Origin of the sequence: Acidithiobacillus sulfurivorans (assembly GCF_018853815.1) — a bacterium.
GTDB lineage: Bacteria > Pseudomonadota > Gammaproteobacteria > Acidithiobacillales > Acidithiobacillaceae > Acidithiobacillus > Acidithiobacillus sulfurivorans.
The window spans coordinates 1-54440 of record NZ_JAAOMP010000156.1 but is presented as its reverse complement, the minus strand read 5'-3'; the positions used below and the strand labels follow the sequence as shown (position 1 = coordinate 54440).

Annotated in this window: 62 protein-coding genes and 2 pseudogenes; 43 read left to right on the top strand and 21 right to left on the bottom strand. The window is 54.7% G+C overall.

The window, feature by feature from the left end; translation table 11 throughout:
- The 9 genes and pseudogenes from HAP95_RS14730 to HAP95_RS14690 form a co-directional block, all read right to left on the bottom strand.
- A pseudogene (locus HAP95_RS14730) lies at positions 1-336 on the bottom strand (histidinol-phosphate transaminase); the annotation flags it as partial.
- Positions 333-1634: a histidinol dehydrogenase gene (hisD, locus tag HAP95_RS14725; protein WP_215884900.1), complete on the bottom strand. Its 1302-nt coding sequence runs from the start codon at positions 1632-1634 to the stop codon at positions 333-335. The pseudogene HAP95_RS14730 and the gene hisD, both read right to left, overlap by 4 nt.
- On the bottom strand, positions 1631-2278 hold the full coding sequence (gene hisG, locus HAP95_RS14720) for an ATP phosphoribosyltransferase (RefSeq protein ID WP_215884899.1): 648 nt from the start codon (positions 2276-2278) through the stop codon (positions 1631-1633). Before hisG ends, hisD begins: the two co-directional genes overlap by 4 nt.
- Complete coding sequence (gene murA, locus HAP95_RS14715) at positions 2275-3552, bottom strand: UDP-N-acetylglucosamine 1-carboxyvinyltransferase (protein WP_215884898.1); 1278 nt, start codon at positions 3550-3552, stop codon at positions 2275-2277. The genes hisG and murA overlap by 4 nt, the downstream gene beginning before the upstream one ends.
- An 18-nt stretch (positions 3553-3570) precedes the next feature.
- A complete protein-coding gene (gene grxD, locus HAP95_RS14710) occupies positions 3571-3894 on the bottom strand; it encodes a Grx4 family monothiol glutaredoxin (protein WP_010640654.1) in 324 nt (107 codons plus the stop codon).
- Between the two features lie 34 nt (positions 3895-3928).
- Positions 3929-4171, bottom strand: a complete 243-nt coding sequence (locus HAP95_RS14705; RefSeq protein ID WP_226832820.1) for a BolA family protein — start codon at positions 4169-4171, stop codon at positions 3929-3931.
- 87 nt (positions 4172-4258) lie between these two features.
- Entirely contained in the window at positions 4259-5077 is an 819-nt protein-coding gene (locus tag HAP95_RS14700) for an ABC transporter permease (RefSeq protein WP_226832817.1), read from the bottom strand.
- Positions 5070-6509: a peptidylprolyl isomerase gene (locus tag HAP95_RS14695; protein ID WP_215884896.1), complete on the bottom strand. Its 1440-nt coding sequence runs from the start codon at positions 6507-6509 to the stop codon at positions 5070-5072. Before HAP95_RS14695 ends, HAP95_RS14700 begins: the two co-directional genes overlap by 8 nt.
- Positions 6509-8704, bottom strand: a complete 2196-nt coding sequence (locus HAP95_RS14690) for an LPS-assembly protein LptD (RefSeq protein WP_226832816.1) — start codon at positions 8702-8704, stop codon at positions 6509-6511. Before HAP95_RS14690 ends, HAP95_RS14695 begins: the two co-directional genes overlap by 1 nt.
- A gap of 29 nt (positions 8705-8733) precedes the next feature.
- Between HAP95_RS14690 and HAP95_RS14685 the strand changes: the two genes are divergently transcribed.
- The 21 genes from HAP95_RS14685 (at position 8734) to HAP95_RS14585 (ending at position 24713) form a co-directional block, all read left to right on the top strand.
- A complete protein-coding gene (locus HAP95_RS14685) occupies positions 8734-9756 on the top strand; it encodes an aminoglycoside phosphotransferase family protein (RefSeq protein ID WP_226832814.1) in 1023 nt (340 codons plus the stop codon).
- Positions 9753-10430, top strand: coding sequence for a nucleotidyltransferase family protein (locus tag HAP95_RS14680; RefSeq protein ID WP_226832811.1), 678 nt, complete (start codon positions 9753-9755; stop codon positions 10428-10430). The genes HAP95_RS14685 and HAP95_RS14680 overlap by 4 nt, the downstream gene beginning before the upstream one ends.
- Entirely contained in the window at positions 10420-10854 is a 435-nt protein-coding gene (locus HAP95_RS14675; RefSeq protein ID WP_215884895.1) for a hypothetical protein, read from the top strand. The genes HAP95_RS14680 and HAP95_RS14675 overlap by 11 nt, the downstream gene beginning before the upstream one ends.
- A gap of 27 nt (positions 10855-10881) precedes the next feature.
- Positions 10882-11160 carry a hypothetical protein gene (locus HAP95_RS14670; protein WP_215884894.1) on the top strand — a complete coding sequence of 93 codons (279 nt, stop codon included), beginning with the start codon at positions 10882-10884 and terminating at the stop codon, positions 11158-11160.
- Between the two features lie 24 nt (positions 11161-11184).
- Entirely contained in the window at positions 11185-12156 is a 972-nt protein-coding gene (locus HAP95_RS14665; protein ID WP_303646383.1) for a KpsF/GutQ family sugar-phosphate isomerase, read from the top strand.
- A complete protein-coding gene (locus tag HAP95_RS14660; RefSeq protein ID WP_215884892.1) occupies positions 12153-12704 on the top strand; it encodes a KdsC family phosphatase in 552 nt (183 codons plus the stop codon). Before HAP95_RS14665 ends, HAP95_RS14660 begins: the two co-directional genes overlap by 4 nt.
- Complete coding sequence (lptC, locus tag HAP95_RS14655) at positions 12704-13258, top strand: LPS export ABC transporter periplasmic protein LptC (RefSeq protein WP_215884891.1); 555 nt, start codon at positions 12704-12706, stop codon at positions 13256-13258. Before HAP95_RS14660 ends, lptC begins: the two co-directional genes overlap by 1 nt.
- Positions 13248-13778, top strand: a complete 531-nt coding sequence (gene lptA / locus HAP95_RS14650; protein ID WP_226832809.1) for a lipopolysaccharide transport periplasmic protein LptA — start codon at positions 13248-13250, stop codon at positions 13776-13778. Before lptC ends, lptA begins: the two co-directional genes overlap by 11 nt.
- Positions 13775-14500 (top strand): LPS export ABC transporter ATP-binding protein, encoded by a 726-nt coding sequence (lptB, locus tag HAP95_RS14645; RefSeq protein ID WP_215884889.1) that lies wholly within the window; start codon positions 13775-13777, stop codon positions 14498-14500. Before lptA ends, lptB begins: the two co-directional genes overlap by 4 nt.
- A 12-nt stretch (positions 14501-14512) precedes the next feature.
- The gene (locus HAP95_RS14640) at positions 14513-15946 is read left to right on the top strand and encodes an RNA polymerase factor sigma-54 (protein WP_215884888.1); all 1434 of its coding nucleotides are present in this window, start codon (positions 14513-14515) and stop codon (positions 15944-15946) included.
- Between the two features lie 116 nt (positions 15947-16062).
- On the top strand, positions 16063-16404 hold the full coding sequence (gene hpf / locus HAP95_RS14635; RefSeq protein ID WP_215884887.1) for a ribosome hibernation-promoting factor, HPF/YfiA family: 342 nt from the start codon (positions 16063-16065) through the stop codon (positions 16402-16404).
- Between the two features lie 9 nt (positions 16405-16413).
- A complete protein-coding gene (locus HAP95_RS14630; RefSeq protein ID WP_215884886.1) occupies positions 16414-16860 on the top strand; it encodes a PTS sugar transporter subunit IIA in 447 nt (148 codons plus the stop codon).
- A 20-nt stretch (positions 16861-16880) separates the two neighbouring features.
- Positions 16881-17813 (top strand): HPr(Ser) kinase/phosphatase, encoded by a 933-nt coding sequence (hprK, locus tag HAP95_RS14625; protein ID WP_215884885.1) that lies wholly within the window; start codon positions 16881-16883, stop codon positions 17811-17813.
- Positions 17813-18712 carry an RNase adapter RapZ gene (gene rapZ / locus HAP95_RS14620; RefSeq protein WP_215884884.1) on the top strand — a complete coding sequence of 300 codons (900 nt, stop codon included), beginning with the start codon at positions 17813-17815 and terminating at the stop codon, positions 18710-18712. Before hprK ends, rapZ begins: the two co-directional genes overlap by 1 nt.
- On the top strand, positions 18709-19116 hold the full coding sequence (locus HAP95_RS14615; protein WP_215884883.1) for a PTS sugar transporter subunit IIA: 408 nt from the start codon (positions 18709-18711) through the stop codon (positions 19114-19116). The genes rapZ and HAP95_RS14615 overlap by 4 nt, the downstream gene beginning before the upstream one ends.
- 130 nt (positions 19117-19246) lie before the next feature.
- Positions 19247-19519: an HPr family phosphocarrier protein gene (locus HAP95_RS14610; protein WP_142089237.1), complete on the top strand. Its 273-nt coding sequence runs from the start codon at positions 19247-19249 to the stop codon at positions 19517-19519.
- Positions 19516-21228: a phosphoenolpyruvate--protein phosphotransferase gene (gene ptsP / locus HAP95_RS14605; protein WP_215884882.1), complete on the top strand. Its 1713-nt coding sequence runs from the start codon at positions 19516-19518 to the stop codon at positions 21226-21228. The genes HAP95_RS14610 and ptsP overlap by 4 nt, the downstream gene beginning before the upstream one ends.
- Positions 21229-21256: 28 nt before the next feature.
- Positions 21257-22498, top strand: a complete 1242-nt coding sequence (locus tag HAP95_RS14600) for an AsmA family protein (protein WP_215884881.1) — start codon at positions 21257-21259, stop codon at positions 22496-22498.
- Entirely contained in the window at positions 22495-23607 is a 1113-nt protein-coding gene (mutY, locus tag HAP95_RS14595; protein WP_215884880.1) for an A/G-specific adenine glycosylase, read from the top strand. Before HAP95_RS14600 ends, mutY begins: the two co-directional genes overlap by 4 nt.
- A gap of 75 nt (positions 23608-23682) precedes the next feature.
- On the top strand, positions 23683-23955 hold the full coding sequence (locus HAP95_RS14590) for an oxidative damage protection protein (protein WP_101536456.1): 273 nt from the start codon (positions 23683-23685) through the stop codon (positions 23953-23955).
- Positions 23956-24467: 512 nt separating this feature from the next.
- Entirely contained in the window at positions 24468-24713 is a 246-nt protein-coding gene (locus tag HAP95_RS14585) for a hypothetical protein (protein WP_215884879.1), read from the top strand.
- A 91-nt stretch (positions 24714-24804) separates the two neighbouring features.
- Here HAP95_RS14585 and HAP95_RS14580 read toward each other — a convergent pair whose 3' ends face one another.
- On the bottom strand, positions 24805-26997 hold the full coding sequence (locus HAP95_RS14580; protein ID WP_215884878.1) for a TonB-dependent receptor: 2193 nt from the start codon (positions 26995-26997) through the stop codon (positions 24805-24807).
- Positions 26998-27243: 246 nt separating this feature from the next.
- On the opposite strand from HAP95_RS14580, the gene HAP95_RS14575 reads away from it, so the two are divergent.
- From HAP95_RS14575 to HAP95_RS14565, 3 genes are read left to right on the top strand one after another with little or no spacing between them, the layout of a single operon-like run.
- The gene (locus HAP95_RS14575) at positions 27244-28743 is read left to right on the top strand and encodes a HAMP domain-containing sensor histidine kinase (RefSeq protein WP_215884877.1); all 1500 of its coding nucleotides are present in this window, start codon (positions 27244-27246) and stop codon (positions 28741-28743) included.
- Positions 28679-29059 carry a hypothetical protein gene (locus tag HAP95_RS14570; RefSeq protein WP_215884876.1) on the top strand — a complete coding sequence of 127 codons (381 nt, stop codon included), beginning with the start codon at positions 28679-28681 and terminating at the stop codon, positions 29057-29059. Before HAP95_RS14575 ends, HAP95_RS14570 begins: the two co-directional genes overlap by 65 nt.
- A 3-nt stretch (positions 29060-29062) precedes the next feature.
- Positions 29063-30448 carry a sigma 54-interacting transcriptional regulator gene (locus tag HAP95_RS14565; RefSeq protein ID WP_215884875.1) on the top strand — a complete coding sequence of 462 codons (1386 nt, stop codon included), beginning with the start codon at positions 29063-29065 and terminating at the stop codon, positions 30446-30448.
- Between the two features lie 166 nt (positions 30449-30614).
- Here the strand turns inward: HAP95_RS14565 and HAP95_RS14560 are convergent, their stop codons facing one another.
- Positions 30615-30986, bottom strand: a complete 372-nt coding sequence (locus HAP95_RS14560) for a rhodanese-like domain-containing protein (protein WP_226832808.1) — start codon at positions 30984-30986, stop codon at positions 30615-30617.
- A gap of 125 nt (positions 30987-31111) precedes the next feature.
- On the opposite strand from HAP95_RS14560, the gene HAP95_RS14555 reads away from it, so the two are divergent.
- Positions 31112-31723 (top strand): histidine phosphatase family protein, encoded by a 612-nt coding sequence (locus tag HAP95_RS14555; protein WP_215884874.1) that lies wholly within the window; start codon positions 31112-31114, stop codon positions 31721-31723.
- 22 nt (positions 31724-31745) lie between these two features.
- Here HAP95_RS14555 and speE read toward each other — a convergent pair whose 3' ends face one another.
- The gene (speE, locus tag HAP95_RS14550) at positions 31746-32582 is read right to left on the bottom strand and encodes a polyamine aminopropyltransferase (protein WP_215884873.1); all 837 of its coding nucleotides are present in this window, start codon (positions 32580-32582) and stop codon (positions 31746-31748) included.
- A gap of 118 nt (positions 32583-32700) precedes the next feature.
- Positions 32701-33102, bottom strand: a complete 402-nt coding sequence (speD, locus tag HAP95_RS14545; protein ID WP_010640598.1) for an adenosylmethionine decarboxylase — start codon at positions 33100-33102, stop codon at positions 32701-32703.
- A 315-nt stretch (positions 33103-33417) separates the two neighbouring features.
- On the opposite strand from speD, the gene HAP95_RS14540 reads away from it, so the two are divergent.
- The 8 genes from HAP95_RS14540 to pdxA are packed head-to-tail and all read left to right on the top strand — an operon-like array spanning position 33418 to position 38666.
- The gene (locus tag HAP95_RS14540) at positions 33418-34242 is read left to right on the top strand and encodes an ABC transporter ATP-binding protein (RefSeq protein ID WP_215884872.1); all 825 of its coding nucleotides are present in this window, start codon (positions 33418-33420) and stop codon (positions 34240-34242) included.
- Positions 34243-34245: 3 nt separating this feature from the next.
- Complete coding sequence (gene mlaE, locus HAP95_RS14535) at positions 34246-35028, top strand: lipid asymmetry maintenance ABC transporter permease subunit MlaE (protein ID WP_215884871.1); 783 nt, start codon at positions 34246-34248, stop codon at positions 35026-35028.
- Positions 35029-35041: 13 nt separating this feature from the next.
- On the top strand, positions 35042-35521 hold the full coding sequence (gene mlaD, locus HAP95_RS14530; RefSeq protein WP_215884870.1) for an outer membrane lipid asymmetry maintenance protein MlaD: 480 nt from the start codon (positions 35042-35044) through the stop codon (positions 35519-35521).
- A gap of 12 nt (positions 35522-35533) precedes the next feature.
- A complete protein-coding gene (locus HAP95_RS14525; RefSeq protein ID WP_215884869.1) occupies positions 35534-36175 on the top strand; it encodes an MlaC/ttg2D family ABC transporter substrate-binding protein in 642 nt (213 codons plus the stop codon).
- Complete coding sequence (locus tag HAP95_RS14520) at positions 36172-36489, top strand: STAS domain-containing protein (protein ID WP_215884868.1); 318 nt, start codon at positions 36172-36174, stop codon at positions 36487-36489. The genes HAP95_RS14525 and HAP95_RS14520 overlap by 4 nt, the downstream gene beginning before the upstream one ends.
- Positions 36482-37402, top strand: coding sequence for an ABC transporter ATP-binding protein (locus HAP95_RS14515; protein ID WP_215884867.1), 921 nt, complete (start codon positions 36482-36484; stop codon positions 37400-37402). The genes HAP95_RS14520 and HAP95_RS14515 overlap by 8 nt, the downstream gene beginning before the upstream one ends.
- 14 nt (positions 37403-37416) lie before the next feature.
- Entirely contained in the window at positions 37417-37668 is a 252-nt protein-coding gene (locus tag HAP95_RS14510; RefSeq protein WP_215884866.1) for a S4 domain-containing protein, read from the top strand.
- Positions 37665-38666, top strand: a complete 1002-nt coding sequence (pdxA, locus tag HAP95_RS14505) for a 4-hydroxythreonine-4-phosphate dehydrogenase PdxA (protein WP_215884865.1) — start codon at positions 37665-37667, stop codon at positions 38664-38666. Before HAP95_RS14510 ends, pdxA begins: the two co-directional genes overlap by 4 nt.
- A gap of 35 nt (positions 38667-38701) precedes the next feature.
- Here the strand turns inward: pdxA and HAP95_RS14500 are convergent, their stop codons facing one another.
- A complete protein-coding gene (locus tag HAP95_RS14500; protein ID WP_010640580.1) occupies positions 38702-39256 on the bottom strand; it encodes an HNH endonuclease in 555 nt (184 codons plus the stop codon).
- 62 nt (positions 39257-39318) lie between these two features.
- Between HAP95_RS14500 and rsmA the strand changes: the two genes are divergently transcribed.
- Both rsmA and HAP95_RS14490 read left to right on the top strand, forming a co-directional pair.
- Positions 39319-40125, top strand: a complete 807-nt coding sequence (gene rsmA / locus HAP95_RS14495; RefSeq protein WP_215884902.1) for a 16S rRNA (adenine(1518)-N(6)/adenine(1519)-N(6))-dimethyltransferase RsmA — start codon at positions 39319-39321, stop codon at positions 40123-40125.
- Positions 40122-40589 carry a YbjN domain-containing protein gene (locus tag HAP95_RS14490; protein WP_010640577.1) on the top strand — a complete coding sequence of 156 codons (468 nt, stop codon included), beginning with the start codon at positions 40122-40124 and terminating at the stop codon, positions 40587-40589. Before rsmA ends, HAP95_RS14490 begins: the two co-directional genes overlap by 4 nt.
- Here the strand turns inward: HAP95_RS14490 and HAP95_RS14485 are convergent.
- Both HAP95_RS14485 and argS read right to left on the bottom strand, forming a co-directional pair.
- Positions 40555-41394 (bottom strand): SPOR domain-containing protein, encoded by an 840-nt coding sequence (locus HAP95_RS14485; protein WP_215884864.1) that lies wholly within the window; start codon positions 41392-41394, stop codon positions 40555-40557. The genes HAP95_RS14490 and HAP95_RS14485 overlap by 35 nt on opposite strands.
- A gap of 6 nt (positions 41395-41400) precedes the next feature.
- Entirely contained in the window at positions 41401-43140 is a 1740-nt protein-coding gene (gene argS, locus HAP95_RS14480; protein ID WP_215884863.1) for an arginine--tRNA ligase, read from the bottom strand.
- 148 nt (positions 43141-43288) lie between these two features.
- Between argS and HAP95_RS14475 the strand changes: the two genes are divergently transcribed.
- Positions 43289-44203, top strand: a complete 915-nt coding sequence (locus tag HAP95_RS14475) for a mechanosensitive ion channel family protein (protein WP_215884862.1) — start codon at positions 43289-43291, stop codon at positions 44201-44203.
- On the opposite strand, the gene HAP95_RS14470 is transcribed toward HAP95_RS14475, so the two are convergent.
- Entirely contained in the window at positions 44119-45687 is a 1569-nt protein-coding gene (locus HAP95_RS14470; RefSeq protein WP_215884861.1) for an MFS transporter, read from the bottom strand. The genes HAP95_RS14475 and HAP95_RS14470 overlap by 85 nt on opposite strands.
- Before the next feature lie 91 nt (positions 45688-45778).
- Between HAP95_RS14470 and HAP95_RS14465 the strand changes: the two genes are divergently transcribed.
- Positions 45779-46669, top strand: a complete 891-nt coding sequence (locus tag HAP95_RS14465) for a LysR family transcriptional regulator (RefSeq protein ID WP_215884860.1) — start codon at positions 45779-45781, stop codon at positions 46667-46669.
- Here the strand turns inward: HAP95_RS14465 and prmB are convergent.
- From prmB to HAP95_RS14445, 4 genes are read right to left on the bottom strand one after another with little or no spacing between them, the layout of a single operon-like run.
- Positions 46659-47558, bottom strand: a complete 900-nt coding sequence (gene prmB, locus HAP95_RS14460) for a 50S ribosomal protein L3 N(5)-glutamine methyltransferase (RefSeq protein ID WP_215884859.1) — start codon at positions 47556-47558, stop codon at positions 46659-46661. The two genes, HAP95_RS14465 and prmB, sit on opposite strands and share 11 nt — an antisense overlap.
- Complete coding sequence (locus tag HAP95_RS14455) at positions 47558-48319, bottom strand: exodeoxyribonuclease III (protein WP_215884858.1); 762 nt, start codon at positions 48317-48319, stop codon at positions 47558-47560. The genes prmB and HAP95_RS14455 overlap by 1 nt, the downstream gene beginning before the upstream one ends.
- Positions 48320-48331: 12 nt before the next feature.
- Positions 48332-48616 carry a DUF2322 family protein gene (locus tag HAP95_RS14450; RefSeq protein WP_215884857.1) on the bottom strand — a complete coding sequence of 95 codons (285 nt, stop codon included), beginning with the start codon at positions 48614-48616 and terminating at the stop codon, positions 48332-48334.
- A 33-nt stretch (positions 48617-48649) separates the two neighbouring features.
- Positions 48650-49498, bottom strand: coding sequence for a 23S rRNA (adenine(2030)-N(6))-methyltransferase RlmJ (locus tag HAP95_RS14445; RefSeq protein ID WP_215884856.1), 849 nt, complete (start codon positions 49496-49498; stop codon positions 48650-48652).
- Positions 49499-49578: 80 nt separating this feature from the next.
- Here HAP95_RS14445 and HAP95_RS14440 point away from each other — a divergent pair, with 80 nt between their 5' ends.
- The 6 genes and pseudogenes from HAP95_RS14440 to HAP95_RS14415 all read left to right on the top strand — a co-directional run.
- Complete coding sequence (locus HAP95_RS14440; protein ID WP_215884855.1) at positions 49579-50181, top strand: glutathione S-transferase N-terminal domain-containing protein; 603 nt, start codon at positions 49579-49581, stop codon at positions 50179-50181.
- Positions 50182-50186: 5 nt separating this feature from the next.
- Complete coding sequence (xth, locus tag HAP95_RS14435) at positions 50187-50957, top strand: exodeoxyribonuclease III (protein ID WP_215884854.1); 771 nt, start codon at positions 50187-50189, stop codon at positions 50955-50957.
- On the top strand, positions 50954-51970 hold the full coding sequence (gene hemH, locus HAP95_RS14430) for a ferrochelatase (protein WP_226832807.1): 1017 nt from the start codon (positions 50954-50956) through the stop codon (positions 51968-51970). Before xth ends, hemH begins: the two co-directional genes overlap by 4 nt.
- Positions 51971-52025: 55 nt before the next feature.
- On the top strand, positions 52026-52508 hold the full coding sequence (locus HAP95_RS14425; protein WP_215884853.1) for an FKBP-type peptidyl-prolyl cis-trans isomerase: 483 nt from the start codon (positions 52026-52028) through the stop codon (positions 52506-52508).
- Between the two features lie 56 nt (positions 52509-52564).
- Complete coding sequence (locus tag HAP95_RS14420; protein WP_215884852.1) at positions 52565-53698, top strand: anhydro-N-acetylmuramic acid kinase; 1134 nt, start codon at positions 52565-52567, stop codon at positions 53696-53698.
- A 258-nt stretch (positions 53699-53956) separates the two neighbouring features.
- Positions 53957-54440 (top strand): annotated as a pseudogene (locus HAP95_RS14415) (shikimate dehydrogenase); the annotation flags it as partial.

Genomic DNA, 54440 nt, shown 5'->3' with positions numbered 1-54440 from the left:
AACCGCCATGATCGGCCGTCCTGTTCCTGCCACGGCGGTTACCAGAATCTGAATCAGTTCATCGGAGCCGTTGCCCAGCATGAGTTCAATACCCGCAGGCAGGCCGATATGCTTTTTGAGGGCAGTAATCAGGCTGTCAGGGTGGGGGTCAGGATAGCGGTTAATGGAAGCATCGCTCAGGCTTTCCAGCCAGGCCTGGCGCAGCAGATCGGGGAGCCCATAAGGATTTTCCATGGCATCCAGCTTGATCAGGCCGGTGCTGGGTGCGACTGCATAAGCTTTGCTGGCCAGCAGTTCCGGGCGCAACAGTGCTGCCATCAGCGGCTGGCTATTCATTTTTGCTGGTCCGTGACGCGACAGGCTGCAGAGCGGGCGTGGGCGGTCAGCCCTTCACCCAGCGCCAGACGCTCGGCCAGCTGGCCCAGAGTGTTTGCACCAGCAGCACTGGCTTGAATGAGACTGCTGCGTTTGACGAAATCATAAACACCCAGCGGCGAGGAAAACCGGGCACTGCCACCGGTGGGCAGAACATGATTGGGTCCCGCTACGTAATCACCCAGTGCCTCACAACTGTGAATACCCATGAATATGGCGCCCGCATTATGAATGTCGGGCAGCCAGCTTTCCGGATCAGCTACTGCCAGCTCCAGATGCTCTGCGGCAATCCTATTGGCGACCTCGCAGGCTTCGGCACGGTCACGCACGCGGATGACCGCACCGCGATCTGCCCAGCTTTTACTGGCGATGGGGGCGCGGTCGAGCACGCTCAGGGCCTGATCCACTGCGGTGACCACAGCGTCAATGTGGGCGTCATCCCAACTGATGAAAATACTCTGGGCAATTTCATCGTGTTCTGCCTGAGACAGAAGATCCCAGGCCAGCCATTCTGCTGGCGCAGACCCATCACTGATCACCAGGATTTCGCTGGGGCCGGCAATCATGTCGATGCCTACCCGACCAAAAACCATACGTTTGGCCGTGGCGACATAAATATTGCCGGGACCGACGATTTTGTCGACGGCAGGAACGGTTTCGGTTCCATAAGCCAGTGCCGCAACGGCTTGAGCACCCCCCACGCAAAACACCCGATGCACTCCGGCAATGGCGGCAGCGGCCAATACCCAGGAGTTCACCTGACCTTTGGGGGTAGGGACAACCATGATGATCTCCTGAACCCCGGCAACGTGGGCAGGAATGGCGTTCATCAGGACCGAGCTGGGGTAGGCGGCCTTGCCGCCGGGGACATAAATGCCGACCCGGGACAGGGGCAAAATGCGTTGGCCGAGCCGGGTACCATCAGCTTCGCTGAAACTCCAGCTCTCGCTACGCTGATGTTCGTGATAGGCGCGAATGCGTTGGGCGGCTTCTTCCAGAGCTGCGCGCTGCAAAGGTTCGAGACTGTTTAAAGCCTTTTCCAGAGCCGTCCGGGGAATTTCCAGGTCAGCCGCAGAAGTGGTGCTCAGACCATCAAAGCGTTCGGTAAATTCCCGTAAGGCGGCATCACCCCGATCGCGCACGGCATTGACAATCTCCCTGACCCGGCCTTCTACCTGCTCATCCAGATTGGCATCCCAATCATGCAGGGCATGAAACTGCCGAGTGAAATTGGGGTCGCGGGTATCGAGACGATTCATGAGCGGACCTGTGCCTCCAGTTGGGTAATCAGCTCTTCAATGGCGCGGCGCTTGAGTTTCATGGCTGCCCGATTGACCACCAGACGGCTGGAAATCGGCATGATTTCCTCGACTTCGACGAGGCCGTTTTCCAGAAGCGTCCGACCGCTGGAAACCAGGTCGACAATGCGATCCGCCAGTCCGACCAGGGGCGCCAGTTCCATGCTGCCGTACAGTTTGATGATTTCGGTCTGCACTCCACGACCATGAAAATAATCCCGGGTAATGTGTGGGTATTTGGTGGCAATCCGCACCCGCTCCCAGCGTTGCGGGGCATCGGTGGCGGCCAGCGCCGCAGGCTCTGCCACGGACATGCGACAGAGACCAATGCGCAAGTCCAGCGGTTCATACAAATCCAGTCCTTCCTGTTCCAGCAGTACATCTTTTCCGGCAATACCGACATCGGCAGCACCCCAGGTCACATAGGTGGGGACATCGCTGGCGCGAATCACCAGAAAGCGTACTTGCGGATCGGTACTGGGAATGATGAGCTTACGCGATTCATCAGGATCTTCGGCCAGTTCGATGCCAGCACCGGCAAATAACGGAATGGCTTCCTGAAGAATACGGCCCTTGGACAGGGCGATGGTGATGCCGGTATTCATGATGCGCTCCTGAGACCACTATTGCTGATACGTCGAATATCCGCGCCGAGAGCGCCCAGTTTTTCTTCGATGACTTCGTAGCCACGATCAAGATGATAAATCCGGTCGATCAGGGTTTCGCCTTCAGCGACCAGACCGGCCAGAACCAGGCAGGCGGAGGCACGCAAATCGGTGGCCATGACCGGTGCGCCGCGCAACTTCGGAACGCCCCGGACTACCGCCGTTTTACCGTCGGCGGTAATTTCTGCCCCGAGGCGTTGCAATTCGGAAACGTGCATGAAGCGATTTTCAAAAATCGTTTCGGTAATCACGCCGCTGCCTTCGGCAATACAGTTGAGCGCCATGAACTGCGCCTGCATGTCTGTTGGGAAGGCAGGAAAAGGGGCGGTACGAATATCCACGGCCTTGGGTCGCTGCTTCATGCGCAGGCGAATCAGGTCGGCACCCGTCGTCACCTCTGCCCCGGCTTCGCGTAATTTGAGGATGACGCTTTCCAGGAGGCTGGCGTCGGTGCGTTTGAGGCAGACATCGCCCCCGGCCATGGCTGCGGCGACCAAATAAGTTCCGGTTTCAATGCGATCAGCCACCACGCTGTGTTCGGCACCATGTAATTCTTTGACGCCTTCTATCTCAATGACCGAAGTGCCGGCCCCGGAAATGCGCGCTCCCATGGCACTCAGGCAGCGGGCAAGATCCACAATTTCGGGCTCGCGGGCCGCATTTTCGAGCGTGGTGTGCCCCTCAGCCAGTGTCGCTGCCATGAGCAGGTTTTCGGTGCCGGTGACAGAAACGATTTCCATGACAATCCGGGTGCCGATGAGTTTTGCCGCCCTGGCTTTGACAAAGCCGTTTTCCACCGTAATTTCTGCACCCAGAGCCTGCAAACCGCTCAGGTGGACACTGACGGGACGGCTACCAATGGCGCAGCCGCCAGGCAGGCTGACTTCAGCAGAACCATGACGGGCGAGGAGTGGGCCGAGCACCAGAATGGATGCTCGCATGGTTTTTACCAGCTCGTAGGGAGCCACCAGCGAGTGCACCGGCCGGGGATCCACTTCGATACCGAGTTGACCGTCCACCAGGACTCTGGCCCCGAGGGTGCTGAGTAGCTCCAGGGTGGTGGTAATGTCCCGGAGATGTGGGATATTACGGAGCTGTACGGGTTCTTTTGCCAGTAAAGTGGCAGCGAGGCAGGGCAGCGCCGCATTTTTGGCCCCGGAAATCCGTAGTTCGCCACGCAGGGGGCCATTACCACGCAGCAGCAGTTTATCCATAAGGTCGATGCTAACCTTTCAGGCGTTTTGGGCTTTTTCCACCAGCTTCTGGAGTTCGCCCTGCTGGTAGAGGTCAGACATGATGTCGGAGCCGCCGACAAATTCGCCCTGAATGTACAGCTGGGGAATGGTCGGCCAGCTGGAAAACTGCTTGATACCGTCGCGAATCTGAGGATCGGCGAGAACGTCCACAGTGAACAATTCCTTCACTCCCGACTGTTGCAGCAATTGTATGGCGCGCGCCGAGAATCCGCACTGAGGCGCACGGGGGTTGCCCTTCATGTAAAGCACGACAGGGTGTTTTTCAACTTGTTCCTGAATGAGTTCTTGAATCGTAGCCATGGTAATCCTCGTGACGTGTCGGGCGTGGATGGTTTCAGTGCTGGGCAGAATGACGGATCTGCTCGGCCTGTTCAGGGGTGAGAGTTCGCAGGGAAAGCGCATGAATTTCTTCACGCATGCGTTCACCCAGAGCGGCATAAACCCGCTGGTGTTGTTTGACAGGGGACAAACCGGTAAAAGTAGCCGAGATGACCAGTGCTTCAAAATGGGCACCGTCATCTCCCTGTACTTCTACCAGGGCATCCGGGAGTTCTTGCTGAATAAGTGATTTGAGCATGTTGGCGTTCATGAATGCCATTGTATCCCATAACAGGAGATTTGTGATCCCCTTTTCAAAGCGGCTATTTTGGCATGGCGTGCTGTATTACTGGCGCAGCTTGTAACCCCGATCAAGCAGGCGCCAGGCAAAAAAGCCAGTGATGAGTGCAAAAGCCAGGCTGACCCCCAGGCTGGCCCAGACGCTGACATCCGAATCGGCAAAAAAGCCGTAGCGAAAACCATCAATGATGTAGAAAAAGGGGTTAATCAGGGAAATCTGCCGCCAGATACCCGGCAGGGATTGCACCGAGTAAAATACTCCGGCCAGAAAAGTCAGGGGCATGATGACAAAATTCTGGAAACCTGCGATCTGATCGAATTTTTCGGCCCAGAGGCCCGCTATCAAACCCAAACTACCCATGCCGCTGGCACCAAGGATGGCGAAAATCAGAATCCAGAAGGGATGAAGCACGGGAATGTGCAGATACAGTAAAGCCAGGGCAAAAATGGCCAGTCCCACTAAAATACCCCGGAACACCGAAGCGGCGACCATGGCCGTAAAAATTTCCGTGGGCGTGAGCGGGCTGAGCAGCACAAACACAATGTTTCCGGTCACCTTGGATTGAATCAGGCTGGAAGAGCTGTTCGCGAAGGCGTTTTGGAGCACAGACATCATCATCAACCCGGGCACAATGAAAGCCGTATAACTGACGCCCGGATACACGGTGATATGACTGCCCAGAGCATGCCCGAAAACCACCAGATAGAGAATGGTGGTAATCAGCGGGGCGGCAATGGTTTGCAACCAGACTTTACCGAAACGCAGGGTTTCCTTGTAAAACAGGGTCCAGGTCGGGGCCAGGCTGCCCTGAATTCGGTTGCCGCTTGCGACAGTTGCTGAGGTACTATGCAGAATTTCAGGCATCGCTGCCGCGTAGGCTGGGTTCCAGAATTTCTACATAGGCACTGTCGCGAATACGATGTTGCCATTCGTCCATGCGCTCGCGGACGATCCGGTTAAAGAGCTGCATGCGTGCTGCTGCCATGATCTGTTTTTCTTCCACGGGCTGCTGGCGCTGGCCCTGGGACTTCAGGATGTAAATTGCATCGCCCTCACGAATTGGGCTGCTGACGGCCCCGGGCTGCAAGGTGAGCAAAGTCCGTTCAAGGGTGTCTGGCAGCTGTCCCGGGGTAATCCAGCCCATTTCTCCGCCTTTTGCAGCGGTGTTGGGATCCTGACTGTAGTTCCGTGCCAGTTCCGAGAAACGGCTGCCATTTTGAAGTGCGGTCTGAATATCCTGGGCGCGATCTTCTGCTTCCTGAAGTTGCAGGCTACTACCAGCGCGGAGCACGATGGCTGCTGCCTTGACTTCCGTGATGGTGGGTTGTTCGTCTTTTTTATCGAGGATCTTGAAAATGTGGAAACCGGTGGGTCCGGCGATTACCTGGCTGATATCCCCGGTTTTCAGAGACATGAGGGCCTGGGACACCGAGGGGGGAAGTTCTCCGGCTTTCACCCAGCCTATCCGGCCGCCCTGCAGTGCATCGCGGCCACTGCTGACCTGCGCTGCGAGGCGTGAAAAGTCTTCCCCGGCAATCAGGTGATTTCGGACCTCGGTGGCCTGTTGGCGGGCTGCGCTGATGGCGTTGGGGGTCGGGTTGTTGGGCATGGGGATGAATATCTGCTGCAGGTTGAAGCTGACCCCGCCCATGTCCTTGAGTTGATGAGCGAAGGTTTTGACTTCGTCAGGACCCACATGGACACGGCTTTCCACCTCCTGCTGCATGAGTCGGTCAACAATAATGCGATCCTTGAGATCGTTGGTGAAGGTTTCCCAGGATTGTCCCTGACTGCTCAATGCTTCACGTAACTGATCAGCGGTCATGTGGTTGGTCTGAGCCAGATTGTTGACGGCCTGATCGAGCATGCCCTTGTCTACCTTGATGTTGGCACGCTGTGCCATTTGTAATTCTATATCCTGCAGGATCATCTGTTGCAGCACCTGACGGCGCAAAATGTCATCCGCAGGCATGGCATTGGGATCACTCTGCTGGAGATGAGCGCGCACCGCGCTGACGCGTTGCTCCAGCTGCATGGAGGTGATGATATTGTCGTTGACGATGGCCACGATTTTATCCAGATTCACCGCGTTGCTGGGCATTGGCGCATTCATGGGTGCCAGTGCAGAGTCTTCCGAATAAGTATGCGTTGCTGGGGCAGAATCAACGGCAGGCGCCGGTGTCTGGGCCAGGAGGGTATCGCGGTTCAGGAAAGGTGTGCTGGCCCAGCCCGCAACGGGCAGGGTTCCAAGCAGAATGCTCAGGGCAATAACAAGTGGACGACGTTTGCAGGACATCAAAACTCCATACTGGCGCCCGGCACATACTGGCTGAGCAAACCGGTTGAGGCATTGCCCAGGCTGGTTAGGCCGCGCAACACGATCTCGAAATAAACAGCATTATTGGACTGCCCGCCAAGCAGAATCTGATGATATACCATCATGTGTGCTGCCCAGCAGCCGCCATCATAGCCGATCCCCACCAGCTCCTCCAGAGGCTTGCTGTCGGTAACATCATACTGATAGCTCCCCAGCAACTGCCAGTTCCGGAACACCGGCCAGGCACCGGAAACACCGGTCTGGTCGACGAAATCCCGGGTAAAGCGGTAATCGAGGTTGATCACCCGCTGCGGTCCCGGCAGCCATTGGGCGCGCAGATTGAGGCGGTCGAGCTGACCATGCTGCGGGTTGATCTGGGTGCTGGCGAGCAGGTTCATGTCGGCAACGGGGGCGTATTGTCCCTCGAAAAAATAATTGGATTGTGCGGCCTGCGGAACAATACCGCCAGCCAGATTGATCTGTTCCTGATTGAAATAGCGGATTTGCCCGACTGCCGCTTCCCAGAGCTGACGGCCCGTGGGGGTCAGCCAGGTGCCACGTAGCCCATAGGCAATTTGATTGGCAGCGTTTATCCGGTCGCTGCCGGTATACAGTACGTTGTCGCTAAAAATGCCGGGAAAATCCAGGTAAGGCGTGCTGGCGTCAAAATTGGGAATTTCATTCTGGGCCTGTAAGGGAATGTAGGTGTATTTGAAAATCGGTTGCAGGAGTGCCGTGCTGCCGTTGTTGCCATAGCGGACAAAATTCAGTCCACCCTTCAGGCTCAGGGCGGGGAGGGTACGGTTTATGGCGCGCGCATAAGGGGCATTACGTTGAATTTGATAATGGCTGTAGTAGAGGCGGGCCTGGGGTTCTAGGAAGCCCCAACCCCGGCTGAAGCGCCACCCCAGAGTGGGGGTCAGATCCAGGCGCTGACCAATGGGTCCGGTGGAAGCAGAAAAATAATTGAAGCTGCTATGCCAGTTGAAGTAGCCGCTGCGTCCCACCCGCCAGTAGCCATCCGCATAAATGCGCGGCAACTGGGCATAAGGCGCGCTGCTGTCTGGCGCGAGTTCCTGGTAACCCTGTAATTCGGCACCGGCACTGATGTGGGCATTGTTGTAATAAATGCCGCCGGTCGAAGTGATGTAAGGGGCGTTACCAATACCGCCAATAAAACTGCTGCCGAAACCTGCGGTGCTGCCGAAATCGGAAAGAAAGTTTTTGTAACTGACACGATTGTAATTGACGTTGAAACTGAAGCCATCGCCGAGATTCTGGTTGTGCTGCCAGGACAATGCCCAGACGTTTTTATGGGTCAGTTGGTCCGAAGGTAACAAATCCAGAAAAAGCTTGCCGCTGTAGTTCGGTTCGAGATAACGAAATTCGTTTTGCAGCATGACGCCACGCCGAGAGAAGTAATTCAGGGTAAAGGTGTCGTCCAGGTTGCGGGAAATGTCAAAATAATAGGGTATGCCCAGATAAAATCCGTTGACGGTGGAGCTGCCCAAGCCGGGAGCCAGAAAACCGGAATGGCGCTTGAGCGGAAAGCTGAAATAGGGCATCCAGAATACCGGAAGGCCGGATACATTCAGCGTAGTATTTTTGGTCGTCACATAGTTGTCGTTCTGGTTGAGGTCGATCTGACTGCTCCACAGTTGCCAGGCGGGTACCTTGCCGTGGCAGGTTGTGTAGCAAGCCTCATTGAGCTGATAGTGACCCTTGCTCAATTCGCGACCGCTTTCGGCATGGCCATGTCCCTGCTCGGCTTCGAGCAGATAACGGGGGTGTACGACTATCCCCTCGTTGGCCTTGAGATGAATGGTCGCCTGGGGGGCTGCTGTGACCATGCCAGGGCTCACCATCCGCACGTGGCCGTCAGCCAGAATTTCATCTTTGGCCTGGTCGTAATGCACCGTATCGGCATAAACCCGCCTATCTCCATAAAGCACTTCGACATTACCCTTGGCCGTCCAGTGCCCGCTGCCCATCCCATTGACTTGATCGGCATACAGGGTAACCGGCTTTTCCACGGTCGTAGCCCAGGCCAGGCCAGGGCTTAACAATGCTGCCAGCAGGGCCAGGCAAATGCGGCGACGCGGAGAAGCAACGTGCCCGGACGGAAGAGGTTTTCCGTGCCGAAATTGGCGAACCTGCTGAAGAGGGCTTTTCATAGGCGCCTAAAATCGCACAAAATGGTTTTATGTCGCAATCTCTAAACACCAGAAAAATTTTGACGCCCGCTGTTTCGGCCGGACAAATGTCGCCAGATGCAGCAGTCTGGCTGCAGGCCAGGGGCGTGGATGCTGGACAGTCCCAGGCCATTCCCGGTGATGCCAGTGGCCGGCATTACTGGCGTTTGCCAGACCAACAGCTGTTTATGGATGCGCCGTCACCTGAGGATATTTTGCCCTTTTTACGGGTGCAGCGGCGCTGGCAAAGTGCCGGGCTGCCCGTGCCAAAAATTCTGGCAGCGCAGTTGCAACCGGGATTTGTGCTCCTTGAAGACCTGGGAACTACGGATCTCAAGGCCATTCTGGATACAGACACGGAACTGGAGTTCTGGATGCAGCAGGCGCTGGACCTCATTATTGCCCTGCAAAACGCGGGCAGAAAGGATGATACGCGCCCTCTTCTACCGTTTTTTTCAGGGCAACGTCTAGGCGAAGAGCTGACTTTGTTTCATGACTGGTATTTGCTCAGGCATCTGGGGGTGATGCCGGATGAGGAAGCGCAGCAGAACTTGCAAAGGCTTTTTGCACTGCTGCAGGATAACGCCCTCAATCAGCCTCAGGTTTGGGTCCATCGCGATTTCCACGCCCGCAATCTCATGCTGCAGACTGATCCCCGGCGCTTGGTGATGATTGATTTCCAGGACGCCGTAACCGGCCCCTGGACCTATGATCTGGCCTCCTTGCTTTGGGATCGTTACTGGGATTGGGGTTCTGCCCGCCGGCACCAATGGATTCTGGATTTTCAGAGCAGGCTCACCAGGACTGGCAGGCTGGCGTTGCCGCAGGAGTCCTTTGTGCGCAGTGTCGAATGGATGGCATTGCAACGCAATATCAAGATTGTGGGAATTTTTTGCCGCTTGGCCTATCGCGATGGCAAGTCGGGTTATCTGGATTTACTGCCGCAATTTCGCAAATATGTGCTAGATGCGTTAGCCGAAGATGTTCAACTCCGCACTTTTTTGCCGCAGTTTTCGGCCTGGCTGGCGCTATGACCCGGGCGATGATTCTCGCGGCCGGGCGGGGTGAGCGCTTACGTCCCTACACGGACCATCTTCCCAAGCCCTTACTGGAAGTCGGGGGTAAACCGCTCATCGTGCGGCATCTGGAATCCCTGGCCGCTGCTGGCGTCCGCGAGGTTATCATCAATATTGGTCATCTGGGTGACCTGATTGTGGAAAGATTGGGTCATCAATGGCGGGGGCTGCGCATTATTTATAGTGACGAAAGGTCGGGTCGCCTGGAGACTGGCGGCGCTTTGATCCGGGCCTTGCCACAACTGGGAGATGCCCCATTTTTGCTGGTCAACGGAGATATTTGTACGGATTTCCCCTGGGATTCTCTGCTGCAGCCGTCTTTGGCTTCTGTATATTTGGTCCTGGTTCCCAATCCCTCCCATCATCCCGCAGGAGACTTTGCCCTGAATGCGGGAATGGTGGCGTTGCAGGGCGAAGAACGTCATACTTATGCAGGAATTGCCCGCATAAATCCGGCGCTGTTGCGGGGCTACCCGGAACAGTCGGCACCTTTGGCACCCTGGTTGCGACAGTGGATTGCAGCGGGTGTGGTGGAGGGGACCCTGTATCAGGGAATATGGACCGATGTAGGTACGCCGGAGCGATGGCAAGTGGCGCAGGAAATATGCAGGGTACGGCAAGATGGAATTTGACCTGGTAGCCGTCCAGGACGCGATATCTGTGTCCGTCGAACTCCGAAAACGCTGGCGGAGAGACTGGGTTGATTTGATGGAACTCGCTGTCTGGGGGGATTTGCGCAGTCAGCAAATCGGTCTTGGCGGCAAGTTGCGCAAACGGGTTCTGGAGTATGGTGAGCGTTTGCGCTCTTACGTCAGTGACCGGAGTTGGATACCTCATCCTCGCGAACAAATTAAAAATGCCCTGAGCACCAGTTTGCAACTTCGTGAAGTCATTGAAAAGGTGGGCGAATTGATGGGCCAGTTCGCTGAAGGAGAAGATCTCGCCCGTTTGCAATCATTCTGGCAGGATTTCAGCGACCGCTTGATGGCGGATATTACTGAACGCGAAGGGAAACTGGTACAATTGTTGAATCAGCAATATCACGAAGAAGTTTAACTTGACCCAGGTCATCCAGCAGAATTTATGAAAATTGTATATACGTTGGTCATTATTGGTGCGCTAGCACTTTTCGCTCTGCTATTGTGGTGGGCGCAGGGGCAAGTGCTTGTCGGTAATACGCCCAAGGACAGCAGCAATTGGTATGCGCAGCATCCCGAAAGTCTGGCCGCAGAAAATATGCGTTGCTGGACCTTGCTGCGCCAGACTTCATTTGCGGATATTGACAAAGTCATGGCGGCTCATCCCCATTGTCATGCAGTCTATCAAGCCATTCAGGAACAGGACGGTGATCGTGCAGATTAAGTGTTTGTCAGAATGGCAGTAAGCATGGATGTCGATAATTTGTTGGCTACCGGGCGTGATGTTTTGCGTCTGGAGGCTGAAGCGGTGAGTGCATTGGAAGCGCGCCTTGACGACAGTTTTGTCCAGGCTTGTGCGTTACTATTGCAATGTTCGGGCCGGGTGGTGGTGAGTGGTATGGGCAAATCCGGAATTATCGGCAAAAAAATTGCCGCGACCCTGGCCAGTACGGGCAGTCCGGCTTTATTTCTGCACCCTGCTGAGGGTAGTCATGGCGACCTGGGCATGTTGACCCGCTCTGATTGTCTTCTGGCGCTTTCCAATTCGGGTGAAACGACTGAATTGCTGGCCATTCTTCCGGTGGTCAAGCGTCTGGCTGTGCCACTGATCGCCATGACCGGCAATCCCCAATCGACCCTGGCGCGCAGTGCCGCTGTGCATCTCAATTGCAGTGTGCAGCGCGAAGCCTGTCCTCTGAATCTTGCACCTACGGCGTCTACCACGGCAACTCTGGCCATGGGCGATGCCTTGGCCATGGCCTTGTTGCAGGCGCGCGGTTTTTCGGCGGATGATTTCGCTCTTTCCCATCCCGGTGGAAGCCTCGGCAAGCGACTGTTGCTGCGGGTTCAGGATGTGATGCACCAGGGCCAGGCTTTGCCAAAAGTACGCCTGGAAACCATGCTGCGTGATGCGGTTCTGGAGATGAGCAGCAAAGGCTTGGGGATGACCGCCGTGGTGGATAGCGAGGATCGGGTATTGGGTATTTTCACCGATGGAGATTTGCGCCGCGCTTTTGCCGAGCGTCAGGATCTCTGGGAGCAACCCATGTCTGGCCTGGCTCATGCCCAACCCTGCAGCATCCGCGCTGAGGCACTGGCGGCCGAGGCTTTGGCCCTGATGGAGGCCAAACGGGTGGGGGCGCTGCTGGTTGTGGACGACAATCAGCGCTTGGTCGGCGCCTTGAATATGCATGATTTACTTCGGGCTGGAATTGTATGAAGCGTTTGGCAGCGGAAACCCTGATGGAAAGCGCTGCGCAAATCCGGCTGCTGATCCTGGACGTGGATGGAGTGATGACCGACGGACGGCTGTATTTTGATGATGCCGGTACCGAAAGCAAAGCCTTTCATGTGCGCGATGGTTACGGGATCAAGCTGCTGCAGGCGCATGCGGTGGAGTTGGCCATTATTACGGCACGTTTTTCTCCAGCCGTGGCGCATCGTGCCCGGGACCTCGGCATCAAACATCTTTTTCAGGGCTGCAGAGACAAACATCTTGCTTACAGTGAGCTGAAGCTGGCGCTGAATATTGAAGATGCCATGGTCGCTTATATGGGTGACGATCTGATTGATTTGCCCATTTTGCAGCGCGTCGGGCTGGCCACTGCGCCGGCTGATGCCCATCCGGAACTGACCCAGCGGGTCCACTGGCAAAGTCAGTATGAGGGTGGCCGAGGGGCCGTCCGGGAATTATGTGAGCTGATTTTGCAGGCCAAGGGCTGCTGGTCTGCCGTTTTGAGCCAGGCTGGGCAACAGGGGCATTGTTGATGCTGCGTTTGCGGCTTCCCAGCCTGGGTTTTACCGTGCTCGTTATGTGTCTTGCCGGAATGGTCTGGTGGTCATGGCCGCAGCGCCCCTTGTCGCTCCCGCATATTGACTGGCACGGTCAAATTCATAAGGGCGATCAGGCCGCTGAAGATGTTGTCATGCGCCAGTATGATGCCGCCGGGAAGCTGGACTTACTGGCCACGGCGCATACGGCCTATCACGAACCGCGTCGCGATCAGACCATACTCAAAGACGTCGCAGTTAAACGTTTTCGACCCGGCCAGGAACTGAATCTGCGCGCCAATCAGGGTAAGGTCGATGGATCCAGCCACCTGATTACCCTGTGGGGGAATGTCATCGGGACGATGAAACCAGATACCCGTTTTCTGACCGAGAGGGTGCACTATAACCCGCAAACGGGCATTATTAGCACCCAGGATCCGGTTCGTCTGGAACATGGTCAGGACTGGATGACCGGAATGGGGCTCTGGGCGTCGGTCAAAACCGAGGAGGTCAATATTTTGCGGAATGTACGTGGTGTTTATGCGCCTTAAGCATGGCTCGATAGGGCGCTACTGGCCGGTTGGGCTGGTGATGGTTTCTTTGGCTGCTCTGGCGGCCCCTGCTGCTCAACAGACGTTGGCCAAAGGCCCTATTCATATCAGTGCTGATACGCTGCATGCCGAAAATAAGCCTTCCCAGCAGGCCACTTATCTCGGCAATGTCATTATGATCCAGGGCGATGTGGTCATTCATGCCAACAAACTCGTCATAGCTGCCCTGCAGGGCAAGGTACAGACGGCCACGGCAACCGGTAGTCCCGTCAGCTTTACCATGTCCAGCGCCCAGCGCCACGGCTATGGAAATACCCTGATTTACAAACCGGGTTCGGGGGAAATTGTGTTGCAGGGAGACGCCCATCTCTGGCAGGAAAAAAATGAAATCAGTGGCCAGCAGGTGACCTATTTTCTGAATAACCAGCAAACGGCAGTGACGGCAGCCCCCGGACAGCGCGTCCACTCCGTGTTTTATCCTGCAGCAGCAAACCGCTCTGCCAGCGGTGGGAGGCCATGAGCGATCTGCTCCAGGCCCAGTCCCTGGTCAAATCCTATCGTCGTCGTACGGTTGTCCGGGATGTTTCTGTTCAGGTTGCCGCCGGGGAAGTCGTAGGCTTGCTCGGCCCCAATGGCGCTGGCAAAACCACCACTTTTTACATGATGGTCGGACTGGTACGCCCGGATCGTGGTCATATTTTTTTGCAGCAGCGTGATATCACCGCACTCCCCATGCATGAACGGGCGCGCATGGGATTGGGTTACCTGCCTCAGGAACCATCGGTATTTCGGCAAATGAGCGCGGCAGATAATATTCTCGCGGTTCTGGAGACCCTGCCGCTCAGTAAAGCCGAGCGCCAGGATCGCCTGGATCAGCTCCTGGCCGAATTGCATTTGGGCCTGCTGCGCGACACCAAGGGGCACAGTCTTTCTGGTGGCGAGCGGCGACGGGTGGAAATTGCGCGCGCCTTGGCCATGAGTCCGCGCTTCATATTGCTGGATGAACCTTTTGCGGGGATCGACCCGATTTCTGTTTTAGAAATTCAACGTCTTATTCAGGACTTACGTGAACGCGGCATAGGTATCCTGATTACTGATCATAATGTGCGCGAAACATTAGGCATTTGCGAACGCGCCTATATATTGCATGATGGGAAGGTGCTGACGGCCGGAAGCCCACAGGAAATCGTGGATGATCCTATGGTCCGTCAGGTATATCTGGGAGATCAGTTTCGAATCTGAATCTGGAAGGCAATGAAACAAGGTTTAGAACTCAAACTCGGTCAGCATTTGGCCATGACCCCGCAACTGCAACAGGCCATTCGCCTGCTGCAGTTATCGACGGTTGATCTGCAACAGGAAGTTCAGGGGATGCTGGAAAGCAATCCGCTTCTGGATGAAGACGTATCCGGCGAAGAAACCGGAGCCCCAGGCAGCGCTCCCGAACCCGGTGAAAGCTCCGGTGAAGATCGCCAGCTGGATCTGGCTGCGGAAGATACTTTGCCTGATGACTTACCGGTCGACAGTCAATGGGATGACGTGTTTGATCTGGGCACCAGTGCGTCAGGCGGGGGTTCTGATGATGAGCTTCCCGACTTTGAAGCACGGAACAGTCACAGTCAAAGTCTTCAGGACTATCTGCGCTGGCAGGCGGATATGACGCATTTCAGTCCTGAGGAGCGCAACATGGCGGAGATGATCATTGATGCCATTGATGATCGCGGTTATCTGATCGAAAATCCAGACGATCTGGCTACTGCCATGGGCGCTGATGCTGCCGTCTTCCAGGCGGTATTGCTGCGCGTTCAGGACTTTGACCCTCCTGGCGTGGCGGCGCGTGATCTGAGTGAGTGCCTTTTGTTGCAACTCAGGCAGTTGACGGATGTGGATGCCAGCGTACAAAAGTTGGCGATGGATGTTGCCAAAGACCATTTGCAGGCCCTGGGTCGTCATGATTATCCACGACTGTGCGCAAGTCTGGGGGTTGATGAAGCCGCGCTGGGATCGGCCATGGCGCTCATTTCCGCTCTCAACCCCAAACCGGGTGAAGAAGTTGGTAACGAAAATACCGAGTATGTTATTCCCGATGTGATTGTGCGCTGGTCCGGTAAACGCCTGCGGGTGGACCTGAATCCCGAGGCTATGCCCAAGCTGCGCATCAATCGCCGTTATGCGGGAATGGCCGGGGGCAAGGATGCCGCCCATAAATATATTCAGGATCAGCTTAATGAAGCACGCTGGTTTATCAAGAGCCTGCAAAGTCGTCAGGAAACCATTTTGAAAGTGGCCCGGGCGATTGTGGAAAGGCAGAAGGATTTTTTTATCAACGGTCCGGAATCCATGCGCCCCATGGTCCTGCGCCATATAGCCGAAACCGTGGAAATGCATGAATCCACGGTATCCCGGGTGACCAACCAGAAATACATGGTTACACCCCGAGGTCTTTTCGAGTTCAAGTACTTTTTTTCCAGTCATGTGGGAACAGACAGTGGTGGTTCGGCATCAGCGACGGCTATTCGCGCCTTGCTCATCAAATTGACCCAGGCGGAAAATTCCAAGCATCCTCTGAGTGATGCAGAAATTGCCAAGGTTCTCGCCGATCAGGGCATTCAGATTGCCCGCCGGACGGTAGCCAAATATCGGGAAGCGGCTAATATTCCGCCTGCGAGCCAGCGTCGACGGCTTTAGTTTTCGACGTCCATAATACAGGGTTTTTTGTGGCGGCGGTTGGCGCTACACTGAAGCCGGACCCCAATCAGGGGCGATTATCATAAACAATCCTCGCAAGAGGACAGGAGAGCGCCATGCAAATTACCATTACCGGTCAGCACCTGGACCTGACAGAAGCCCTGAAAAACCATGCAGAAGATAAAATAGGCAAACTTGATCGACATTTTGATCAGGTGATTGATGCCCGTGTTGTTCTGAAACATGCGCCCCATGAAAATCCCGAAAATACCGCTGATGTGACTATGTATGCGGCTGGTCATGTGTTTCACGCCGTATCCCAGCATGCTGACATGTACCGCGCCCTGGATCTGGTCACGGAAAAGCTGGAGGGTCAGGTCCATAGTTACAAGGAAAAACGCCAGGACCGGCGGAATGACAATCCTTCCGGTCTGGCAGCCATTGCCGAGATGGAATGACCCTCAACCATGACGACTCTGCCCTTAACTCCCCAACAAGTTCTGATTGATCCTCCGGTTACGGATGCCGGAGCCGTGCTGGACGCCTTGGCGGCGATTCTCGCAGAGTCGACCGGACAAACAGCCTCCGTCATTGCTGAGGCCCTGAAAAGTCGTGAAGAGCAGGGTTCCACCGGAATCGGCCATGGTGTCGCTCTTCCCCATGCCCGCATTGACGGCGTGACTGAGGTGGCTGTGGCTGCCCTGCGCAGTGCTCAGGGAATTTCTTTTGCCGCACCGGATGGTCTGGATGTGCAGGTATTTATTGCGGTGGCCGTACCCAAAACGGCGGCTACGGCTCACCTCGAAATTCTTTCGACCCTGGCGGTACGTTTGGCCTCTGAGGCAGTGCGTGCAGACTTGCTCAAGGTGCACAATGCCGAAGGATTTTTTACCGCAATGACCCATTCTGATTAGCTTTTAGGGAAGACGCGGACATGGAAAGACAAATCAGTCTGCGTCGGCTTTGCGAAGATCTCCACAAGGAGATGTTCTGGGATTGCCTGCATCGACCGGATAAGGATTGCCAGCTGCGCGGCGACCCCTGGGCGGAAGACGATGTTGGTGGCGCGGCTCTGGTCGGTTTTCTGAATTTCATTCGTCCCCACGTCGTACAAATAGCCGGAACTTGTGAACTCCAGTTTTTACGGGATAACCCCCTGAGTTTTGAACAATTTCTGACGGGTAAGCTAAGCCTGTTGGTGCTGTGCGAAAGTGAAACGCTGAGTCCAGAGCTTCTGGAAGCACTTCGGTCCCGGCAAGTGGCGGTCATGACGACCACGTTGGAGGCCCCGAAAGTGCTCGCCCGCCTGCAACTGTATCTGCATCGCGAGCTGGCTCCCCGGCAGCAAGTGCATGGGGTGTTGGTGGATGTGCTGGGTGTTGGTTTGTTGTTGCAGGGCGAGGCCGGTATCGGCAAAAGCGAGCTGGCGCTGGAGCTGGTTAGTCGTGGCCACCGTCTGGTAGCCGATGACAGCGTATTATGTGTGCGTGAGGCGCCTCAGGTCATTACCGGGCATTGTCCGGCCCCTTTGCGGAATTTTCTGGAAGTGCGGGGCTTGGGTATTATCAATATCCGGGAGTTTTTTGGTACGGCGGCTATTGTTCGTTCCAAACGCATTCGTCTGGTGGTCGAAATTCAGGATATGCAGGATATGGAGCTGGCCGACATCGACCGCTTGCAGGGTAAGGTCGACAATCTGGATATTCTGGGGGTTCCGCTGACGCGCTTGCGCATTCCGGTTTCGGCGGCGCGCAATCTTGCCGTGCTGGTGGAAGCGGCGGCCCGCAGCCAGTATGTGAAAGAGTCCGGAGGCGACATGCTCGCTGACTTTGAAGAACAGGTACGTCTGAGTGTCGGGGAAGAATAATGGCGGAACGGGACTTTATTATTGTCAGCGGACTGTCAGGATCGGGAAAATCCACGGTGCTCCAGGCCCTCGAAGATCAGGGGTATTATTGTGCGGATAATTTGCCCGCTACTCTGCTGGTGGCTTTTGGCGCGCAGCTGGCGCATCGCGAGGGGCACGCGTTATTGGCGGCCGTCAGCATAGATGTGCGTAATCGCGATTTTTTTGCGGCCTTGCCACAGGCCCTCAAAGATTTACGGGATGCGTATGGACTGCATCCACGTATTTTGTTTCTGGAAGCGGGTGAAGACACCCTGTTGCAGCGCTATAGTGAAACCCGCCGCCGTCATCCCCTTACCGATGACAGTGCGGCTACTCCCGGTGAATCCCTGCTGAAAGCTCTGCAAAGGGAGCGGGAAATGGTGCAACCTCTCGCTGATATGGCAGACAAAAGGCTGGATACTTCACGGATCAATACCCACCAGTTGCGCCTGCGGGTGCAGGCCTGGAGTCTGGCGTCGCAGCACTATGGCGGTTTGGTATTGCTGCTGCAGTCTTTTGCCTTCAAGCGGGGGCTGCCACTGGATTCTGATTTTGTGTTTGATCTGCGCGCCTTGCCCAATCCGCACTATGATCCGGAATTGCGGGCTTTAACGGGGCGCGATGCTGCCGTACAGGCCTTTTTGGCAGGGCGTCCTGAGCTGCAGACAGCGCTGGGGTCCTTGCGGAGTTTTTTGCAGGTGTGGTTACCCCCCTTTGCCCAGGAGCATCGTAATTATGTGACGGTATCCCTGGGTTGTACGGGGGGACAGCACCGCAGTGTGTACATGGTAGAAGTTCTGGCACGCGAATTATTGGGCAAAGGACAACGCATTCTGATTCAGCATCGTGAACTGAATATCACCGAGACTTTGACATGATTCACCTTGTTCTGCTCACCCATGCAGGTATGGGCGTGGCATTTGCCAATACCTTGGAACATATTTTCGGCACCATGCCAGCAGCTGTCGAGGTTGTGGAGATTCTGCCCGACGCTAATCCCGAAACCGGGCGCAAGCGCCTGTGGGCATTCATTGAAAAACTGCCGGAAGGTGATGCCATGCTGATTCTCAATGATCTTTACGGAGCAACCCCGGCAAACCTGATTCCGGCGATTCTTCCCGAAGACCGCGTAGCAGCCATTAGCGGTTTGAATCTGGCGATGCTGCTGCGGGCCTTATCGCGGCGCGAAGAAGGTTTGGCCGCAGCCCGTCAGGGGGCCTTGGAGGGGGCTGTGCAGGGAGTTGTAGATATTCTTGCTCTGCGTGCTGCACCACGTACCTGACCATAAGCCTGGAGCGGGTAGCGGTCATTCGCCACAATGTCCGGTGTTGCTGACGCTATGGTCGCACATTCGCTGTCAGGTTATGCTGAAAACAATTTGAGTCTGACCTTGTTGTCGGGGAGTATGTGTTGTGACGGTCCGTGTTGACTATCCTATTATTAATCCGTTGGGCTTGCATGCCCGGCCTTCGGCGAAATTTGTCAGTCTTTCGGCACGTTACCCCTGTACCGTCTGGCTGGAGCGCGATGGTCAGCGGGTCAACGGTAAAAGTATCATGGGCTTGATGACCCTGGCCGCAGCCCAGGGAACCATTCTGACGTTGGAAACCGAAGGAGAGGGAGAGCAGGCCTGTGCCGATGCCTTGCTGGCGCTGGCTAAGGACCGATTCGGGGAAGAGGCATGAGTTTTGAACTGGCAGGTATAGGGGCTTCTGGTGGCATTGCGATTGGCACAGCGCTGGTGCTGGAGCCGACGACGCTGGATATTCCTGAACATCTTCTGGCTCCAGAAGCTGTGGAGGCAGAAGTGCTGCGCTTACGTGCAGCTCTCAGCAGTGCCCGTGATGAACTTTTTGCGGTACGGGACGTGATTCCTGCCGACGCACCCCAGGATACCCGCCTGTTTATTGATGCGCATCTACTGATGCTGGATGACCCCGCCTTACGGGAAAGACCGTTACGTTCCATTCGCGAAGATCACCGCAATGCGGCCTGGGCCATTCAGCTGGAACGGGAACGCCTGCTGGAAATTTTTGACCGCATGGAAGATGCCTACCTGCGTGCCAAGCGGGAAGACATTATTCAGGTGACCGATCGGGTGTTACGGCAGCTCGTCGGCTGGGAGCCGCCGACGCTGCAGAGTGCGGAAGGACAAATCATCATTGCTGAAGAGTTGAGCCCTGCTGATACCGTGCTCATGAAAAAGGACAAGGTCCTGGCCTGGGTGACCGACTTTGGCGCAGCAAACTCGCACGCCGCCATTCTCGCACGGAGTCTTGGTCTGCCAGCGGTCGTTGGCGCTCATTCTGCCAGTCGTCTGCTACGCAGCGGCGACATGGTCATTGTCGATGGTGATCAGGGCATTATTCTGGTGGCACCCGACGCGCTGGTACTGCGACAGTATCAAGGTTTACAGGAACAACGACAGCGCCGCCGCCGGCTTCTGGAAGAACAATGGGATCTGCCCGCCATTACTGCAGATGGTGTAGAAATTCATTTGCGGGCCAACATCGAATTACCGGACGACTCCAGTCTGGTGCGACGCATGAATGCCGATGGTGTGGGTTTGTATCGCAGTGAGTTTCTGTTTATGAATCGTCCCGATATTCCTGATGAAGAAGAGCAGTATCAGGCCTTTTCCCGGGTGGTGACTGAAATGGCAGGGGCTCCCGTGACCATCCGCTCGTTGGATATTGGTGCCGATAAGGGGTTAAGTGACGACGAAACGACCACACATAATGCCCTGAATCCGGCTTTGGGTTTGCGCGGACTGCGCCTTTGTCTGCGTCGTCCCGAGTGGTTTCGCCCACATTTGCGGGCCATATTGCGGGCTTCGGCTTTGGGGCCGGTGCGTTTGATGCTGCCGATGCTCAGCAGTATGAGCCAATTGCTGCAAAGCCGTGCGCTGGTGAGTGAATTGCAGGCAGAACTGCGTGGCGAGGGGCTGCCCTGTGATCCGGATATGCCCCTCGGGATTATGGTAGAAGTGCCCGCCGTGGCCATGGCCGCGCACTATTTTGCCGGTTGTGCCGATTTTTTTTCAATCGGGACCAACGATCTTATTCAATATGCCCTGGCGGTTGATCGTGGCGATGATGATGTCAATGATCTTTTTGATCCGTTGCACGTTGGCGTCCTGGCTTTGATTCAGCATACCATTGCTGCTGGGCGCGCCAAGGGTATTCCGGTAGCCATGTGTGGCGAAATGGCAGCCAATCCGGCCTTTACGCCATTACTGCTGGGCCTGGGTTTGCGGGAATTCAGTATGTACCCGGGCGCAATTCCCGAGGTGAAGGAAATTATTCGCCAGACATCCATTGCCGAAGCCGAACAGTTGGCAATGGGTGCACTGGCGGGAGAATTTTCTGTGGCCCTGGAGACCGGCCATAGCTAGATCACGCATGCACCGTATGGGGGTCGGGTTGATACTGCTCCTGTTGCTGCTGCTCATCGGAATGTTTGTTTTCTGGTTCATCGGTGGCCCCCGTATTGTTCTGGAAGAAGTTCTCGCTACCCGCCTGCAGGCCCCCGTACATCTGCAGGCCAATCCCCGCTTTTATTGGGGCAAACAGCAGTTGCAGGTGACCTTGCAAGGCTTGCGGATCGGAACACAAGCGCAGCCCCGCTTGCAGTTACGGCGACTGATGTTCAGCTTGCTCTGGCGACCCCTGCTTACCGGGCATGTAAAAATCCTGCAGATTTTTCTGGATCAGCCTTCTGTGTATGGTCCCTGGCCAGCCAGCCCGGGCTCGGCAGCTTCTTCCGCCAATATGAATATCAGTCTGCCGGGAGAAGTCCAGATCCGCGATGGCCGTTTGCACTGGCCTGGTCTGGCGGGACATGTATTGCAACTGTCCGATGTGCAGGCCAGTTTCTCTCGTTCTGGTGCCGGGACCGCTACCGGACGATGGTTCTGGAATCAACATGCGGGTCAAGGCCGTTTACAAATGGATATTCACTCCACAAGCGGACTTTCTCTGCGCAATTTGCAATTGCTGATTGGCACTCGTCAAGTTCCAGATGCCCTGAAGCTCCAGATGCCGCGCCTGGAAATTCAGGATAAAACTCTGCAGATTCCTGTGCTGCAAGTCCATTGGCGAGATAATCATGAGCGGCGGATGGAGCTTTCCCTGCAGGATTTACAGGCCCAGCCAGGGCTGCAGAAAATTGCGCTGCGCAGCGCAACACTGCAAGCCGGATCAGATTTTCACATGCAGATTGATCATGCCCGGTTTTCCTGGGCGCAATGGACCGGTCAGGCAGGCTATGTCCTCAGTGCAGAGCATCTGCCTGAGCTGGCAAAAAAATGGGGATTGTTCTGGCCGAAATTGACGAATCCCAAGGTCCCGCGATATTTCAAATTGAGTGGCAAACTGGTCTGGAAAAATCCCCGCTTCGACTGGAGCATCCGCCATGGTCTGCTGGATAGCAGCCCTTGGTCTGGAAACATTACGGGAACCTGGCAACCCCTGGAAATTCATCTGGATTTACAGATGCGGCGCCTGAACCTTGGTGACTATCTCCCCGCGCCCAAACCGGGTCCAGGAGCGGTACTACCCAAGCTTCCCGCAACCTGGCCGATCACCGGCTCATTGCAGATCGGACAACTGATCTGGGGAAAAATCCGGGCGGAGGATGTGCTTATCCGGAGTCGGAAACCATGATCCAGATTGCCGACATATTGCTGGCTTGGTACGACAAAAATGGCCGTCATGATCTGCCCTGGCGACAGACACGGGACAGTTATCGCCTGTGGCTTGCGGAAATCATGTTGCAGCAAACCCAGGTGGAAAGTGTCAAGCCCTATTACCAGCGGTTTCTGAATGCCCTACCCAATTGGGAGGCTTTGGCTGCCGCGCCCCAGGACCAGGTGCTGGCCTTGTGGAGCGGTTTGGGTTACTACGCCAGGGCCCGCAATGCCCAACGTGCTGCACAAAAAATTGTCGCGGATTTCGCGGGTGAATTTCCCAATACGCCGGAAAGTGCAGAAAGTCTCCCGGGAGTGGGGCGCAGTACGGCTGCTGCAGTACTGGCCAGCGCTTTTGCCCAGCAACGCGCCATTCTCGATGCCAATGCCCGTCGTGTCCTGATCCGGACTCAGGCCATTCGTAGCGATCCCAAGGCCAGTAAGACCCTGCAGCATTTGTGGAAGCTGGCTGAGGTACAGACACCTGCTGATGCGCATACCTACAATCAGGCCATTCAGGACTTCGGCGCAATGATTTGCGTTCCACGGCATCCTCACTGTGACGCATGCCCCTTACAACGGCGTTGCCTAGCTTATGCGGGTGGTTTGAGTGAACAACTGCCGCTGCCCACCCGCAAGCCGGAAAAACCCGATCGTTGCGGTTTTTTTCTGCAGTTAGAAGACCGTAGTGGACGGATATTTCTCGAAAAAAGACCGGATTCTGGCGTATGGGGCGGGCTCTGGTGTCTGCCTCAATTTAATCCAGCAGGATCGTCGCTTCCCTTCCTTTGTGATGATCAGCAAAAGGCTCTTGCCGATGGGTTCCTGCTGCGCGAGCGGGTACGACAGTTCTGTGCCCTCCGCCATGGTCTTGTCGTAGAAGTAAAGGCGCTGACAAGGCTCCAGAAGCATGTTTTTACCCATTTTCAATTACACTTCCGCTGTATTCTCGCGACGCTGCAAGACGATCAAATTGCGCCGGGTGTCGCAGATCAAATTTTGACAGGACGTTGGTTTACTCGGGAAAATGCTCTTGCAGAAGGACTGCCAACCCCTGTTCGCAAAATTTTAAGTCAGACTTCGTAACTTGCCCGAGAGACAGGTTCAGGTAAGATGGCAGCGTCTCCTTAATATCCTGATGTTCTAGTGAGGAAGTTTCTTATGTCTCGAATGGTGCAATGCGTAAAACTGGGTCACGAAGCGGAAGGTCTGGATCGTCCCCCTTATCCAGGCCCACTGGGCGCGCGTATTTATCAGGAAGTCTCCAAGGAAGCCTGGCAGGGTTGGCTGAAGCATCAGACGATGTTGATTAATGAATATCGTCTTTCGCCGATAGATCCCAAGTCCAGAACTTTTCTGGAAAAACAGATGGAAGCCTACTTTTTTGGTGACGGCGCGCAGCAACCTGAAGGCTTTGTTCCGCCTTCTGTCTGAGTAGTTCAAAATGAATCTGGAGGAAGTCATTTCGGCAACCTCCCCTATTTCCCATCATCTCCATAAGCTGTTTCTCCGACGTCGTCGTTGAATGACGACAGGCGCGCATGGCGTCAGATCATCCATTTATTACAAAATCCTTTCCATCTGTCGCTAACAAGTGACGTATTACCATGCATTCAGGAGGGGCGGTGATCGCTGGCTCGGGACTTTTTTGTCCAGGATATTCATGAAAAATATCCGAAAAACCAAGGGTTATTTTTTATCTAACTGATAGTTAAGCGTAAATAATTTTGCGCCGAGAGTTTTCGTGCCCGGATTTTAATTTGCTGGAGATGGGACGTTGAGATCAATCCTGCCTGTTCCAGCACCATGAATGGGTTTATATTTTATTTTCTTATAATAATCATCGTATTAAAAAGTTGGCACGCGTTATGCTAAGAGATGGTCGCTGCTGAAACAGCGCCGCTACAAGCGGAAATCTGGAACCACCTTTTGAGGAGAGCTTATTTATGAAGAAAATTGTTGCCCTGACTGCTGCATTGTCTTTCTTGACTGCTACTGCTGCTTTTGCGACCACCGAAGTGCCTGCCAAGGCTCCTGAAAAGATGGTTGAGCACAAAGCGCCTGAGCACAAAATGGTAAAGAAAGCCGAGCACAAGAAAATGGTGAAGAAGGCTGAAATGAAGAAGCCTGAAATGAAGAAGCCTGAAGTGGCTAAGAAAATGGAAGAAAAGAAGGCTGAACCAGCTGCGTAAGTAGCCTCAATCCGCGACCTGATGGCGCGGATTTCAGCTGTGCTGATAAACCCGGGGAGTATCCCCCGGGTTTTTTACGTTGGGTAAAATATCAAAATTGATATTGCAGGCTCATGTTCACGGAGCGTCCTGAACCTGGTAGTGCTGTGCCATAAGTCATGGGGCGCTGGCCCAGATAAAGCCCCCCCAGTGGTTGTTCATAAAACTGATTTAATAGATTCGCGAGTTCCAGGCTGGCCTGCCAGTGGCCCTGCCGATATGCGGTGCGCAGATTCAATAAGCCATAGCCAGATGTTTTTGGTTCATTACGCAGGGTGTCTACCTGGTTTTTTGCTGCAACTAACTGTTCTTCGATGGTGTTGCGCCATGCTCCCCAGTTTTGATGCAAGGCAAGTCGCAAGTTTAAGGGCATCATGTGGTAGAGGGGAGTATGCCTGCTCAAGTTATCCCCGCGCACATAGGCGGCTTTTGCCGAGAGTGTAAATGTTCCGTAACGCTGTGTTTGTGCCAGACGGGCAGAGCTATCCATATTGATACCCCATATTTCGGCGTTTTGATTGGCAAATTGCAAATAGACGAAACCGCTTTCCGCGTGCAGGTTAGCCGCCGTACAGGCACCTCCAAGGCTGGTCGGACACCGGACAGCACCAATATAATTATGGGTGTAAGTAAAGTAAGGCTGAATTTGCACGTGCCACATTTGTGGATCTGAGCCATGGAAATTGGCTGCCAGACTGACCGTGTTGGCTGTTTCGGGTTTCAGGTTGAGATTGCCAATATAACCATTACCATCGTTGAACCAGCCGATCATATTCATGGCCATGGGATTGCTGGACCAGGGATAGAGTTCGTAAAGGCTGGGGGCTTGGGCTTTACGCGCCAGTCCCAGGGTATAGGTACTGTGTTTATCGGGCTGGTAGTGCACGATGGCCGAAAAATTCCAGTTGGTGTACTGGCGCTGGCGATCACTCCGGTTGAATGTACCCGGCAAGCTTTGCGGGCTGTCCGGGTTTCCATACATCATGGCATTGTAACCTTGGACCGGGCCGGTATTCATGCGCACATCCTCCAGCCGCAGGCCAAGATCACTGTTCCATTGTGGATTCCATTGCGTTTTCAGGTCGGCGAAAGCGGCATAGCGATCCCTTCTGCCATTGTCGATATTTATATAAGTATTGGGGCCCATCATGCTCATTTTACTGGTTGCTGGGGGCCACCAGTCGTTCAGATGTTCATGGTTGTAACTGGCACCGAGTTCCAGGCGATTGTGCGTGTCCAGAGGCACGGTAATTTTGCCCTTTACGCCGTTATTTACGCCCTGGGTGTTCATTGGCATACCCATCATGGCACCCAGGTCTTTGTCTGCAAGGAAGTTCATGCTGTGTTGAACTACCTGATTGTAAGCCTGTAGTTCTAATTCACCCCATTGAAATTGTCCCTGATAATGGAGGTTAAGGCGGGTACTGTGATTTCCGGTCATATCCATGCGGGCGCTGGGAAATCCTTGGTAGGGGATGCTCTGATATTGCACGCCCAGTTCCAATACCTGTTGTTTCCAGCGGTAGGCAGCATTGAGATTCTGGTATATTGCCTCATACAGGGATGAAGCCACCACATTGCCGGGAATGCCGTAGGTGTCAGGCTTGAAAGCTTTTGCTGCGGTGTAGTTGCCTCCATGTACATAGGAGCCACTATAGTTAATGCTGAAGTGCCTGGTAGCAGCGGCAGCATTCAGATGAGTCCCGTAAATATTGCCATTACTTTGATAAAATCCGCCTACGCTGCCGCTACTCTCAAAATGGCTGCCGGGCTTTGCGAAAATTGGTTGCGGAGATTTGACGATGACGGCCCCACCAATGGCGTTGCCACCCACACTTACCGGAACTACCGTGGGATAGATGGTTATCTGCCCAATGGCGGCTGGCGGGAGATACGAAAGCGGTGGGTTCATATGATTGGCGCAGGCATTGGGGGTGCTGAATCCATTAACCTGCAGGAGCAGCTGATTGTCACTCAAGCCGTTTAAAACCGGCAATCCGGATACCCCGCCTGCGGCGGAAATAGAACCTCCGGGGATGCTCTGTAAGATCTTTGCGGTATTACTTGCCAGATGGGCATTATCCCTCGCATTGGCCGACAAATTCAGAGCTCCATCTGCGGAGTCCGTGTTAACTCCATATCCCGGCAAATTAATGTTAATGGTCATCGGTGTTGCTGCCCCGGAGCTGTTGGCCAGTGCCAGCAAGGCCGCGCCGATAAGCGGATGGATGGGTGCTCGTCGCATGAAATTCTCCTGATAATTAAAGTTATTTTCGGAATTTTGCGGCGTTTGAGGATTACGCGTGGGTACGCTTCCCCACTTTTGTTATGGTAAAATCATATTCGATCTCCACAGTAGTTTGTAATTCTAATGTTCTGCTGGGCAATAGAACGATATTATTAAAGTATATTAAATTTATCTGATATTCTTGCGATTTGTTTCTGGCGAATTTACGCTGGAGTCTGGGTGTTTTTGGGAGTGCAAACCTTCATGGTTCTTCGTCCAAGTTCCATTTCCAAGCTGGTCGTGTTTGGCTTCGGCCTGGCAATCGTGCCGCTGGTATTGGTTATTGTCAGCGTGACGCTTTCCATCGCGCATTTTGCCGAACAGGGGCAGGTCAGTATTCTCCGGGCAGTGGCCATGAGTGATGCGGCCAATCGCATGAATAACGCCGTGCGTTCCATGGAGCGTTATGGCCTGCAGTACACGGTACTGCAGGATCAGGCATTACTCGTTTTATATGATCAGAGCTTTAGCGAGTACAAAAAAGCCAGTACCCAGTTTGCGGCGGCAGGTCCATCGCCGGTAGACAAGGAGCGGCTGCATCATCTGGCCGAAAATCTTTCCCGTGCCCGCCAGCTATTACCCCTGGTTTCCCTGGAGGGCAACCGGAGTGCTCTGGCAGGTGATTTCAGTCGGGCCAGCGGGGAGGCCCAAAGTCTGCAAAGTGATGTGAATGAAGGAATCAGTACAGAGGTGGGTAAACTGGGCACGCGTGCGCTGGCTATAAAACGGCTGACCATTTTTGAGGTGCTTCTGGTTTTACCCCTGTCAGTCGCAGTGGCTATTGTGTTCATTATTCTCATTACCCGACCGGTGCGGCGTCTGGATCAAGCGGTGTCCGGGCTGGGTGCAGGTGATCTGGAAACACCCATAACGGTCAAAGGGCCGCGCGACATAGCCAGCTTGGGGGATCGCCTGGAATGGTTGCGGAACCGCCTGAATGCCCTGGAAGCGGCCAAGCTGCATTTTCTGCGTCAGCTTTCCCACGAGCTGAAAACGCCTCTCACAGCCATTCGCGAAGGAGCGGAGTTGTTGCACGATGATCTCGGACAAAATCTCAGTGCTGAGCAGCAGGAAATCGTACAGATTGTGGGGGATAACAGCTTACGTCTGCAGCGCCTCATAGAAGATCTGTTGCGTTTTAGTCTGGCGGAGGGGCCTGTGGGGGCAGGGATGGTGCAGGAGTTATCTTTGACGCATGTGGTAGAGAACCTGCTGCTGAGCTACAAGCCCAGTCTCAGAAGTAATGCATTGCATCTGGAAACCCGGCTAGAGGAAGTGCGCATTCGGGGACATGCAGATCGACTCCGCACTATTTGTGATAATTTGTTGTCAAATGCCGTGAAATTCTCTCCTCAAAACGCTACCATACGGGTGGATTTGCAAGTACAGGACGAAGAGGCGGTGTTGGACGTTCAGGATGAGGGTCCTGGAGTAGATCCCGATGAGCGGGAAAAGATTTTTGACATTTTGTATCGCGGCGAAGCTTCGGATTCCGGAAAAATAGAAGGTAGTGGTCTCGGGTTGGCCATTGCCAGGGAATATGTGTTGAGTTATGGGGGAAGTCTTGAATTGCAGGATAAAAAAACACCAGGTGCGTGGTTTAGGTTGCGCTTACCCCTTGCTGGGCAGGATGCTTCCCATGCTCATCATTCCGCTGATGCTGACGGGATGCGCCAGCACCCCAGTTCCAGCGCTTCCGTCTAATGCCGTACTGCTCAAACCAGGAGAACAAATTATTAAAACCAGTGAGCTGGCAACCCTCAAGGCACAAATAGCCGAACTGGAAAAAGTGACCCCGGTGACTGCACCCTGCATTTCCGAAAAAGCCGAAGCGGCTGTCCTGAGTAAACAGTTGGCCGATGCAAGAGCGGGAGACCCCGGATATCAAAAACTGGAAAACAAGGTGAACGACTTGCAAAACCGTCTCCTCCAGTCGCAGCAGCATGAAGCTGAATTACGTCGTAAACTGAACGAATTGGTACAAATAGAGAAAAACGCCCGCTTCCCGCAGGGACACTGAATCATGACAGATAAAGGTAAAATCCTGCTGGTGGACGACGACGCAGATTTGCTGCGCTTGTTGTCGCTCCGCATGAAAACGGCAGGGTATAACATCGGTACGGCGGCTAATGGCAATGAAGCTCTGGCGCTGCTGGCCATGGAACATCCGGGTCTGGTGATTACCGACCTTAAAATGGATCAGATGGATGGTATGGCCTTGCTGGATGCCATTCGTCGGGAGTATCCCACCTTGCCCGTCATCATTTTGACAGCCCACGGTTCCATACCCGATGCCTTGCTGGCCGCCGACCAGGGGGTTTTTGCCTTTTTGACCAAGCCCTTTGATGGTAAGGATCTGATGGCCCAGGTTGAGCGCGCTTTCAGTTTGACCGCAGCCGTAGCCCCATCTTCCGGAAAAAAAGGTAAGGATACCAGTTGGGATAGAATTTTGACCCGTAGCCCTAAAATGCAGGCGGTGCTGGATCAGGCGCGCCTGGTGGCAGCTTCGGATGCCAGTGTTTTTGTGCACGGTGCCAGCGGTACGGGCAAAGAGTTGTTGGCGCAGGCCATTCATCAGGCCAGTCCACGGCGTGCGCAGCCTTTTATTGCCCTGAATTGTGCGGCATTCCCGGAGCAGTTGCTGGAGTCAGAACTTTTTGGCCACAAGAAAGGCGCCTTTACCGGAGCGGCCAATAATCATCAGGGATTATTTCAGGCAGCGGAAAAGGGCACCCTGTTTTTGGACGAAATTGGCGATATGCCGCTTTCCCTGCAGGTCAAATTATTGCGGGCACTGCAGGAACGCATGATTCGTCCGGTGGGGTCGACGGAAAGCATCGCCGTCGATGTCCGCATCATCTCCGCCAGTCACCGTGATCTGGAAAAAGAAATGGCCGAGCGGCGTTTCCGGGACGACTTGTATTATCGTCTTTGCGTGGTGACGCTGGAATTGCCTGCACTGGCCGAACGCCCCGAAGATATTCCCTTGCTGGCGGAGTTTTTTCTGCGCGATACCGCCGCTAAAAACCGCAAGGATGTGCGCGGTATTGCTCCTGAGGCGATGGAACTCCTGGTGGCAGCGCCCTGGCCAGGAAACGTCCGGCAGTTGGCCAATGTCATTGAGCAGGCGGTGGTTTTATCCACCACACCACGTATTGGCGCGCCACTGATTCGCCACGCCCTGCGTGACAAGGAAGGCGAAGTCATGCCCCTGGCCGATGCCAAAGGGCGTTTCGAAATGAACTACCTGATTCAGATCATGCGCATGACGCGAGGAAATGTGAGTCAGGCGGCGCAGTTGGCACAGCGCAACCGCACCGAATTTTATCGTTTGTTAAGACGCTATCATCTGGATCCATCAGCCTTCAAGGAAAACGGAACGGCAGATGAAGAAGAAGGCGAGGAATGAGGGTGGGGGAGATTATAATAAACGACCGTCCCCGCCGCGCTGGCAGCCATTAGCGGCAGCCAGCCGCTCAGTAAAAGTGCTACGGCACCCATGACCACAGCGATTGAGGCTCGCCCAATCCATTTGCTGCTGAATTGGATTTCAGGCGAGCCTCGCCCTGATGCTTTCAGGGCTTGTGAACCGGATGATCGGCGTCATCCCAGGCGTCCATGCCACCTTGAATGGAATGAACATTGGTGTAACCCATTTTCTTTAATTGATGGGCGGCCAGTGCGGCACGGCCCCCGGTTTTGCAGTAAACCAGGATTTCCCGATCCTTGTCCTTGAGGGCCGGATGGGAGTCTGCCTTAAATTCGAGCATGCCCCGGGATATATGGTGCGCACCAGGAATATGACCACCAGAAAATTCATGGGTTTCGCGAACATCTATAATAACTACTTCTTCCGACTGGTGTTTGCCATGGGCCTGCTGTAAATCCATTTCCCGAGTTTCTGCCTTGGCTTCCTTGACCAACTCCATTGCTGTCTTGTTCATCATGCGCCCCTTGATCAGATAAATTAGATAAACTCATTAAACCATAACGACCCACGACCGTTCGCGCAAGCCCCTTGTCAGAGCGTCTATAGTTTGAAGAGTATCGGGCAAAAAACAGGAGAGCCATCATGCAAATTGAATCCATTACCCTAGTGCGGCATGGTATGACCAAATGGGCGGATGAGGGTAAGCATACTTCGGACACGGATATTGGTCTGACCTCCGCAGGACGTGCAGATGCCGAGGCGCTCTGGACAGCGTTTGAAAATCAGGGGCATTTTGACGGGATTTATTCCAGCCCGCTGATCCGTGCCCATCACACTGCGATACTTGCCGGTTTTGCGCATCCGCAACTGCATGATGATTTGATGGAATGGCGCTATGGCCGTTATGAGGGCAAGACTAGCCAGGAAATTCATAAGGAAAATCCAGAGTGGAGCATATTCCGCTGTGGCGGGCCGGAGGGAGAAAGCCCCGCAGAGGTGACGAAACGCTGTGATCGGCTGCTTCACGACTGGGATACAAAAGGGCACAAGCATGTTCTTTGCTTTGCCCATGGGCATATTTTGCGCGCCTTGGCGACGCGCTGGCTGGGTTTGGATCTCCGCTTTGGAGATCATTTGCATCTGGACCCCGGGAGTATTTCTCGCCTGGCCTGGGAACATGATACGCCAGCCTTGCATCTCTGGAATTACTGTCCCCGATACACGCATATCGGACCGGGGCAGTCTGCCCAATGAGGCTGTTCAGTTCCGGACAGGCTTAGCCGAGCAGGAAAGCCGGGGCTACCTGTGCTGCCTGCTGCATGCCAGCGTGGTAGTAGTGGGTGCCGGTAAAGGCTTTGGCATCGTCAGCACGAAACGCGTCCATGCTCAGGCCCTTGCGCCCCAAGGTGCCGCTCCACCAGCCGGAGGGGTAGCAAAACTGGGGAAAATACACGCTGTTCACCGCATCAAAGCCTGCCTCTGCCATGCGGCTTTGGCACTGACGAATGAGATCAGCATGAAGTAGCGGAGATTCAGATTGTGCAACCAGAACGCCCTGCTCGGCCAGAGCCTGGTGACAGGCGGCATAAAAATCGGTGGCAAACAGGCCGGCAGCTGGTCCTACCGGGTCAGTGGAATCCACAATGATGACGTCATAACGTCCGGCAGGGGCCTCCTTGATCCAGGCTATGCCATCTGTAAAGTGGAAGTGGGCGCGGGGGTCGTGATTTTTTTCGCACAGCTCGGGGAAAAAGCGTTCGGCAACCCGGGTGACTCTTTCGTCCAGTTCGACCTGCGTGGCTTCTTCCACTTCCGGGTGACGCAGTACTTCCCGGAGGGTGCCACAATCTCCGCCGCCAATAATCAGCACCCGTTTGGGTGCGGGATGGGTGAACAGGGCGGGATGGCTCATCATTTCGTGGTACAGATAATTGTCACGATCGGTGACCATCACCAGACCATCCAGAGTCATGAGGGTGCCAAAATGCTCCGTTTCAAAAATTTCTATGGTCTGGTACGGGCTTTGTTCGCGATGCAGTACTTCGCGGATTTTCAGGCTCAAGCTCGCGCCATGTTCTTCATAGCGTTCGGTATACCAAAGTTCTGTGCTCATGATTGCCTCTCATCGTGACCGGAATGGTATGTCCCCGCGTGGATTTTGCGGAAGAATGAGATAAAAGAAAAGGCGGGCTCAGGTATTCAGAGCCCGCCCGCTGTGGTGACGGTTACTTTCAGGCGCAGAGAACCGGCTTGACGCGCAGCTCATGGGCGGGAATGCCCATCATGTCTACTTGCCCGCGTTTCATCTCCATGGTGGAGACCTGGCCGGCACCAAAAGCTTCCTTGAGGTAATTCAAGGCATCTTCCGGCTGAATGATATCGCCACAGGTGAATACATCTACCGCTGCGTAACCATATTCGGGCCAGGTATGAATGGCCAGATGGGATTCCGCAACGATAACGGCACCACTGACTCCGTAAGGAGAAAAGTGGTGAAAGGTTTGCGTCACAATGGTGCAGTTGGCGCGCCGAGCGGCCTCCAGCATGGCATCCGTGACAAAATCTACATCAGACAAGGTACTGCCGTCACAGTGATAAAAGTCTGCAACGATTTGATGTCCTAACGAGCGCATAGGTGCCCCCCTTACCAAAGTTAAAAAGGTTAAGAAGTAGCTCCCGTGCACCCCCAGACAGTACTTGGTTTTATGCCCTACCTTGCTGGAACGTGGCCATGCCGTGCTCCAAGTCTCTTAAGGACTGACCCCCTTAGTAACTGCTTTCGGTGCCGTGGAAACAGGATGCGAACTATACACTTATCCGCATGGGATGCAAGGGAATTTTCAGATTTTTTTAGATCTGCCCGCAGGCCAGCATTCTGGTGTTCTGGTACGCTGTTGACCGTTCGGTTTATACTCTGACCCCTGACTGATAATGGAACAAGGATGCTCATGGCTGCTGAGGCTCTTGTAGAGCTGGATAATGTGCGCTTTGCCCGTGGCTCGCACCCGGTGCTGGCGGGAGTAGACATGCACATTCCCCGGGGTGCCATTGTTGCGCTGATGGGTGCCAGTGGCGGGGGCAAGACGACCATGCTCAATCTCATGGCAGGTACTTTGCGTCCACAATCCGGCCAGATTCGTATTGCCGGGCAGGATCTGCAAAAGCTCAGTGAGGATGCCATGTATGGTCTGCGTCGGCAGATGGGTATGTTATTTCAGCACAGTGCTTTGTTTACCGATTTGAGTGCCTTTGAAAACGTGGCTTTTCCGCTGCGCCGGCATTTTCGCCTTCCGGAAAACGTACTGCGCAAGCTGGTCATGATGAAGCTGGAGGCGGTGGGGTTGCGCGGCGCTGCGGGTCTGTTTCCGGCAGAGCTTTCGGGAGGAATGGGGCGCAGAATCGCCCTGGCCCGGGCGGTTGTCATGGATCCGATGTTGATATTTTATGATGAACCTTTTACCGGACTGGATCCCATCAGCGTGGGCATTATTGCCTCACTCATCAAACGACTGAATACGGCCCTGGGGGCGACCAGCGTGTTGGTGAGCCATGATGTGCAAGAAACTTTTTCCATTGCCGATTACGGTTTTATTCTGGCAGGTGGCAAAATCATTGCTGAGGGCAGCCCGGCGGACTTGCGTGCCAGTGATTCTGCCCTGGCTCGACAATTTTTGGGGGGGCAGCCCGATGGGCCGGTGCCTTTCCATTATCCGGCCCGGCAGGATTATGGTGCAGCGTTGCGGGACCGTCATGCCGCTGGCGAGGTGCTATAGCGCATGGCTATGCTCGAATTTATTCCGCAATTGGGACGGCGCACCTTGCAAACCGTTCCTGGCCTGGGTGTCGCCAGCCGTTTTCTGTTATCTAGCCTGCTGAGCGTGTTTAATCGGCATTTCAGCTTTCAGCAGTTATTCCGGCAGATTTATGGTTTTGGTGTGCGTTCACTGATTCTTATGGTGGTCGCGGCGTTTTTTACGGGAATGGTTCTGGGATTTCAGGGTTATTACGCGCTGGTGCGCTTTGGTGCGACTTCGGCCTTAGGAACGCTGATTGCCTTGTCGTTGCTACGCGAGCTGGGGCCCGTGCTGACCGCCTTGTTATTTGCGGGGCGTGCGGGTTCTGCATTGACCGCAGAAATCAGCTCCATGAAAGCCACCGAGCAATTAAGCGCCATGGAAATGATGGCGGTTAATCCCCTTGCCTGGGTAGTCGCTCCCCGCCTTTGGGCGGGTATTATCTCGGTGCCCATACTCTGCGCGATTTTTGATTTGGTTGGGATTTTTGGCGGATATCTGATTTCCGTGCCGGTATTGGGTGTGGATGGTGGGACTTTCTGGGCGCAGATGCAGTCTAACGTGACCTTTTCAGGGGATATACTGACGGGCTTGTTCAAGGCACTGTGTTTTGGTGTGGTGGTAACCTGGATTGCCGCCTGGAAAGGATATACGGCGCGGCCGACGGCGGAAGGGGTAGGTAATGCAACGACGCTGAGTGTGGTGACAGCCTCGCTGACCGTATTGGGTCTTGATTTTATTCTTACAGCTTTGCTATTTAGCTGAGGGCAGGAAGCACATGGAAACTCGGGCAATAGATTGGTGGGTCGGCATATTCGTACTGCTGGGCATTGCAGCGTTGGTGGTGCTGGCATTGCGGGTGGGGAATCTTTCCGGCTTTGCCTATGATAGCGGTTATGTACTGCATGCCGATTTTACCAATGTAGGCAGTTTAAAGACCCGCAGCCCGGTTAAAATCGGTGGCGTCACTATTGGCGAAGTCACCCATATTGGTATGAATCCGAAAACCTATATGGCCAATGTGACCATGCGCATCGAGCCGTCCATCAAGCTGCCGATTGATACGGGAGCCTCGATTTATACCCAGGGACTGCTGGGTGAACAGTATGTTGCCATTCAGCCGGGTGGAATGCCGCAGAACTTCAAGTCAGGCGCGACCATTACCCTGACTCAGGGGGCAGTAAATATTGATCAGATGATTGGTCAGATGGTGTTCAGCAAGGCCGCAGGAAGTGGCAAGTCTTCAGGAAATCAATAAGGAGAAATTTTGATGCGTCAAATCACCTGGATTGCGCTGTTATGTTTGATTTTCGCCTGGACTGTGCCGGCCAGTGCTACGGATGCCCCTAACGCCCAGGGAGCCGTCACCGTGGTTCATGAGCTCACCAATAATGTGTTGAAGGTGCTGCGTGCCAATAAGGGTAAACCCATTACTCCGGTCGTCAAAAAGCAGGTAGCTGATATTGTGTTGCCGCATATGGACTTCACCACGATGTCCCAATATGTCATGGCGCAGTACTGGCGGCAGATGAATCCCGCGCAACAGAAAGAATTTGTATTCCTTTTCAAGGATCTGCTGGTGCGTACCTACAGTAATGCGCTGAACCATTATCATGGGCAGACGGTAAAAATCACGGGTAGCCAGCAGGTTTCCCAAGACCCGCCCGTAGCCCAGGTCAACATGGTTATTCGCCAAGCCGATGGTGGTCCGGATATTCCGGTCATCTATGCCTTGCTCTACACCGATCATACCTGGCGGATATATAACACCTACATTGATGGTGTGAGTATGGTTCTGAATTATCGACAGAGTTTCGGGCAGATAGCTTCCAGTCGCGGGATCCCCGCCTTACTCCAGCAAATGACCGAGAGAGACGCGACTGAAAAAAGTACAGGGAAGCAGCCCGCTTGAGTCTGGCAGCTGGCTGGCAGCGCCGTGAAGTCGATGGACAGGCCCAACTCTTCCTGCTGGGAGACTGGCGAGTCGCGCATCTGGACGGACTGCTTAAACGCTTTGACTGGAGCAGGGAAGGCCAAACCTGTGCGGTGATTGCCTTGAATGAGCTTGAGGCCGGAGACAGTGCTACGCTGGCTTTGCTGATGGAATGGACTCAGGTCCGGGCTGCCAAAGGGGTCACTTTGCAAATTTGCGGGATGTCGCAACCTTTGCAGGATCTGGCGGCTCTTTATCGTTTGCAGGATATGCTGCACATCTGCCATGAGTGATTGTCCCGCCATTCACATTCAGGGCTTACGTAAAGCTTACCAGAGCGGACATCTGGCGCTGGCGGGTGTGGATCTGGATATTCACGCCGGTGAGTTTTTTGGTCTGCTGGGCCCCAATGGGGCGGGTAAGTCATCGCTCATCAATATTCTTGCGGGTGTGGTCCGCCGCTCCAGTGGCGTGGCGGAAATTTTCGGGTTCGACGTCGAAAGAGATTTTCGTCGAACCCGGCAATTGCTGGGGGTGGTTCCCCAGGAGCTGGCTTATGATCCCTTTTTTACCGTGCGTGAGTTTTTGCGCATGCAATCCGGTTATTTTGGCCTGCGGCATAATGATGACTGGATTGATGAGCTCATGGCAGAACTGGACTTGGCAGACAAGGCCAATGCTAATCTGCGGAATTTATCCGGGGGCATGAAACGGCGGGTGCTGATTGCCCAGGCACTGGTACATCGGCCACCGGTAGTAGTACTGGACGAGCCGACTGCAGGGGTTGATGTGGAGTTACGCCAGGGACTCTGGCAGTTCATACGGCGCTACAATGCCGAAGGCCGAACGGTCATTTTGACCACCCATTATCTGGAAGAAGCCGAGGAATTGTGCGAGCGTATTGCCATCCTGCAACAGGGAAAAATTGTCGCCCTCGACAGAAAAGAGAACTTGTTGAGTGCGGCAAGCTGGCGAATCCTGAAAGTGACTTTTGATCATGACCCGGGAGTACTGGGTCCAGCGCTGGAGGATCTGCTGACCGGGGCTAGTGAAAATATCCGGGTATTTCGCATTGATGCTCAGCGCAATCCCCTGGGTGCAGTCCTCGCCCAGTTGCAGCAGTTGCCTGCGCAAATTCTCGATCTGCATTTGCAGGAACCGCGTCTGGAGGATGCCTTTACCGACATCCTTGGACGGATGCGCTGAAAGGCTCCGCTTCAGTGCGCCTGGATTTGTTTCTGAAAATGTCGCGACTCCTCAAGCGCCGTAGTCTGGCCAAGGAAATCTGTGATGCAGGTTGTGTGCAAATCAATGGTCGGATTGCCAAGGCCGGGGCAGAAGTAAAGCAAGGAGATGTACTGACCGTGGATATTCGTGACCGTTTGCTGCGGGCGCGGATATTGCGCTTGCCTCAGCGTGTGGAAGGACCAGAGGGCATCGTTGAAATGCTGCCAGAGGAGTCCGGGTTATGAATGCATTACCGCGTTTGTTGGTGACCGTTGGCGAACCTGCCGGAATTGGTCCGGACATTTGTCTGCAGTTGGCTACTCATCCCCTGCCTGCAGCCGTCATTCTGCTGGGAGATATGCATTGTCTGCGCAGCCGGGCGACGATATTAGGGTTGCCCGTGCGTCTGGAACCCTGGCAGGAAGGAGATCCATGGCCTGAGCTCGAGCCCGGTGTTTTGCGCGTGCTGGATATCCCCCTGCTGCACAGTTGTCGGCCGGGGCATCTGGATCCTGCCAATGCTCCGGCAGTGTTGCGCAGTCTGGACAAGGCCCTGGATTTGCTGCGCGTGGGGCTGGCGGACGCTCTGGTCACTGCGCCTGTGCATAAGGGCATCATCAATGACGCGGGTATTCCCTTTACGGGACATACCGAATACCTCGCTGCATCCTGTGGGCAAAACGAGGTGGTGATGCTTTTGGCCGGACGCGGGTTGCGAGTTGCTCTGGCCACAACCCATCTGCCTCTGGCCGCAGTGCCAACCGCCATTACCCGGAGTGGTCTGGAACGGACCCTGCGGATTTTGCAGGCTTCCCTGATCCAGGATTTTGCTCTGGCCGCGCCCCGTATCATGGTCGCGGGTCTAAACCCTCACGCCGGTGAGGGTGGACATCTGGGACACGAAGAAACTGAAATCATTATTCCGGTTATTCATGCCCTGCAACAGGAAGGTATGCGGGTTTCGGGTCCCTGGCCGGCAGATACCCTGTTCACTCCCCGCTTGTTGGAGGACGCCGACGCGGTTCTGGCCATGTATCATGATCAGGGCTTGCCGGTACTGAAATATCATGCGTTTGGTGAGGCCGTGAATATTACCCTGGGTTTACCTATTGTGCGCACCAGTGTAGACCACGGTACGGCCCTGGATGTGGCGGGTACAGGGCGAGCGCAAGGAGAAAGCCTCCTCCATGCACTCGATGCTGCCGCAGAAATTGTCCGTAACCGGCGCATGAACCGGCCCTGATGGAGAAGCTGGTTCAGGTCGAAAGCGACAGGCGCTTAGCCTATCCGGCTGCGTCCTTCGGGCACTTGAGCCAGCAGGAATTCCATCTGGTCAGCGAGAATGCGGCGATTGCTGAGCAACAAATATTCCGCCCAGGTCGGTGTAAAAGGCACCGCCAGCAAGGGCATGTGCGCCTCGTCCGGAGTACGGTTGTCCTTGCGGCTGTTACAACTGCGGCAGGCGGTCACCACATTGGTCCAGATATCCCGGCCCTTGCGAGAAATGGGAATAATATGGTCACGGGTCAATTCGCGCACCGGATAATGTTTGCCACAGTACATGCAGAGATGATGATCGCGGTGAAACAGGGTTTGATTGGACAGGGCGGGAGGCCTGATTTTGCCAAGATGCCGACCGCGCACGGCAATGACCGGATGAATGTCGAGCTGGGAATGAATGCCACTGCGCCGGCATACGCCACCGTGGGCAGTGAAAAAAGGATTCCCGAGGGTCCAGGCAACATTACCCCGGACATAATGGGCGGCGGCTTCTTCCCAGGTTTCCCAGGCCATGGGACGACCACCGACGTCAAGACGAAGCACGAGGTGCATGGACTTTCCGTTTCGCATCGCCTGCTAGAGGCGTCACCCAAATATAGCATGAAGCGAGGTTGATGATGCAAGTGGGGGCCTTTCCGGTAGCCAAAAAACGGTTTGGACAGAATTTTCTGGTGCAACCCTATATTGTGGAGCGCATCATGGATGCCATTCGCCCGGATCGGCAGGATGTTCTGCTGGAAATCGGCCCGGGGCCGGGAGCGCTGACCCAAAAACTGCTCCAGGTATTGGATCATCTGACGGTGATTGAGCTGGATCGGGACATGATCCCCGGCCTTGAAGCGCTGGCGACCCCCGGGCAAATGACGATCATGCAGGCCGATGCCCTGAAGGTGGATTTTGCGCGTCTGGGTGACAGCGACAAGTCGCTGCGGGTGGTAGGAAATCTCCCCTACAACGTGGCGACCCCTATTATTTTTCATATTCTGGAGTCGGTAGAGCGGATTCAGGACATGCATTTCATGTTGCAAAAGGAGGTCGTCGAACGCATGGTGGCGGCCCCTGGGAGCAAAACGTATGGACGACTATCGGTGATGATTCAGGCCTGGTGTGAAGTGGAGTCCCTGTTTACGGTGGGTCCCGGGAATTTTTTTCCGGCGCCCAAGGTGGATTCAGCCTTCATGCGTTTGCTACCCTGTAAGCCGGTTCTGCTGACCGATTGTCTGCGCCCGGCTTTTGCCCGGATTGTTACCAGCAGTTTTGCGCAACGCCGCAAGACCATCGCCAATAATTTACGCGGCATTTTCAGTGCGGAGCAGTTGCAGAGCTTGGACATTGATCCGTCCTGTCGTGCAGAAACACTGGATCAGGCTGCCTTTTTTCGCCTCGCCGAGGCTTTTGCTGAACAAGGATCCCAAGAATGAATCATGTGGAAGTGGTTGAAAAACTGTTTATGGAACTGGAGTGGGAAGCCAAAATGCTTCCGGATTATCCGGTTATGACCTGTGCATTGCAGGTACCCAATGGCACCCTGGATATTTTCTGTCATGTTCATGCAGATCGTGAGCGCATCCTGTTTTATTTGCGTCCACAGAATCTGGATATTACTGCGAACAAGCGATTGGCGGTGGCCGAATTTGTGACCCGTGCCAACTATGGCCTGTCTCTGGGTAATTTCGAGCTGGATATGGAAGATGGTGAAATCAATTTCAAGACGATTTTGCAGGCACCGGCAGCCGTATTATCCACGGCCTTGTTGCGTCCCTACCTGTTGTTGGGAGTGGAAACCATAAACCATTACCTGCCTGGGTTGGACAAGGTACTGGCCGGTCAGGAAACTCCCGCTGCAGCCATCAAGGCGCTGGAGACTGGGACAGCGGTGCATTAGTAGCTGCACCAATGATGCCGTTGCCAATCAGCAAAGGGGTGATGCCCATGCCACGAATTTTGGCGAGAGTGGGTTGGGCATCGGCCAAAGAATCAAACGTTTGGGTTTGCAGACGATAAAGCGTGTTACTGCCATTGCCATCCACTTTGGTCATGCTGGTGCTGACGCCCAGTAGCGCCAGGCGGTCGCGGAGCACGACGGCGGCAGCCCGATTCGTAAACGCCCCCACCTGAATGGTCACCGGCTGATGTACGGCCACGACAGCAGCACTGTTGGTGCTTGCGGAAGGAATGCCCGGACCACTGCCGAGAATGTCCGCCGGTATATCAACATGCATTTTCGGCAGGATCTGATAAAAGTTAAAATCCACGCCGCTGCGTGTGGAAGCGGCAGCGGCTGTTGACTGGGTGCTGGTGCTGGAGACAGGAGCAGCGGAGGACGCGATGGCCGTAGCCAACGCCATGGAACTGGTACTGGATGAGTTGCCCCCTGTTGCAGGCTTGGCACTACTGCTGGCTGATGCGGTGGCGGCAGTGCTTCCTGAATTCCCCGACAGGAGCCCCAGTTTACCGGTGTTGATGGGTAATTGCGCGATCCACCACCACACCAGGGCACTGAGCAGCAGAATGATAATGAGCAATATCCAGGGCCAGCGTCTGGGGCTTTGATCTTCGGCAGAATGCAGTGCTTCCTGCTCTTCGTCTGTTTCCTGTTCGGGTTCGGGCTCCCTCGGCCTCCGGGGTGGAGGCGCTGGGCGCTGCTCTCCGGAAGGTGGGCGGCTGGTCTGGTTTTTATAATCACGCATGACGTTTTACATCTGCTCCGGTGCCGAGACTCCAAGCAGTTTCAAGCCATTGGCAACGGTCTGGGCGACCCCTTTACAAAGAGTCAGGCGGGCGTGGCGCAGAGGTGTTTCCTCCACCAGAATTTTGGTGGAGTTGTAATAAGTGTGAAAAGCGGCGGCCAGATCGCGCAGATAGAAAGCAATCTGATGCGGTTCCCGATCTCGGGCGGCGCTGTGTACTACCTCCGGAAAACGCCATAGTGCATCGGCCAGAGCCAGCTCGCGGGAATCTTGCAGACAATCCAGTGCGCGCTCATTATCTGCAGGAAGACTTAAGCTTTTTTCTGTAGCCTGGCGGAGCATGGAGTAAACCCGGGCATAGGCATACTGGATATAAAACACCGGATTTTCTTCCGAGTGCTTTTTGGCCAGATCCAGATCAAAGTCGAGGTGCTGGTCAGCGCGGCGCAGCACATAAAAAAAGCGGGCGGCGTCATTACCAACTTCTTCGCGCAGCTCGCGCAGGGTGACAAATTCTCCGGCACGGGTGGACATGGATACTTTTTCCGCACCGCGGTAAAGAATGGCAAACTGGACCAGAACGACTTCCAGCTTTTCGTCGTCCAGCCCCAGTGCCTGGAGCGCTGCCTTGACGCGAGGAACGTAGCCGTGATGGTCGGCTCCCCACATATCTACAACATGTGTGAAACCACGGGCAAATTTCTCGGCATGGTAAGCCACATCCGAGGCAAAGTAGGTGTACGCACCGTTTTCCCGACGCAGAACCCGGTCCTTGTCATCGCCAAATGCGGTTGACCGGAACCAGAGCGCGCCATCCTGAATGTAGCAATGTCCAGCAGCTTCCAGTGCGGCTGTTGCCCGGTCTACAGCCCCGGAATCGACCAGTTGCCGTTCTGAATACCAGCGTTCGTAATGCACGCCGAATTGTTCCAGATCATTGCGGATGTCGCTCAGGATTTCATCGAGCCCGGCACTGTGCAACACGCGGTAATCGTTCCCCAAGCTTTGCTTGAGGTGGGCGATCAGTGCGTCCACAGCCGCATCAGCGTCTTCCATGGCGGGCAGGTTGGGGATGCCAGATGCGGCATGCTCCATACGGTCACCGCATTGCGTGCGTAGCTGGGCCGCAATTTCGCGCACATAAGCGCCGCGATAGCTGTTGTCCGGAAAGGGCCAGGGGAGCAGTCCGGCCGCTTCGAGGTAACGCATATATACACTGGCGGCCAGAATATCCATCTGCCGACCGGCATCATTCACGTAATATTCACAGAAAATATCATACCCGTTGAAGCGTAAAATATTGGCCAGGCTCGCGCCGTAGGCAGCACCACGACCGTGCCCCACATGGAGAGGACCGGTTGGATTGGCAGAAACAAATTCCAGCTGCAGCTTTTGCTGCTTACCCTGTTGGTTGGATCCGAACTGTTTTTGTTCGGTCTGGATTTTTTCGATGACCGCATGAAAAGCGGCAGGTGCCAGGAAAAAATTGATAAACCCCGGTCCGGCAATTTCGGTACGCACTATCCACGGGCTGGCGGGCAAGGCCGTAATAATGGCGTCGGCCAGATCACGGGGTTTGCGTCCCGCCTTTTTGGCGAGAAGCAGGGCGACATTGCTGGCCAGATGGCCGTGCTCCACCTGCTTGGGGCGATCCAGTTCGAGCTGAGCAGGAACTTCCGGAATAACGCCTCGCTGCAGCAGGTCATTGAGGGCCTCTTGCAGGGGCTGGAGAACAAATGCTTTCACGGGGCTACCTTATCCAGTCAATTTTTGCTTTAGTGTAACTGATGTGGACGCTTTACGGCAGGGGTTGTTGTATGTTTGTCACGACGTTCGTTCTGGTAGAATACGGACAAACCCTAACCGTGGCAAAAAATGGATGGAGAAACCGAATATGCATGATTATTGGGGGGCTTTCTGGCGATGGTTTACCACGCCATGGCATTTGCCGGGCAATATTCTTATTGAACCCCTGGGTATTATCGAATTTGTGCTGATCCTGGTTTTTCTGTGGTGGGGCGCTATCTGGCTGAGAAGGCTGATACGAAAAACCCTGTCCCGGAGCTTGGGCGCGGCTACTGCTTATGCAATATCAAGGTTGACTTACTATATAGTCATTGCCCTGGGTATTTTGATTGCCCTGCAGACGGTTGGCGTGAATCTCAGCAGTCTGAGCATTCTCGGTGGCGTGGTCGGTGTCGGTTTGGGGTTTGGTCTGCAGAATATTTTCAGCAATTTTGCCTCTGGTCTGATTCTGCTTTTTGAACACAGTATCAAGGTTGGAGATTATATTCAGATCAAGGAAAATGGCCTGCACGGCGAAGTCAAAAAACTCAGTGTGCGTTATACCCAGATAATGACGAACGATCATGTGGATGTTTTGGTCCCTAATTCTCAGTTTGTGAATGGGGAAGTCATCAACTGGAGTCTGGATGATCCAATAATGCGCGTGCATATTCCCTTTCGGGTTCCCTATGGTACCGACCGTGAAAAACTTCGGGAGCTGGTGGTGAATACCGCCTTGGCTCACCCCTTGTGTACCCGGAAAACAGAGTACCCACCTTCACTCTGGCTCAATGCTTTTGGAGAAGCTGGGTACGATTGCGAAATGATTGTATGGGTAGAGCGTGACGGATTAATGCGACCTGGAGGTACCCATGCTGCTTTTAACTGGGCGTTGGCAGAAGCCCTCGAAAACGCCGGTATAGAAATTCCCCGCCCACGTCAGGAAGTGGTTCTGGCGCCATCGGTTGCTTCGGCCTTTGCCGAAGCGGCAAAACCAGTTTCTGCTTCCTCCTCTTCCACATAGTTTTCCGGGCTGCTGGCAGTTTGCAGGCGGCTCGGAGGGATGATGAAAAAGTAGGCTATCAAGGCAGCGGCCAGGCAGATCCACATGGACAGTCGCAACAGGTTGTCGATACTGAGGGTGTCGGCTTTGACCATGATCATGCTGTGTAACATGGCCGCTGATAAATCCTGGTGGCTCTGGAAGCGACTGATCTGCCCGCGCAAGTGATCGGCGGCCATGGCGCTGTAACGGGTCCAATAGACACTCAGCAGGCTCACGCCGATATTTGCACTGAATACCCGAATGAAGTTGCTGGTCGTTGCCGCTGAAGGGATTTCTTCGCTATCCAGACCCGAAAGAATGATGAGGGTCAGGGGCACAAAGAGCATGCCGACGCCAATGCCTATCAGGAGGATGGGAACGAAAAGGTCAGACAGACTGCTGATGGGGCTGAGATAAGCATTTCCATAGGCAAAGGCAAAAATGCTGAAGCACAAAGCAGCCAGGCGACGCAAGCCCAGCAGATCCCGGAGACGATCCATCTGGGTGGACAGCGGAATCGCGCCCAGCCCAATGGGGAAAAGAACGAGGCTGGCCCAGAATCCGTTGAACCCCAGATCTTCTTCCGCCCAAAGCGGTAAAATGGATGCCCAGCCCATGAACATGGCCCATCCCAGGCAGAGTAACAAGAGCCCCAACCAGTAATTACGCCGCTTCAGAAAATGGATTTCCAGCAAGGGATGGGCTGTTTCGCTTTCGCGCCAGGCAAACAACAAAAAACAAGCCAGAGCAACCAGGGTTGTTTTCAGAATAAACGCGGAGTGCCACCAGCCATATTCTTCGCCCTGATCGAGCACGATTTGCAGGCTCATCAGTCCTGCGTAGAGCAGGCCGAATCCCCAGCCGTCAAAGGGTGGCATGTTTTGTCGACCCTGATCTTTGGGAATGCCACTGCTACCGAGCAGTAATGCCAATATCCAGAAAGGCAGGGAAAGCAAAAAAATACTGCGATAACCGAGGTCTGTAGCCAAAAAACCGCCCAAAGCTGGCCCGAAAAAAAAGGGGACCAGCATGGCATTACTCCAGAAAATGGTGATCAGGCCATGCTGTCGCTCGGGACTATGGCGCAGAAACAGGCTCTGGCTCAGAGGGACCAGCAGCCCGGCGGCAACCCCTTCGAGAGCGCGGGAAAGCAGCATGATCCAGAGATTGCTGGTGGTGGCGCTGATGATGGTGCCGATGCCAGCGACCATAACCGCCATCTGGAATACGCGCCGCATACCAAGGCGTTGGGTGGTCCAGGGCATGAGGGTGATGCCCACGGACCAATTCACGATGAAATAAGTCAGCGTCCACAGGGCGTGATCGTTACTGGTGGAAAGGCCGCCCGCCACATAGGGAAAAATACCCTGCACCGAGGCGCCATCAAAAGAGCCCATACCCAAAGCCAATGCTACGCCTGCAAAAAGTGGCCAGGTTCTGGACAATGGCTGGATACGCTCCATCGGGTGACTCCCATCAAATTTGCCCTACTGTAGCGCTATCACTAATATAGAACTAATAGATTGATTTGCACGCATTCATCGGAAAACCCTATTGAAAATACATGCAGAAGAATTGTTGACCTTTTTGGCCGTTGCCGAAGCCGAAGGGGTAGGACGTGGGGCCCGAATATTGCAGCGCAGTCAGCCTGCTGTTTCCGAGCGCCTGCGGGCCCTGCAGCTGAACTTGGGAGAACCGCTTTATCAACGCAGTGGTCGTGGGATCAAGCTGACGGCAGCGGGTGAGTCCCTGTTGCCCTATGCCCGCCGCCTGCGCGAAAGTCTGGCAGAGGTGGAAAGCTGGTCGGCGCGGCGCCAGAACCTCCAGGAAGGCAGTTTACGCATTGCGGCCACCAATACGGTGGCCAACTATTTTTTGATGGAACATCTGGCCCGCTTCCGCAGTGCCTACCCGAGTATCCAGTTGCAATTGAAAACGGGTCCTTTGCCGGATGCTCTTTCTTTGGGTAGTTGGGACTTGCTGTTTACCGAAGAACAAATTGTCGCAGATCATTTGCCCCAGCACATGGAGCAGGAAGCTTGGCGGGAAGATGAACTGGTGGCCATTCTGCCCCGGGATCATCCCTGGGTGCAGGAAGGACGACAATCGGCGCGCTGGGAGGAAATTCTGCAACAACCCATTGTCTGGAGAGAAGCCCATTCAGGAATTCGGCGCCGCGTCGAGGCTGCTATTGCCCATGCCGGATTGTGTGCCCGTTATAGTGTGGAGGTGACGGGAGTCGAAGCCTTGCGCGACGCTGTCGCGGCAGGATTGGGTGTTGGCTTTGCCTCGGTGGAGGCTTTGGACAAGGTCCGCTGGCCTTTGGCTTCTCTGCGGTTGGAACCACCGCGCGGTTTATTCTGGACGCTGTTTCTGATTCGCCCGCAGACGGATTTTCAGTCGCGGGCGGTGCGGGTGTTTTTACAGTTGTTGTTCAGCCATTAAAAGTCATCAGGAAAACACCCGAGCCTCCCGCAGGGTGCTCCAACCAGATCAGCGGCAAATCGGGTCTTTGTTCGTTGAGCGCCACTTCTGCATCGCCGGTTTCCACAATCAATACCCCACCTGCTTCCAGATGCTGGGGAGCTTGTTCCAGCAGGGGCAGGAGACAGTCCAGTCCATCGGTGCCGGCGGCAAGGGCCAGGCGTGGCTCATGGGTGTATTCCGGGGGTAACTCGGCCATGGCTGCGGCATCCACGTAAGGGGGGTTGCTGATAATCAGATCGTAACGTTGCTCCTGCAAAGCCGAGAACAAATCTGACTGATATAAATGCACCTGATCTTCCAGCCCGTGTTTTTGGACATTGTTGCGCGCCACGTTCAGGGCCTCTGGAGAAATATCTACAGCATCTATTTCAGCATGGGGAAAACGCAGGGCCAGGGTGATGGCCATGCATCCGGAACCGGTACCAATTTCGAGAATACGCAGGATTCGGGATTCTTCTACCCAGGGCGCAAAACCCTCTTCAATAAAGGGCTCAATGAGGCTGCGGGGAATCAATACCCGCTCATCCACCATAAAACGCAGTCCGGCGAACCAGGCTTCTCCAGTGATATAGGCCGCCGGCCTACGGAGAATTTCACGCGCATAAAAGTGTTGCAATACTCGGCGCTTTTCATCCGGCAGCAGCCGGGCACCTGAAAAGTCCGCAAGATCTTCGGGTTCCAGGTGCAGGGCGCGCGCCAGGATCAGATCTGCTTCGGCTCGGGGATTTTGTTGTCCCTGACTGAAATCCAGATCAGCGGCAGCAAAGCGGCTACTGCCCCAACGCCGCAAGTCTGCCACGGTGGACAGGTCATTTGCGGCGAGTTGCACATATTGTTCGAGACGCATCAAATAATCTCCAGCCAGACGGGACAATGATCAGAACCCATGACTTCCGTAGCGATACCCGCAGCGCGCAGGCGCGGCAGAAGACTCTGGTGTACCCAGAAATAATCGAGGCGCCAGCCGATGTCGCGACTACGGGCATCGGTGCGCTGGCTCCACCAGGAGTAACGGGCCTCATCGGGATGAAGATGGCGAAAACTATCCACCCAACCGGCCTGTTGCCATTGGTCCATGCAGGCTCTCTCCTCGGGAAGAAAGCCGGAAATACGTTGATTTTCCTTGGGACGGGCAAGATCGATGGGCTGATGCGCCGTGTTCACATCGCCGCAAAAAATCACCGGGCGGCCTGCCGCCGCTTTCTGGTTGATATGCGCCAGAAAGGCGGCATAAAAATCCAGCTTAAAGGCCAGTCGTTCGCCATCTTTTTTGCCGTTGGGAAAATAGACGTTGTACAAATCAAAATCGCCGCAATCAGTGACAACCACGCGGCCTTCGCGGTCAAAACGCTCTATGCCCAAGCCCGCATGAGAAGTTTGCCCGGGAATTTTGCTGAAAGTGCTGACGCCGCTGTAACCGGCCCGTTCGGCCACGGCCCAGCAGCTGCCATATCCTTCCAGACGGCTTTCCTCATCTGTCAGTTTTGCAGGATCCGCTTTGCTTTCCTGAGTGCAGAGCAGATCAGGGCCGGTTTCTTTCACCCAGTCCCGCAAACCTTTGCGGCAGGCTGCCCGCCAGCCGTTCACATTCCAGCTATAAAGACGCAATGTCCGTTTCCTTCAGCGCATGACCCGTACAGCCAGAAAATCGCTGTCGGCAATCACTTTTTCCAGAATTTTACGACCGCTGTCGCCCGCTATCCCGGCAGTAGCCAGCAGGGCCAGACCTTCACGCGCTGCAGTCGGGCTGATGACGCCATGACGCAGGGCAAGTTGATAGAGGACGGCGACACTGATTTCGGCGTCGGGCGTTTTGGTCAGCTCCTGCTGTAGCTGCGCGGAAGGGCCGCCATAAAGCAGCAGTTTTTGAATATGGTCGATATTTGGAAGTGTTTCTTTGTCCATCCGCTTAACCTTTTTCTGCGTGATTGAGATGAATCATTTTTTATGACCTGCTTTTTCAGGGGTGGTCCAGCCGCTGCAACGCAGAGACCAGAATCCTCCGGATTGCGGGTCGGCCAGTAGCGGGCCAAGTTCGGTAAGACCGGCGCTAAGGGCTTCCTTAACGCCCCAAGGCGCATTGATCAGCAACAATCCGCTACCGGCCAGGGCTTCGCGACCTTCTTCCGGCCGTTGTGTCAGTTCAAACACCTGCGCCGCAATCTTGCCGCGTATGGCTTGCCAGAACCGCGTGATCGTACCCCGTATTTTTATGGGATACCAGATGAGGTAGGTTCCCTGAGGCCAGCGTTGATAGGCACGCAGTAGGGTATCGGCGAGAATTTCCCATTCGTCACGGCGCTCGAAGGGCGGATCAATGAACACCAGTCCGCGTTTTTCCGGCGGGGGGATATGGGCAAAAAGGGCGCGGTATCCGTCTTCGCTCAAAATGCTGGTATGCGATCTTTTGCCCAGGTTCGCTCGTAACTGCAAGGAAATTTCCGCCTCTGTTTCACATAAAATCATCCGATCTTCCGGCCTGAGCAGTTCGGCGGCCAGCAGGGCCGAGCCGGGGTAGTGCAGCAGTTGTTTGTTGTGATTGATCTGGTGAATACGTTTGAGCCATTCACCGGATTGGGGCAGGCTGCGTCGATCTGCCCATAGGCGCGTAATGCCGCCGAGATGTTCTCCGCTGTTGCCCAGCGGGTAACTGCCTGCCCCGGCATGCGTGTCGATGTAGGCCAGGGGGGTGTCCTTGCGGGTCAAGGCTTCCAAAACAAGATAAAGCGCCAGATGTTTGATGCAATCTGCCGCATTACCGGCATGAAAATGATGTTGGTAGTTCATGATTCCTGGGCTTGGCTAGGGATGATAATTTAAGTCATGATAACAGAGTCAACGCTGGCCTACCCAATAAGGAGAAAAAGATGCGCCTGTTCGCTACCGAAACCAGCCCCTACGCCCGCAAGGTCCGTATGGTACTGTTGGAAAAAAACATCCCCTGCGAAGTGGAGTGGGTCAATTTGCGGACTCAGGACCATGCTGCCCTCACCCACAATCCGCTGGGTAAAATCCCCGTATTGCTGCGCAATGATGGTTCGGCGGTTTATGATTCTGCTGTGATTGTTCAGTACCTGGAGATCTTGTGCCCGGATCCGGCGATTTTCCCCAAAGATCCGGAAGCACGTATAGAAGCCCTGCGGGTGGAAGCACTGGCTAGCGGCATCATGGATACAACCATTGCCTGGGTTCTGGAACAACGTCACGCGGCTGATTGTCAGGATCTGAACATGTTGCAGCGCGCGCGCGGCAAGGTGACTACGGCGCTGGCCATGCTTCAGGAGGAAACCCGGGTGTGGAAAGACGCGGCGTCTGCACCGATATTGAATCTGTCACAAATTGCGACGGTATCTGCAGTGGGTTATGTGGATCTGCGGGCTCCGGACTTTCTGGTCCAGTTTCCCGATATGTTGGCCTGGATGCATAGTATGCGGTTGCGGCCCAGTGTTAGCGCGACACTACCGCAGTAATGTCCATGAAAGTGGCCAGTTGGAATGTCAATTCACTGAAGGTACGGCTTCCGCAAGTACTGGAGTGGCTGCAGGAAAAATCTCCGGATGTGCTGTGTCTGCAGGAAACCAAACTCACCGATGAAAAGTTTCCCGTTGCCGAACTGGCTGAAGCGGGTTATCACGCACTTTATCATGGGCAGCCTACCTACAACGGCGTGGCGATACTCAGTCGCAGTGTGCCGGAAGATGGGCGCTGCGATTGGCCCGATGGAAGCGACGGTCAGGCGCGGCTTTGCGCTGGCACTTTCGCGGGCACCCGGGTGGTGAATGTGTATGTGCCCAACGGTCAGTCACTGGAGAGTGACAAATATCCCTACAAGCTGCAGTGGCTGGAGCGTCTGCGTGCATTGATTGCAAAGGAATTGCAGCAGTGGCCCCAGCTGCTGCTCGTCGGCGATTTTAATATTGCACCGGATGACCGGGATGTTTATGACCCGGTGGCCTGGGGTGAAGATGTCTTGTGCTCTCCTCCAGAACGGGCAGCCCTGACGGCTCTGCTGAATCTCGGTCTGCAGGATAGCTGGCGTCACCAGCATGGTGATCTTCAGGAATGGAGCTGGTGGGATTATCGGGCGGCAGGATTCCGTCGTAATCGCGGGTTGCGTATTGATTTGATTCTGGCTTCCAATGCCTTGATGGCAGAGGTGCAAGATGTGGTTATCGATCGGAATGCACGGGCTGCTGAACGACCTTCAGATCACGCACCCGTTTTGATTCAAATGCAGGAGGAATGATGATTGGTGTTCTTCTGGTCAATCTGGGTACGCCTGAGGCTCCTACAGCTTCTGCCGTACGCCGTTATTTACGCGAGTTCCTTAGTGATCGGCGGGTGGTGGAATTACCCCGGATTATCTGGTGGCCCATATTAAATGGTCCGATTCTGACTTTCCGCCCGGCGCGTTCGGCGCGCAATTATGCCAGCATCTGGATGCCCGAAGGGTCCCCTTTGATGGTATACAGTCAGCGTCTTGCGGATGGCTTACAGCAGTATTGTGATACCCATTTTTCCGGGCAGGTACGCGTAGAACTGGCCATGCGCTATGGGAAGCCGTCTTTGCAGCAGAAAATGGCAGAACTGCGCCAATCGGGTTGCGAAAAATTACTGGTGGTGCCGCTATATCCCCAATATGCCGCTGCTACTACGGCCTCCATATTCGACAAGGTCGCCGATGTGTTGCGAGGTATGCGCGATATTCCCGAATTACGGATGCTCCGGGATTGGCATGCCCATCCTGCCTATATTCATGCGCTGGCAGAAAGTGTCCGTCACTGGTGGCAGGAAAACGGTCGCGCTGAAAAGCTACTCATTTCCTTTCATGGCCTGCCACAGCGGTCTATTCAGTTGGGTGATCCTTATCGTCAACAGTGCGAAACTACCACAGCACTTCTGGTGCAGGAATTGGGCCTAAAGCAGGACGAATGGGTTCAGACCTTCCAGAGTCGTTTTGGCGCGGCTAAATGGCTGGAGCCTTATACCGATAAAACCCTGATGAGTCTGGCCCGGCAGGGGATTCGGGAAATAGATACCCTCTGCCCCGGATTCTCGGCGGATTGTGTGGAGACCCTCCAGGAAATTGCGCTGGAAGGCAAAGAAACTTTTTTGAATGCCGGCGGAAAGACTTTGCGATATATTCCAGCACTTAATGACAATCCTTTGTGGATCAAGGCATTCAGCGAGATTCTTGCGCCTTCCTGGCAATTTTGGGAAGCTCCGGAAAATTTTGCCGTTTCTGCCCAGTCAAGCTAGAATTCTCACTGAAATCAGTCTTTATCCTCCAGCCCTCATCTATAGGACGCCCAATATGATCATCAGCAACGACAAAGTAGTCACCATCGACTATTCCCTCACCGATGAAGAGGGAGAGCTGATTGACAGCTCTGTAGGTGAAGAACCGCTTATTTATTTGCATGGACACCACGGAATCATTCCCGGATTGGAACAGGCTCTGGCTGGGCATCGCACGGGCGATAAGGTTGAAGTATCCATTCCGCCAGAAGAAGGTTATGGCGACTGGGATGAGGATCTGGTGGAAGTGGTCTCCAAGGAAGATTTTGATGATCCGGAAGATCTCGAAATCGGGACGCAGTTTGAAACCGAGACGGACGAAGGTGCCCGTCTGGCCACGGTGATTGATATTGAAGGCGAAGAGGTGACCGTGGATTTGAATCATCCACTGGCCGGAATGACGCTGAATTTTGATGTCACGGTACTGGATGTGCGTGATGCGACTGCAGAAGAACTGGCTCACGGCCACGTACATGGTGAGCACGGTCACGATCATTGAGCGAGGCTGTTCGCAGCAGGAAAAATTTCTGAATCCTGTTGCGAAGCGGTAACAGCTTGCGCGGTTTAGGCTTGATGTCCGGAACCAGTGCCGATGGTGTTGATGCAGCGGTGCTGGATTTCGGTGTTGCTCCCGCACGGGGATATGTCGGGTTATTCAGCCAGGCTTTTGATGCGCCCTTGCGGGAAATGGTGCTTGCCGCCAATGGTCCCCTGAGTGTTGAGCAAATGGCCGTACTGGATCGGCAACTGGGGGCCTGTTATGCGGAGGTGGCAGAGGCTGCCATTAATAAATGGGGTCCGGTGGATTTTATTGCCTTGCATGGACAGACCATTCGTCATCAACCGCGCGCTGTTCCCGGTTTTACCCTGCAGATTGGTTCAGCTGCCGATGTGGCTGTTGCTACGGGTTTGACAGTGGTCCACGATTTCCGGCGAGCCGATGTTGCCGCTGGTGGCGAGGGTGCACCATTGGTTCCCCCATTTCATCAGCGCCTGTTTCAGGGGCATCAGCCACGTCTGGTCCTGAATCTGGGCGGTATGGCAAATTTGACCTGGATCCCTGGCAGTGATGACTCTCGGGCTTTGCAAGCCTTCGATACCGGGCCTGGGAATGTGTTGATTGATGCAGCGGTCCGGATTTTGAGTAGAGGCGAAGCCTGTTATGATCTGAACGGCAGATTGGGAGCGGCAGGTAAAGTTCAGGCGTTGCTCCTTGCCCAATGGCTGAAACACCCCTATTTCCTGCAATCTCCACCAAAAAGTACCGGTCGGGAAAGTTTTGATGATCGGTTAGTCCGTCAATGGTGGAATGACTGGAAATATTCGGGGGCGGATTTTGTGGCTACGTTAACGGCATTGACGGCCATAACGGTGGCAGATGCCCTGCGAAAATGGACACCGGGTGCAAAAGAATTACTGGTGTTTGGCGGCGGCGCTGAAAATCCAACGCTGATGCGGGCCATCCAGGCGGCTTTGCCAGATCTGCAGGTACATTCGGGTGCGGAGCTCAGCGGTATTCCCAGCCAGGCGCTTGAGGCTTTGGCCTTTGCCTGGTTGGGTGAACAATGCTTGCGAGGGAAAACTCTCCCGTATCAACAGGTGACGGGAGTTCGTGAGCCGGTAGTCTTGGGCAATATTCTGCCAGGCAGAAACTGGCCGGAATTATTATCTCGATTGGCCGACGCCTAAGTATCTGGTTCTGTTATTTTAAAAACGGCAGAGGGTCAGGAGGCTTTGCAGCGACTTTGGCCCGCGCCGTTGTTGTTCTTGGCGAAATCCTGCGCCCGTCAGGAGAGTTGTCTGAGCCCAAAGGGCGAGTTCTCTCCTGACAGCAGGATAAGCCTTAGAACAACAGGCAAGGGACGTTGGAGCAAAAATCCTCCTGACCCTCTGCCGTTTTTTAGATTTATGTAAGTGTTGCGGCATTGGGTTCATGAGGAGCAGATTTTGGTAACAGCAGTAGAAACATGGCATCCCGGTGGAGAAACTGCCGTCTACGGAATCATCGGTGACCCGGTAAAACACAGCCTATCCCCCTGGATGCATCGGCTGTTTGCGCAACAACTGGGGATCGACATGGTGTATGTGCCTTTTCCAGTGATGGCTGCTGACTTGCCCAAAGCGCTCAAAGGGTTGGCTGCAGCCGGAGTGCTGGGGCTCAATGTCACGGTGCCCCATAAAGAATCCACAAAGATCCTGATGGACGAGCTCAGTCCAGCCGCAGAGCAGATTGGTGCAGTGAATACGGTGCATTATACAGCGGGCCGTTTTATGGGGGACAACACTGATGCCGTAGGATTTCAGCGGGCTTTGGAGCGTCATGCGGGGGGCAGTTGGCGCTCTGGCCCCGTTCTGGTGATTGGGGCGGGTGGGGCAGCCCGGGCTATTATTTATGCCTTGGGAGCGGCTGGTTGCCCCGCTATTTATGTGG

Bases quoted from the DNA above. Each gene is read 5' to 3' on its own strand.
- xth (WP_215884854.1), top strand. From the start codon at position 50,187: ATGAAAGTGGCCAGTTGGAATGTCAATTCACTGAAGGTACGGCTTCCG.
- lptC (WP_215884891.1), top strand. From the start codon at position 12,704: ATGCTGCGTTTGCGGCTTCCCAGCCTGGGTTTTACCGTGCTCGTTATG.
- HAP95_RS14580 (WP_215884878.1), bottom strand. From the start codon at position 26,997: ATGCGACGAGCACCCATCCATCCGCTTATCGGCGCGGCCTTGCTGGCA.
- HAP95_RS14490 (WP_010640577.1), top strand. From the start codon at position 40,122: ATGAATCATGTGGAAGTGGTTGAAAAACTGTTTATGGAACTGGAGTGG.
- HAP95_RS14470 (WP_215884861.1), bottom strand. From the start codon at position 45,687: ATGGAGCGTATCCAGCCATTGTCCAGAACCTGGCCACTTTTTGCAGGC.
- HAP95_RS14560 (WP_226832808.1), bottom strand. From the start codon at position 30,986: ATGATGAACAAGACAGCAATGGAGTTGGTCAAGGAAGCCAAGGCAGAA.
- pdxA (WP_215884865.1), top strand. From the start codon at position 37,665: ATGAATGCATTACCGCGTTTGTTGGTGACCGTTGGCGAACCTGCCGGA.
- HAP95_RS14585 (WP_215884879.1), top strand. From the start codon at position 24,468: ATGAAGAAAATTGTTGCCCTGACTGCTGCATTGTCTTTCTTGACTGCT.
- speE (WP_215884873.1), bottom strand. From the start codon at position 32,582: ATGAGCACAGAACTTTGGTATACCGAACGCTATGAAGAACATGGCGCG.
- HAP95_RS14575 (WP_215884877.1), top strand. From the start codon at position 27,244: ATGGTTCTTCGTCCAAGTTCCATTTCCAAGCTGGTCGTGTTTGGCTTC.
- HAP95_RS14670 (WP_215884894.1), top strand. From the start codon at position 10,882: ATGAAAATTGTATATACGTTGGTCATTATTGGTGCGCTAGCACTTTTC.
- HAP95_RS14675 (WP_215884895.1), top strand. From the start codon at position 10,420: ATGGAATTTGACCTGGTAGCCGTCCAGGACGCGATATCTGTGTCCGTC.
- hisD (WP_215884900.1), bottom strand. From the start codon at position 1,634: ATGAATCGTCTCGATACCCGCGACCCCAATTTCACTCGGCAGTTTCAT.
- lptB (WP_215884889.1), top strand. From the start codon at position 13,775: ATGAGCGATCTGCTCCAGGCCCAGTCCCTGGTCAAATCCTATCGTCGT.
- HAP95_RS14680 (WP_226832811.1), top strand. From the start codon at position 9,753: ATGACCCGGGCGATGATTCTCGCGGCCGGGCGGGGTGAGCGCTTACGT.
- rsmA (WP_215884902.1), top strand. From the start codon at position 39,319: ATGATGCAAGTGGGGGCCTTTCCGGTAGCCAAAAAACGGTTTGGACAG.
- HAP95_RS14665 (WP_303646383.1), top strand. From the start codon at position 11,185: ATGGATGTCGATAATTTGTTGGCTACCGGGCGTGATGTTTTGCGTCTG.
- HAP95_RS14565 (WP_215884875.1), top strand. From the start codon at position 29,063: ATGACAGATAAAGGTAAAATCCTGCTGGTGGACGACGACGCAGATTTG.
- HAP95_RS14440 (WP_215884855.1), top strand. From the start codon at position 49,579: ATGCGCCTGTTCGCTACCGAAACCAGCCCCTACGCCCGCAAGGTCCGT.
- HAP95_RS14640 (WP_215884888.1), top strand. From the start codon at position 14,513: ATGAAACAAGGTTTAGAACTCAAACTCGGTCAGCATTTGGCCATGACC.
- hemH (WP_226832807.1), top strand. From the start codon at position 50,954: ATGATGATTGGTGTTCTTCTGGTCAATCTGGGTACGCCTGAGGCTCCT.
- murA (WP_215884898.1), bottom strand. From the start codon at position 3,552: ATGGATAAACTGCTGCTGCGTGGTAATGGCCCCCTGCGTGGCGAACTA.
- HAP95_RS14500 (WP_010640580.1), bottom strand. From the start codon at position 39,256: ATGCACCTCGTGCTTCGTCTTGACGTCGGTGGTCGTCCCATGGCCTGG.
- HAP95_RS14700 (WP_226832817.1), bottom strand. From the start codon at position 5,077: ATGCCTGAAATTCTGCATAGTACCTCAGCAACTGTCGCAAGCGGCAAC.
- HAP95_RS14555 (WP_215884874.1), top strand. From the start codon at position 31,112: ATGCAAATTGAATCCATTACCCTAGTGCGGCATGGTATGACCAAATGG.
- mutY (WP_215884880.1), top strand. From the start codon at position 22,495: ATGATCCAGATTGCCGACATATTGCTGGCTTGGTACGACAAAAATGGC.
- mlaD (WP_215884870.1), top strand. From the start codon at position 35,042: ATGGAAACTCGGGCAATAGATTGGTGGGTCGGCATATTCGTACTGCTG.
- hpf (WP_215884887.1), top strand. From the start codon at position 16,063: ATGCAAATTACCATTACCGGTCAGCACCTGGACCTGACAGAAGCCCTG.
- HAP95_RS14705 (WP_226832820.1), bottom strand. From the start codon at position 4,171: ATGCTCAAATCACTTATTCAGCAAGAACTCCCGGATGCCCTGGTAGAA.
- prmB (WP_215884859.1), bottom strand. From the start codon at position 47,558: ATGCGTCTCGAACAATATGTGCAACTCGCCGCAAATGACCTGTCCACC.
- HAP95_RS14450 (WP_215884857.1), bottom strand. From the start codon at position 48,616: ATGGACAAAGAAACACTTCCAAATATCGACCATATTCAAAAACTGCTG.
- ptsP (WP_215884882.1), top strand. From the start codon at position 19,516: ATGAGTTTTGAACTGGCAGGTATAGGGGCTTCTGGTGGCATTGCGATT.
- hprK (WP_215884885.1), top strand. From the start codon at position 16,881: ATGGAAAGACAAATCAGTCTGCGTCGGCTTTGCGAAGATCTCCACAAG.
- HAP95_RS14515 (WP_215884867.1), top strand. From the start codon at position 36,482: ATGAGTGATTGTCCCGCCATTCACATTCAGGGCTTACGTAAAGCTTAC.
- HAP95_RS14540 (WP_215884872.1), top strand. From the start codon at position 33,418: ATGGCTGCTGAGGCTCTTGTAGAGCTGGATAATGTGCGCTTTGCCCGT.
- HAP95_RS14685 (WP_226832814.1), top strand. From the start codon at position 8,734: ATGTCGCAATCTCTAAACACCAGAAAAATTTTGACGCCCGCTGTTTCG.
- speD (WP_010640598.1), bottom strand. From the start codon at position 33,102: ATGCGCTCGTTAGGACATCAAATCGTTGCAGACTTTTATCACTGTGAC.
- HAP95_RS14695 (WP_215884896.1), bottom strand. From the start codon at position 6,509: ATGTCCTGCAAACGTCGTCCACTTGTTATTGCCCTGAGCATTCTGCTT.
- HAP95_RS14475 (WP_215884862.1), top strand. From the start codon at position 43,289: ATGCATGATTATTGGGGGGCTTTCTGGCGATGGTTTACCACGCCATGG.
- HAP95_RS14690 (WP_226832816.1), bottom strand. From the start codon at position 8,704: ATGAAAAGCCCTCTTCAGCAGGTTCGCCAATTTCGGCACGGAAAACCT.
- HAP95_RS14445 (WP_215884856.1), bottom strand. From the start codon at position 49,498: ATGAACTACCAACATCATTTTCATGCCGGTAATGCGGCAGATTGCATC.
- grxD (WP_010640654.1), bottom strand. From the start codon at position 3,894: ATGGCTACGATTCAAGAACTCATTCAGGAACAAGTTGAAAAACACCCT.
- HAP95_RS14485 (WP_215884864.1), bottom strand. From the start codon at position 41,394: ATGCGTGATTATAAAAACCAGACCAGCCGCCCACCTTCCGGAGAGCAG.
- HAP95_RS14660 (WP_215884892.1), top strand. From the start codon at position 12,153: ATGAAGCGTTTGGCAGCGGAAACCCTGATGGAAAGCGCTGCGCAAATC.
- HAP95_RS14525 (WP_215884869.1), top strand. From the start codon at position 35,534: ATGCGTCAAATCACCTGGATTGCGCTGTTATGTTTGATTTTCGCCTGG.
- lptA (WP_226832809.1), top strand. From the start codon at position 13,248: ATGCGCCTTAAGCATGGCTCGATAGGGCGCTACTGGCCGGTTGGGCTG.
- HAP95_RS14590 (WP_101536456.1), top strand. From the start codon at position 23,683: ATGTCTCGAATGGTGCAATGCGTAAAACTGGGTCACGAAGCGGAAGGT.
- HAP95_RS14630 (WP_215884886.1), top strand. From the start codon at position 16,414: ATGACGACTCTGCCCTTAACTCCCCAACAAGTTCTGATTGATCCTCCG.
- HAP95_RS14570 (WP_215884876.1), top strand. From the start codon at position 28,679: ATGCTCATCATTCCGCTGATGCTGACGGGATGCGCCAGCACCCCAGTT.
- HAP95_RS14615 (WP_215884883.1), top strand. From the start codon at position 18,709: ATGATTCACCTTGTTCTGCTCACCCATGCAGGTATGGGCGTGGCATTT.
- mlaE (WP_215884871.1), top strand. From the start codon at position 34,246: ATGGCTATGCTCGAATTTATTCCGCAATTGGGACGGCGCACCTTGCAA.
- hisG (WP_215884899.1), bottom strand. From the start codon at position 2,278: ATGAATACCGGCATCACCATCGCCCTGTCCAAGGGCCGTATTCTTCAG.
- HAP95_RS14425 (WP_215884853.1), top strand. From the start codon at position 52,026: ATGATCATCAGCAACGACAAAGTAGTCACCATCGACTATTCCCTCACC.
- rapZ (WP_215884884.1), top strand. From the start codon at position 17,813: ATGGCGGAACGGGACTTTATTATTGTCAGCGGACTGTCAGGATCGGGA.